Genomic DNA, 57,671 nt, shown 5'->3' on the forward strand with positions numbered 1-57,671 from the left:
TGAACTCAATAAGCCCAAAGAACCCAACAAACGCTAAAACAATCGGTGTCCTCTCCGACACCCATGGGCTGCTTCGACCGGAAATCGAAAAACAATTGTCCGGCTGTGACCATATTTTGCACGCCGGCGACATCGGCGATGGTGCCATACTCCAGCGGCTGGAACAAATCGCCCCGGTGGTGGCCGTGCGTGGTAACATGGACTATGGATCATGGTCCAATGCCCTGCCGGTTAAAGAAATGGTGGAGATCGAAGGGGTTTTCTTTTACCTGCTGCACGATCTATATCACCTTGACCTGGACCCGCTTGCTGCCGGCATCCATGTGGTTGTCAGTGGTCATACCCATCAGGCCAAGCTGTTTCGCAAAGACGGCGTCATCTATCTGAATCCGGGAAGTGCCGGTCATCGACGAAGTCATTATCCCATTTCCATGGCCATGGTCCACATTGATGAAAAAACCGTGACCCCGCAAATCATCGAAATCGATGACTGATTTAGGGTGTCATGGGGTCGCCGTATTTTCAATCAGGCAAAGTGGATGAAAAAGAAATGCACTTTACAATCCATGGTACCGATGATTATAATTGATGTGCGAAAAATTATTGGGATAAGCGTTAATCGACATAAAATGTACTGTGATTAATATTTGTTAGATGGCCATCAGGGTAAACATCGATAATCCAAAAAAACATGACGCAACCGCAAACAGGTGAACAGGTCCACTCGGAAACCCGAGACCAGACTCGACAACCCCCCATGTATCGTGTACTGCTTCACAATGACGATTACACGACAATGGAGTTTGTGGTCGAAATCCTGATGTATATATTTAATAAATCACCTGAAACGGCCGCCAAAATCATGATGAACGTTCATCAGAAGGGGGTCGGTGTATGTGGTATATACACCCATGAGATTGCCGAAACCAAAGTCAATGCGGTTCACAACCTTGCCCGTGAAAGCGGCTTTCCACTGCGTTGCAGTATGGAACAGGAATAGACAGCTATGATCAGTAAGGAACTCAGTGCTACATTGGGCTTCGCCGTTCGTGAAGCAAAGAAACGCCGCCACGAATATGTCAGTGTCGAGCATGTGCTGTTCGCCATATTACACGATACCACAGGCCTTAATATTGTGGAAAAATGCGGTGGCAATATCGATAATCTAAAAGCCAGTCTGGAAACCTTCTTCAACGAAAATCTGCAGATGATTCCTGAAGAAAATGAGTACGTCCTCCAACAGACGATCGGCTTTCAGCGCGTCATCCAGCGGGCGGTCAACCACGTACGCTCCGCTGAAAAAAAGGAAGTGGCAGTTGGGGACATCCTGGCTTCTATCTTCATGGAAAAGGATTCACACGCGGTCTATTTTCTAAACGAAGAAAACATTTCAAGGCTGGACGTGCTGCGGGTGATTTCCCATGATCTTCCCGTGGAACCGCCCAGCCAGGAGCCGGAAACGGAAACCAAAGAAGATCAAAAGGGCGCCAAGAAAAAAGCCAACCCGCTGGACAGCTATACGGTGAATTTGATTGACCGGGCCGCCAAGGGGAAATTGGACCCGTTGATCGGTCGCGAGTTGGAGATGGAGCGCACCATGCAGGTGCTTTGCCGGCGCCGTAAAAACAACCCCATTTTCGTTGGTGATCCAGGCGTGGGTAAAACCGCCATGGCCGAGGGGCTGGCGCAGAAAATCTGGGATGGTGAAATTCCCGACCTTCTGAAAGACGTGCGCATTTTTTCATTGGATCTGGGCGGTATGCTTGCCGGATCAAAATTCAGGGGCGATTTTGAACAGCGCCTGAAGGGCGTTGTGGCCGAGCTTAAAAAACGAAAAAATGCCATCCTTTTCATCGACGAAATTCATACCATTGTGGGAGCCGGTGCGACAAGCAGCGGTTCCATGGATGCCAGCAATATCCTGAAACCGTTTTTGTCCACAGGTGAGCTGCGTTGTATCGGTTCGACCACATATGAAGAGTACAAGAACCATTTTGAAAAAGACCGTGCGCTTTCCAGACGCTTTGAGAAAATTGATATTCTGGAACCGCCGGTGAAAGATGCCATCCGGATCTTAAAAGGGCTGCGCACCCGCTATGAGGAGCATCACGACATCGAATATACCGATGCGGCGCTGAAATCCGCCTGTGAGTTGGCTGCCAAATACATCAATGATCGCTACCTGCCCGACAAGGCCATTGATGTCATTGATGAGGCCGGTGCTGCCATTCGGTTGACCGGTGCCTCCAACCGTAAAAAAATTCATCCCTCGGACATTGAAAAAATCGTGGCCAAGATTGCCCGCATTCCGGCGGTAAATGTCTCCACACCCGACAAGGCCAAACTGGAAAATCTGGACGGTCAGTTGCGTGAAGTGGTGTATGGCCAGGACGATGCCATTACCGCTTTGGTAACGGCCATCAAACGCAGTCGCGCAGGGCTGGGACAGCCGGAAAAACCAGTGGGATCATTTCTTTTCACCGGCCCGACCGGGGTCGGTAAAACCGAGGTGGCCCGCCAGGTGGCCCGCCTGCTCGACGTGGAGTTTATGCGTTACGACATGAGCGAGTACATGGAAAAGCATGCCGTGGCCCGGCTCATCGGTGCCCCTCCAGGATACATCGGTTTTGACCAGGGGGGACTTTTAACCGACGGTGTCCGCAAACATCCTTACTGTGTTTTACTGCTCGACGAGATTGAAAAGGCTCACGAAGATTTGTTCAACATTCTTCTTCAGGTGCTTGATCATGCCACGTTGACGGACAACAACGGCAAGAAGGCCGATTTTCGCAACGTAATTATCATGATGACCTCCAATGCCGGCTCCAGGGAGATGAGTAGTGCAACCATTGGTTTTGGTGATCCCAAGGGGGATTCGGCGAACAAGGGCAAAAAGGCCATCGAAAAAATATTCAGCCCAGAGTTTAGAAATCGTCTAGACGGTATCATCAACTTCAACGCGCTCGACCGAACGATCATGGAGATGATTGTCGATAAATTCATGAGTGAATTGATCGTTCAGCTGGCAGCTAAAAAAGTGAACATCAGTTACTCTGACAACGCTCGAATATGGTTAGCCAAAAAGGGATATGATCCGCAATACGGTGCCCGTCCCCTGGCACGTGTCATTCAGATGGAAATAAAAGATGTCCTGGCCGATGAAATTCTCTTTGGCAAGCTTGAAAAGGGCGGGAATGTAAAACTGGATGTGGGAGATGAAGATCGGTTGGTGATTGAATATCTATAAGCGATATTTTTTTTAAGTTGACAAGCGCATGGGTCGATGCCAGTTTTTACCCTTTCTAAACGACTTTCCTTTCCACCCGCGCATCTAGCGATCAAAGAGGGGCTGTTGGCCGTGGGGGGAGACCTTACTGTCGATCGCCTGCTAACGGCATATCGAAGCGGAGTATTCCCCTGGTACGCTGACGGTGATCCAATCCTTTGGTGGTCACCTGACCCCCGCCTGGTCCTTTACCCACAAGAATTGAGAGTCTCGAAATCCCTCAAACGCGTCATTAATAAAGACCTGTTTCAAATTACGTTCAACAACGCTTTTGAGACCGTAATCCGTGGCTGCGCCGAAACAAAAAGGTCTTACGGCGACGGAACCTGGATCACCGATGAGATGAAAGACGCCTACTGCAGGCTGCATCGGCATGGATACGCCCATAGTGTGGAGGCATGGCAATCCGGCAATCTTGTGGGTGGACTCTATGGTGTAATCATCGGGCGTATCTTTTTTGGTGAATCAATGTTCAGCAAAGTCAGTAATAGTTCGAAGGTCGCCTTTGTCAGGCTGGTGCAACACCTCAAGCGGTTGCAATTCGTACTCATCGACTGCCAGGTAAAAACAGATCACTTGATGCGTTTCGGTGCCAGGGAAATACCTCGCAAGGTATTCCTGGAACAGCTTAAGAAGGCGGTGGATGCGAAACCCAACTATTTATAGACGAAAAAAAGGGTTCCCAATAAAAGGATGCCCCCCTTTTCCCTTAGGATGCAACAATTAATTCAGAGGTATTTATCTTTGCGATTTTTTATCTGCCATGGTGGACGTTGATCGCATTGCCGCTATTCCAAGAGTTCAAGGATAATTCGCTTCTTGGTTTTTCCTGACGCCGCATTGAGAATGGTTCGGATGGCCTGAACATTTTGTCCCTTCCTTCCGATGATTTTACCCAGATCCTGCTTGGCTACGGATAGTTCAATGACAATGCTTTGATGGCTTTCGATTTCATTGACGGATACCTGTTCAGGCATGTCCACAAGAGCCTTTGCAATTTCCTCGACTAGCGTCTTCATAGTGCCCCCCCAAAATATAGTTATGCGCCTTATTCTCTTCCACCCACAACCTAGTGCTGACGAATCAAACACTTTACCATCGATCACTTCATGAACTATTTTCGTTCTAAATCTTTATCTTGTCAAATATTCTTGCGAAAAATCATTATCAGGAATGAAGAAAAATCCTATAAACCCCTTTTGGGGGGGTGAAATAACAACCTCCGGGCAGAAAAACGGCCCGGAGGCATTAGGATGGTTACGTATTGGCTGCGTTGCTGAAACCTAAATCAAACGCCTTCAGGTTTACGTCCACAAATGACGCCTTGGTTTTCGTTTGAATGGCCAGCTCAAGATTTTGCCTTGAAATTGGCAAAATAGACGTTTGAATCAATGCGCCCAAAAGGACGATGTTGACTGCCATGACGCTGCCCGCTTTGATTGCCAGATCAACCGCATCCATGGTGATCAGCCGGCTGGTTTTGGCTTTGATCAATTCTTGGGCCTGGGCTAGGTCCGGATACGTGCCGCGCCCAATGGCCACGGTAAACGGCGGTAGTGGTGACAGGTTGGTGATGACAGTGGTTCGGGCATTGCATTTATTGAGGGCCCGCAGGGTTTCCGACGGTTCAAAGCCAAGCAAAACATCCGCTTCATTGTCAGAAATGATGGTGCTTTTTGCATCACCAAAAACGATGGCCGATTCCACCACACCACCGCGCTGAGCCATTCCATGAATCTCGCTCATGCGTACGGGTACGCCAGACAATAGCGCCGCTTCACCGAGTACTTTGGACGCCAGCAAATTTCCCTGGCCCCCCACCGCCACAATAATCAGTCTTGTTGTTTTCATGATTGGTTCCCATATCAGATAGGCTCCCGGCGGTCATTGAGATGCCGGTGGCCGTTGGTTGATGATTTTTAACCTGCTTTTTGCTGTTTGAGCGGAACAATGGCGTTTTCAGGGCAAATCTGGGCACAAACAGCGCACCCCACACAGGTATCAGCGTTGATTCGTACCTGATCGCCTTCCAGATAAAACGCTGGGCAACCGATTTCATTGATGCAATCGCGATGGTTTTTGCATTTGTCGGTAACGGTGAATGCGCGGCGCTTGAGCTTATTCAAACTGCTTGCATAAAGGGTACACATTTCCTGGGAAATGATCACCGATACCCCTTGGTAATCCATGGCTGCTTTTACCGCTTCAATACTCTTTTTCACCTTATACGGTTTGATGACGGTCACATGCTGGACGCCGATGGCGCGAACAACCGCTTCAATGGAAATACGGCCATAACCGGATAGATTGAGGCTTTGCATGTCAACACCGGGATGGGGTTGATGACCGGTCATGGCTGTTGTGCCGTTATCCAAAATAATCAACGTAAAGTTGTGATTGTTATGGACCGCATTGACCAGGCCGGTCAGGCCGGAGTGAAAGAAAGTCGAATCACCGATGAATGCCACCACCTTTTTATCGGTTGTTTTTGAAAAACCGCAGGCGGAACTGACCGATGAACCCATACAGATCACAAAATCCCCCATGGACAATGGGGGCAGAAACCCTAATGTATAGCAACCGATATCCGTGGGATAAATGGTCTGAGATCCTTCGGCCGCTTTTTTTACGGCGTAGTAGGTGGCCCGGTGGGAGCAGCCGGCACATAGATTGGGTGGGCGTTGGGGAAGTTCCGGCACATCCGACAGATCAAGCGGCTGATTCCTGGTATCGGCAACGCCGAAATAATGGGCGATCACCCGGCGAACCATGGACGGATCGAATTCATAGAGTCGGGAGAACAGGTTCTGGCCTTTACCTGAAATGGGCAGAACCAGGGCACCTTCCTGGGCAATGGCCTTGACGGCCTCTTCCATGAATGGTTCACCTTCTTCGACGATCAGTACCTTCTCACAGCCACTTAAAAATTGTTTGACCAGGCCGGGTGGCGTTGGATGGGAAAACCCCAGGCGTAGCACCCGTGTGTTTTTCTCGATTCCCAACTCCTGGACGGCATCGGACACATAGTTATAGCTGACGCCGTTGCAGATAATGCCCCAGTCGCCTTTCCCCTCGATGAAATTGTAGGACGAAGTTTCCGCCAGTGCCTGGGCCTTGTCCCAATTCTCCAAAAGCCGCACATGCAAGCGGCGGGAAACCGCTGGAACGGCAACCAGATTGAATGGATCCTTGGTGAAATCACCTTTGGTGATGGGCGGTTTGATTTGGCCGAGCTCAACAAAGGCACTGGAGTGATTGACTCGTGTAGTGGTGCGCAGAATGACCGGCACGCTCAGTTTCTCGGAGAGCGCAAAAGCATCGATGGTCATCTGACAGGCTTCTTCCACGGAAGCGGGCTCAAGGATCGGCAGCCCTGAAAGTTTACCATAGTAACGATTGTCCTGCTCATTTTGGCTGGAGAACATGGATGGATCGTCGGCGGTGAGAATGACCAAGCCACCTTTCACGCCCAAATAAGCCAGGGTCATCAAGGGGTCGGCAGCCACATTCAGGCCTACATGCTTCATCATGCAAAAGGTCCGCAAACCGCTGTTGGCTGCACCGGCCGCCACTTCCAGGGCAACTTTTTCATTGGTACTGTATTCAAAGTATAAATCACTTTCATGAGAGATCTGGAAAAGATTGAGCGAAATCTCAGATGATGGTGTGCCAGGGTAAGTGGTGGCAAAGGCAACACCGGCTTCGATGGCCCCGCGAGCTATCGCTTCATTGCCCAGGAGCAGCATTTTTTTACCCGGTTCGGCTGTGAGTAGTTTGTGCATAGCGGTTTCCTGTTGGAGTTAACGGATTATTGATTAATTACGATTGATAAACAAGGAAAGGGGAGACGCCGACAACGCTCGGAGACTCCCCCTTCATTATTTGAAATGTTTTGTTGTTTAGCCGTGTTCTGTTTCTGTTTCTGCCTCTGGCTCGGAAGCTTCTTCGACCGCTGCGTCTTCCTGTTCACTGTCACCTGTCTCGGTCTGATTTTCATCTGATTCCGATTCAGTATCCTCGGCAGCAGCCTCTTCGGCGGCAGCAGCCTCCGCAGCGGCTTTCTCTGCAGCAGCCTTTTCCGCGGCCGCTTTTTCAGCAGCGGCTTTCTCGGCAGCCGCCTTTTCAGCGGCGGCTTTTTCTTCCAACTGCTGGATCAAAACCTCATGATCGGCAATCTTCTGCGCAATTCTTTCTTTTTGCGCTTCGTCAGGCGTCAGGTTGCTGACTTCTTCGAGAAAGCCGATGGCAGCCTTGAGATCATCAATGGTGCCGCGACTGCCGGCAACATCGGCCTTGTAGGTAAGAATCAGTCGATCGATATTATCCAGACGCGCATAGGCGATTTCTTTTAGCTCTCTTGTCGATCCGTATTCCAAGGCGGTTTTCAGCGTTTGCTTGATGTTTTCGAAATCCGGGATGCCTGAGACATCAAGCAGCGCGTCCGCTTCATTGATGTAGAATTGAAAAGCAAGTGGGTAAACTTCATTGGAGCGATAGACATCTTTGATGGCTTCCGGGACTGGAATACCTGGCAGGTCCATCAGTTTCTCTTTGCCCAGGGGAGCGAACTTGCCTTGCCAGATTTCCAGGGTGCCCTGATTGTCGGTCAGATAATATTTAGAGGAATTGGAAGCACTGGCGCCGATGACGAGCAAAATTAAGAAGGCCAAACCAGCGGCGGCAAGCTTGATTGTGTTTTCCACGGGATCCGACGGTTTCTTTGCGGAAGCCTGAAGTGGAGCGGGTTCATAGGAGACCTTAACATCCGGTTTCTGTTCAGCGGCTTTTTTAATGGCTTCCGCTTTTTCCGCAGCAGCTTTTTCCGCAGCAGCTTTTTCCGCAGCAGCCTTTTCCGCAGCAGCCTTTTCCGCAGCAGCCTTTTCCGCGGCAGCCTTTTCCGCAGCAGCTTTTTCCGCAGCAGCCTTTTCCGCAGCAGCCTTTTCCGCAGCAGCTTTTTCCGCGGCAGCCTTTTCCGCGGCAGCCTTTTCAGCGGCAGCTTTTTCAGCAGCGGCCTTTTCCGCAGCGGCCTTCTCTGCGGCAGCCTTTTCAGCAGCGGCCTTTTCAGCGGCAGCCTTTTCTGCAGCAGCTTTTTCAGCAGCGGCCTTTTCAGCGGCAGCTTTTTCAGCAGCAGCCTTTTCCGCAGCGGCCTTTTCCGCGGCAGCTTTTTCAGCAGCGGCCTTTTCAGCGGCAGCTTTTTCAGCAGCAGCCTTTTCCGCAGCAGCCTTTTCTGCAGCAGCTTTTTCAGCAGCGGCCTTTTCTGCGGCAGCTTTTTCTGCAGCGGCCTTTTCAGCGGCAGCCTTTTCAGCAGCGGCCTTCTCCGCAGCAGCCTTCTCCGCAGCAGCCTTCAAATCCTTCTCACTGTATGTATTGGCCAAGAGCCCTTTAATCCGTTTGGTATCGTCTGCAGAGTAGCCCGCCAACAATTCCGGTGCTGAGAATACAGACTTCTCGACCTTGTCGGCAGGCACGGTATACAGCGTTTTGGGCACAACGATGTCAAATTGTTTGTTGATCAGTTCTTTCACAGACACGGGTTTGGGTTTCGGTGCTGCCTTTTTGGCCGGTGCATTCTTCGCAGCGTCAATGAGATCCTTCTCGCTGTACGTATTGGCCAAGAGCCCTTTAATCCGTTTGGTATCGTCTGCGGAGTAGCCTGCCAAGAATTCCGGTGCTGAGAATACAGACTTCTCGGCCTTGTCGGTAGGCACGGTATACAGCGTTTTGGGGACAGCGACGTCAAATTGCTTCTTTAAAAGATCTTTCACCGAAGTCGGTTTAGACATTTCTGCGGCTTTTTTAGGCACTGCTTTTTTCTCTGTCTTTGCCGCTGGTTTGGCCTTGGCTGCCGCTGTTTTAGCAGCTGGCTTCTTTTTTGGATTCTTTGAGGCCGCGGCTTTTTTCGGTGCACGCTTTTTTTTGGAAGTAGATTTGATCAGACTCTTTTTCCCCATGAAAAACCCCTTTGAATTTGTATTTGGATTGGCCTATAGTAGTACGGTATGACAACCCAGACTTATAAAGGAATACGTGTTGATTGTAAATGATTTTTTGGGATTTGGGCGGGGTGCCGACGACGGTAACGTACTGGAAAAAAACCTGTATGCAAGCTTCGATTGAGGCCAAAAAAAAGATACTGATCGGTATTTTAAAGTCATATCAAACGTTGGCTGTTGCCTTGTCCGGCGGGGTTGACAGCGCCCTGCTGTTGGCTGAAGCCCACGATATTCTGGGGGATCGGTTGATCGCCGTCACTGCACGCTCACCGATCCATCCTGAACAGGAAATTGCGGATGCGGCATCGTTTTGCAATGACCTGGGCGTTGCGCACCGGGTAATCGATACCGCTGAGCTGGACCAGGCCGACTTTTTAGCCAATACCCCACAACGTTGTTTTGTTTGCAAGATGACCATGTTTGGCCAGATAAAAAAGATCCTCAGGGAAAAGGGGGTTGAGTATTTGGTCCACGGCGCCAATGCCGATGATAATAATGATTATCGGCCCGGATTACATGCCGCTCGGGAACTGGGTGTCGGTGCGCCTTTGATGGATGCCGGCCTCACCAAGCATGAGATCCGGTTACTGGCTAAAGACCGGGGACTAAGGGTTTGGAACAAGCCTGCCATGGCTTGCCTTGCCACCCGTATCCCCTATGGCACCCCGATTACAAACCGTCTGATTGAACAGATCAGACAAGCGGAAATGGTTCTGGACAGCGCTGGATTCAAAGGCTGTCGCGTACGGCATCATGGTGCAATTGCCCGACTTGAAGTCCCATTGGATCAGTTGGTACGATTAATGAGCGATCCAACGCGCGGGAGGTTGGTCGCCAAGCTGCAAGCGCTTGGATTTAGCCACGTGTGCGTGGATCTGGAAGGATATGTGCGTGGAAGCATGAACCGGGCGATAGAAACCGTTTTATAAGGTCTGACCGAAACGGTTTCGATCAGATCGATAATTCCCAAGGCCAAATAGAAATGACGGATTTACTGGTAAAACTTTACGACCAGCAGGATTCGGCAATGGCTGCAAAAAAAATGGCCAATGCCGGCATCCTTGTCCGACGGGCAATGGCCAGTGAAAAGTATCCCGCACTCCAATGGGTCAACAGTCATTTTGGTGATGGATGGGCCGCTGAATGTGATGTCGCTTTCTCACGCCAGCCAATCGGCTGTATCATTGCCGTTGCAGGTAGCAGGGTGGTCGGTTTTGCCTGTTATGACACCACCTGCCTCAATTTTTTGGGTCCCATCGGTGTTGATCAGGTCCATCGCCAGCAGGGGGTTGGGCGAATGCTTTTGCACGTCACCTTGCAGGCCATGGCCAATATGGGATATGCCTATGCGATAATTGGTGGTGCCGGTCCTGTCGCATTTTTTGAGAGCTGTGTGGGCGCCATCCCCATTCCCGAATCCACACCAGGGATTTATCGTCCAGCCATTAAGTAAAGGAACGTAAACTTATGTCATTTACCTGGTTCATGAGTATGCGCTATCTCAGAGCCCGTGAAAAGCAGGCTTTCATTTCGCTGATTAACCTGCTGGCTACGGCCGGTATTGCTGTCGGGGTCATGGCGCTAATTATCGTTATCGCCGTGGTGACCGGTTTTGAATCGGAGATGCAAAAACGCATGCTGGGCATCGAATCTCATGTATGGGTCATGCGCTACGGTGAATCAATTACCGACATTGAGGCAACAATAAAAAAAATCGAATCTGTCCAAGGTGTTCAATCGGCCAGTCCTTTTATATCTACCCAGGTGATGCTGAGAAGCGCCCATGGTGTCACCGGTTCGATGCTCAAGGCCTATGATCCTTCCCACGCGTCCCCGCCCATTTTTGTGGACGATGGGTCTTCACTTTCCCAGTCGTTGGTTGCCGCCATTGCCAATGAATCTGAAGGTAAAGCGCCCGGGCTAATCATCGGCCGGGTCACGGCCGAGAAACTTGCCGTTGGCCAAGGCGATCCCATTTATCTAATCGCCCCGTTGGGAAAGGGCGGTAAGGGCAATCAGATGCCCATGGTCATGCGGTTCCGAGTAGCCGGTATCTTCGAAATTGGCATGAACGAATATGACGGTTTTTTTTCATTTGTCAGGTTGGACGTGGTTCAGCGGCTTCTCGAGATGCCCGGACAGGTCAATGGTTTTGAAGTGCGCGTCACGGATATCTACAAGGCGCCCCAGATTGCCGACGCCATCGTCAGGCATCTGGGATTTCCCTTTTTGGCCCGGGACTGGATTCAATTGCACCGCAACCTGTTTTCCATGTTAAAAATGCAAAAAATAGTGATGTTCATTATTCTGACGCTCATTGTGCTTGTGGCGGCATTTAACATTGCCAGTGCCCTGATTATGATGGTCATGGAAAAAACAAGGGATATCGCCATATTAAAAACCATGGGGGCCACCAACCGGCATATTCGGAAAATATTTGTTTTCAAGGGCCTGGTGATCGGTATGGTGGGGACGTTTATCGGGGGCATTTTAGGCTTTTTACTATGCGCCATTTTAAAACGCTTTCCGTTTATTAAATTGTCCGGGGATGTCTATTTTTTGACTACACTGCCGGTTCAACTCCAAGCGTCTGATGTTCTCGTGATTGGTATCTCCACCATTCTGATTTGTTTCATGGCCACGTTGTATCCGGCGACCAGTGCATCTTCCCTGGAACCTGTCGATGGAATCCGGTATGGCTGACACCAGTTGTCACAAAAGCGTATGCGTATTGGTGTTCAAAGTATGTTTGTCCTTAGTGGCGGGCATAAATGTTGCTTAGAATTTATCAATATGAATGTGATTGCGTACCCTTTTGTGTCCATTCATTTTAATTGGACTGATACAAAGGTGTGAGATGCCCATGGATGAAAAGGAATATTGGTTCCATTATCATATCAAGCTGGAAGACGGTCAACAAACGCACTTTCGCATTGCTTTGGACCCGGAGACGTTGACCATGATTCCCGTCTCGTCCGGGCCTTACCCCGCCTGGACAGCACTCTCCCATCATCAATGTCAGTGTTGTCCATTATCGGCCCACACCCATGATGTCTGCCCCATCGCTGTGAACATCACCGATTTGGTCGATCGATTCAAAGACATACTTTCCCATAAAAATTGTCTGGTCGTCTGCAAAACCATGGATCGTACCTATTCGAAGCATACATCGGCCATGGAAGCACTGACGTCGGTGTTTGGTATCATCATGGCGACCAGTAACTGTCCGGTCATGAATTTTCTTAAACCCATGGCCCGATTTCACTTACCGTTTTCGTCGGTAGAGGAAACCACGGCGCGCAGCACATCATTATTTCTGCTGGGACAATACTTTGAGTATAAAAAGGGACGGGTGAAAAGTTTTGATTTTGATCGTTTAGAAAAAAGTTATGCAAAAGTACAATTGGTCAATGAGGGGCTTCTATCGCGTATTCGGAGTTTAGGAAACAAGGATGCGGATAAAAACGCCATTATTACGTTGCACTCCTTATCGCAGTTTTTATCGTTAGAAATGGACTTCAGTTTGAACACCATTGCCCACTTTTTCGAAAGGGGGGGCAATGCATGAAGTGGCCGGCAGGCTCTTTTGATATTCAATAGCGCTTGCAATTTTTAAATGATCCTCGTATATTGGCGCGGGCCGCTTTGGAAAGGCCCGCTTTTTTTAGGAAAACCATACAACGCAGTCCACTTTGATTTGGGCTCAACCGATCGGCGCCAAACCCGGTTGAACGCTTTGAGCAGGTAAAATCAAATGAAAGGAATAGCAGGTGAGTTGAGTTTTGATAGGTAAACTGATCAACGCCATACGGGCCGTATTCATTAATAAGAAAGGTCCTGAACCTACCCAACCCGTCGATTCAAGCGGCACCTTTCCCCCCACGAAAGCACAGCGGGAACATCCAAAACGCGCCTTAGATTCAAAAACACACGGCTTACGGGATGATCGCCGGGAAGATACAGGCACGGGTGCCAACAAGCGTACTATCCATGCACCCAAATGGAACCGTAACGATTTTGTTGTTCCGGAAAAAGACGGCCATAAAAGATTCCATGACCTTGATCTGCCTGATCCGGTGCTGCATGCCATTGCCGATTCCGGATTCTCCTATTGCACACCGATCCAGGCCGAAATTCTGCCTTCAACCATAAAAGGGCAAGACGCCTTTGGACGGGCTCAGACCGGCACGGGCAAGACCGCCGCTTTTTTGATTACCGTGCTGGCACGGATGCTAGCGTTACCGCGAAAAGGTAAATCCCCTCATGGACAGCCGCGGGTGCTGATTATCGCGCCGACCCGCGAACTGGTCATGCAGATCGCCGATGAAGCCAGGCTGCTTGCCAAGTATTGTCCGTTTTCAATTGTCAGCGTTTTTGGTGGCATGGACTATGAGAAACAGCGACGCCAATTGCAAGGCAAGGTCGTTGATATCATCGTGGCCACACCAGGCCGCCTGCTGGATTTCAAGCGGCGTAAGGATCTGGATCTGAGCAAAGTGGAGATGCTGATTATCGATGAGGCGGATCGTATGCTCGACATGGGATTTATTCCCGATGTTCGCCAAATTGTCTACAGCACACCCCATAAGGACAAACGGCAAACCCTGTTTTTCAGCGCCACGCTGACCCCGGATGTGACGCGCCTTAGCGGCAGTTGGACACGTAATCCGGTCAGTGTTGAAATCGAGCCGGAACAAGTCGCTGTGGATACGGTTGAGCAGGTGGTTTACATTGTTACCACCGATGAAAAGTTTGCCTTGACCTACAACATTATCATTCAGAAAAAACTTGATCAGGTCCTCATTTTCTGCAACCGACGGGACGAGACCAGACGGCTGGCTTCCATGCTGGACCGCTATCGGATCGATTGCGCGGTTTTATCCGGCGAGATCCCGCAAAAAAAACGCATTCGTACCTTGGAACAGTTTAAAAACGGAAAAATCAGGGTACTGGTGGCCACGGATGTGGCCGGCCGGGGAATTCACATCGAGGGCATGGATCATGTGATCAACTTTACCTTGCCCCATGATCCCGAAGACTATGTCCATCGCATCGGACGTACCGGACGTGCCGGTGCCGCCGGAACGTCGATCAGTTTTGCATGTGAGGAAGATTCATTTTACATTCCGGCTATTGAGGATTTTATTGGCAAACCGCTTCACTGCATCCCCCCGGATGACAAATGGCTGGACGTGCCCCCCCCGCCGCCCAGACGTAAGAAACCCAAGCCCAAACCCAGCGGGGGCGCGAATAAACCCGCTGGCGGTCAGAAAGGTACGCGCCGACGCCGACGCCGCCCCAGTGGTGGTGGTGGTGGGAATCGACCCCCGCGCCGGCCAGGCAATCGTCCGCCCCGTTCCAGAGCTGACAAGCCGAAGCGGAAAAATCCACGATGATGCCCAGACAATGTATGATCAACGTGATGGCGGATATTATCGGTCTGGATGATACCTACACCGACATCTAATTTATTCCAGGTATTCCTTCCCATGGCCCAGCACCAGAAACAAAGCGACTATTTTGCCCAGATTGCCGATGGCCTGGAAACCATGGGGGCCAACGAACTCAGCGATTTGGGGGCAACCGGACTGCACCCTGTTCGTCGCGGCATCCATTTCAAGGCGGATCGTCAAACCCTTTACCGGGTCAACTACTGCACCCGATTGTGCACCCGGATCCTGGCTCCCATCCGCAGTTTTCACTGCCCGGATGCCAAGGCGATTTACCGGGCGGCGCAGAAGATCGACTGGTCGCGGTATTTCCGTGTTGACCAGACATTTGCCGTCTTTGCCAGCACCGCCGGCAGTCGTGTCCCCCATTCACAGTTCGCTGGACTGACCCTCAAGGACGCCGTGGTCGACCAATATCGGGACGCATTTGGCCGGCGGCCCAGCGTGGATACCCGAAACCCCGATCTATGGATCAATCTTTACCTGCAAAAGGATCGCGGCACCATCAGTATTGATACCTCCGGCGGCAGCTTGCATCGTCGCGGCTACCGGTTGAAAAGTGTGGACGCCCCCATGCAGGAGACCGTTGCCGCTGCCGTGGTGGCCCTGTCCGGATGGGATGGCCAAACGGTGATCACCGATCCCATGTGTGGCTCCGGTACCCTGATCGTCGAAGCGGTCATGTCCTATTGCCGGATTCCCGCGGGGTATCGACGGGAACGTTTTGGATTTCAGCAGCTGCCTGATTTTGATGACAGGCTTTGGAAACAGGTCAAGGCCGAATTGGACGCAAAGATTCGCAAACTGCCGCCCCAGTTGATTTACGCCAGTGATATCGACGCCCGGGCCGTTGCTGCCACGCGGTCCAATTGTAAACAGATTCCCCATGCCCGCCTGGTCAATGTCATGCGCATGGATCTTTTTCAAATCAACGCGCTGACCAATCGCATTATTTTGTGTAACCCGCCCTATGGCATCCGCATGCAAGGTGAGGGGGACATGCGTGAATTTTACCGTCGTTTGGGTGATTTTTTAAAACAGCGCTGCAAGGGATCGACAGCTTACCTTTATTTCGGCGACCGTGAAATGATCAAATCGATCGGGTTGAAACCCGCCTGGAAAAAGCCGCTGCGCAACGGTGGGTTGGACGGGCGGCTGGTAAAGTACGAACTGTATTGAATAACGTTGGGAGCATTCAGGAAAATTCATGGCTGCACTAATTACCCTGCGTGATATCAGTATGCATTTTGGCGATGCGCAAATACTGGATCACGTGAATCTAACCGTGGCCCCGGGAGAGCGCATCTGTCTGGTGGGGCGTAACGGCGTCGGGAAATCCACCCTGATGAATATTCTGGCCGGCCGACTGGCACCGGATGAGGGTGACGTCATGCTTGCTCAAAACCTTGTGGTCGGTTACTTGGATCAGGAGGTGCCCAAAGACTTTCACGGGACGGTCATGTCGGTCATTTGCCATCGATTGGGACCCCAAGGCCGGCATCTGGCCGACTATCGGCGGCTTTGTGACGAGGATGAGGGTGATCAAGCAGCAGCCAAAAAGCGTTTGGCCCTTCAGCAGACGATCGATGCTGAAAATGGCTGGACCATTGAGCAACAGGTGGCAAGGACTGCCTCGCAAATGAACTTGGATGTGGATGCAGAGGTCGGCAAATTCTCAGCCGGCATGAAAAGGCAGGTGCTTCTGGCTGCAGCCCTTTGCGCACAGCCGGATATTTTGCTGCTCGATGAACCCACCAACCATTTGGATATGCCGGCCATCGACCGGTTGGAGTCCTTTTTGCTCAAATTCGGCGGCACGCTGATCCTGATCAGCCATGACCGCATGCTCATCCGGCGCCTGGCCACGCGTATCCTGGAAATTGATCGGGGAGACCTTTTTTCCTGGGATGGCAATTATGACACGTACCTGAAACAAAGCCAGGCGCGTCTTGAGGCGGAGGCCAATCAAAACGCACGCTTTGATAAAAAGCTGAGCGCCGAAGAAGTCTGGATCAGGCAGGGCATCAAAGCGCGCCGCACACGTAACGAAGGTCGGGTCAGGGCACTGGCGCGCTTGCGTGAGATCCGCAGTAGCCGGCGCGATCGCATGGGCAGGGTTCGCATGAGCCTGGAGGAGGCGCCCCGTAGCGGTAAAATTGTCATTGAAGCAACGGACCTTTGCTTTGGGTTTGGCCAGCAGAACATCGTAAAAAATTTTAACTGTACGATCATGCGGGGGGATCGCATAGGGATCATCGGTCCCAATGGCGCCGGTAAATCAACCCTGATTCGTCTACTGTTGAAAAATTTATCGCCCCTTAAAGGCCGCATCAAACGTGGCACCAACCTCAATGTGCGTTATTTTGACCAACTGCGCGATCAGCTGGACGAGAACAAGACCGTGCAGCAAAATATCAGCGACAGCGATATGCTGGACGTAGGGGGGAAACGCCGCCATGTTATCGGGTACTTAAAGGATTTCCTGTTTTCTCCCCAGCGGTCCCGTACACCGGTCTGGGTCCTGTCCGGCGGTGAAAAGAATCGTCTGCTGCTGGCCAAGCTTTTTTCAAAACCGGCCAATGTGCTGGTGCTGGACGAGCCGACCAACGATCTGGATGTGGAAACCCTGGAACTGTTGGAGGAACTTTTGTTGGAATTTGCCGGGACCGTACTGCTGGTCAGCCACGACCGGGCCTTTATCAACAATGTGGTAACCAGTACACTGGTGTTTGAAGGTTCCGGGCGGATTCAGGGCTATGCCGGTGGATATGACGATTGGCTGACGCAGCGCCCGGCACCCGAGACCAATGAGACACCCAAGCGGGCTGAAAAAAAATCCATTGCGCCGGTCAGGCCGGCGCCTGATGCACCCAAAAAACTGGGGTATATGGAAAAACGCGAACTGGATGCCTTGCCCGGCCGTATCGAATCCCTGGAATTACGCCAGGAGGAATTGTTTCAGGTGATGTCGCAGCCGGATTTTTACCGTCAGGAAAGTGATCATATCGCCGCAGTAAAATCCCAATTGGCCCAGGTTGAACAGGAACTCGAACAGGCCTTTTTACGCTGGGAAGCGTTGGACGCCCGGGACGGAAGATAGTTTTATTCGACGTTCATTGTTCAAGGGGTGGGGTCATAATCAGAGGAGGCTGATATCCCCTAAGCCTTCTCGAATAATTTCCGGTACATCATCCTCCAGGCTGACCACACTGGACGGCATGCCTGCCACCGGCCCGCCGTCTATCACCGCATCCAGACGCGAGCCAAAGTGATCATGGATCAAGGACGCGTCATCAAACACCTCGCCGTCGGGGGTCGTGGCACTGGTTGAAATGATCGGATTGCCCAGGGCCTGTATCAAGGCCAGACAGATGTTGTTGGCCGGCACCCGGATGCCGGCGGTTTTGCGTTTGGTCAGCATGATTTTGGGCACCAGCTTGGAACCTGTCAGAATAAAGGTAAACGGGCCGGGCAGCAGCCGTTTCATGGTTTTATAGGCGTAGTTGGAAACCTTGGCATACTGGCTGATATTTTTTAAATCAGCACAGATAAAGCTGAATGGTTGGTTTTTGGGGCGCTGTTTGAGCAGATAAATTTTCTCGATGGCCCGCTTGTTCATGATGTCGCAGCCGATACCATAATAGGTGTCGGTGGGATAGGCGATCAGCCCGCCTGACTTCAAAATATCCGCAACCTGATCGATGAGACGCTGCTGGGGATTGTCCGGATTGATTGTATACAGCATGGCGATTCAACGGCTCCTATGGGCGATAGCCAAACAGCCAAAATAAATGGTTGGGCATATGACATTAAGGTTCTCTGCCTATGCCATAAAAACCAAAGAACCGAACTTATTACGGTCAGAAGAGGGTGTCAAGCTTCCAAATAAAGATTGATTAAGCACCACTGATTTGTTAGTTTGACCAATTAATCGGTTGCTCACCGGAGCATACCCAGATCCACTTGTCAGGATCCATCACCGGCAAGGCCAGAACCGATAGTAACCCCAAATCTCCAGTTTTTTCAGTCCATTGTATGAGGACCGGACAGACTGTTGAAAGACGACATCCTTTATCACCACTGCCGATTACCCGGTTAACTTCCATATATTCGCGGAGGATTTTATGAACAACCTATTCGCAGAGGAAGCGTATTCCTTTGATGATGTCCTGTTGATTCCCAGTTATTCCGATGTTCTACCCAAGGACGTCAATACCCATACCCAGCTGACCCGGGATCTGTCGCTCAATATCCCCATTGTCAGTGCAGCCATGGACACCGTTACCGAAGCGCAAACGGCCATCACCATGGCCCGGGAAGGCGGCATCGGTTTTATACATCGCAATATGAGTGTCAAAAACCAGGCCATGGAAGTAGACCAGGTGAAAAAATCGGAAAGCGGCATGATCGTTGACCCCTTGACCATTGATCCGGACCGGCCCATCGAGGAAGTGATGAAATTGATGGCCCGTTATCGGATTTCCGGTGTTCCGGTAACCCGGGGGGACCAACTGGTGGGAATTGTTACCAATCGCGATCTCCGGTTCGAAACCGACATGAGCAAGAAAGTCAGCGATGTCATGACCAGTAAAAAACTGGTTACGGTCAGCGAAGGCATCAGCCTGGAAGAATCAAAGAAATTGCTGCATGCCCACCGCATTGAAAAGCTGCTGGTTGTCGATAAAAATGGTCGCTTGACCGGCATGATTACCATCAAGGACATCGAAAAGATAAAAAAATATCCCAATGCCTGCAAGGATTCCATGGGACGGCTGAGGGTCGGGGCGGCGGTCGGCGTGGGGCCGGACATGATGGCCCGTGCCGACGCCCTGCTCAAGGCCGGTGCCGACGTGATCGTGATCGATACTTCCCATGGTCATTCAGGCAACGTAATCCGGTCCATCAAACAGCTAAAGGAAGCATTTCCGGATATGCAGCTGGTGGCCGGTAACGTGGGTACTGATGAGGGGGCCCAGGCCCTGGTCGATGCCGGTGTGGACGGCATCAAAATCGGCATCGGCCCCGGATCCATCTGCACCACGCGTATTGTGGCCGGCATCGGCGTGCCTCAGATTTCCGCCATTGTCAATTGCCGAAAGGTATCGGAAAAGACCGGCGTACCGCTGATCGCCGACGGCGGCATCAAGTTCTCCGGCGACATCACCAAGGCCATCGGCGCAGGTGCCCATACGATCATGATCGGCGGTCTGTTTGCCGGCACCGAAGAAAGCCCGGGAGAGACCATCCTTTTTCAGGGGCGCAGTTACAAGGTGTACCGCGGTATGGGCTCGTTGGAAGCCATGAAGAAAGGCAGCAAGGACCGCTACTACCAGACCGAGCAGGAAAGCGACGACAAACTGGTTCCCGAAGGCATTGTCGGCCGGGTACCCTATCGGGGAACGCTGTCCGGCAATATCCATCAGCTGATGGGCGGCCTCAAGGCCGGTATGGGATATGTGGGTTGCCGAACCATCCAAGAGCTGCGCGAAAAAGCCCGTTTTGTCAAAATCAGCGCTGCCGGCATGCGTGAAAGCCATGTCCATGACGTGATCATTACCAAGGAGGCGCCCAACTACCGGGTGGACAACTAATACCCAAGCAGAATTGACCCCTTGGATTGATATCTGCGTTATACGCAAAAACAATCTTTAACGAGGCAACCGATAGGATAAGATGACTGAAAACGCTTCCAATTTTGTCCATCTGCATGTCCATACCCAGTATAGCCTTCTGGACGGGGCCATCCGGCTGGGTGATCTGTTCAAGAGAGTCAAGGAATTTGGTATGCCGGCGGTGGCCCTGACCGACCATGGCACCATGTTCGGCGCCCTGGATTTCTATCAGCAGGCCGTGGCTGCAGAAGTCAAGCCGATCATCGGCTGCGAGTGTTATGTAGCCCCCCGCACCCTGGCTGACAAGACGCCTCAGGACAAAGCGGGAACCCGTCACCTGGTATTGCTGGCCGAAAATCAGCAGGGCTACCAGAATCTGTGCAAATTGGCGACCATTGGTCAGTTGCAGGGCTACTACTACAAGCCGCGTATCGACAAAGAAGTATTGGCCGCCCATGCCGAAGGGCTCATCGCCCTGTCCGCCTGTTTAAAAGGGGACATCCCTCAGCACATTCTGGACGGACATATGGACAAGGCCGAGGCAGCCGCGCAGTTTTACCTGAAGACCTTCGGCGAGAACAACTTTTTCCTGGAACTGCAGCACAACGGCATCCCGGCCCAGGAAAAGGTCAATCAAGGACTGGTCGAATTGTCCAACCGGCTTTCCATTCCCCTGGTGGCCACCAATGACTGTCACTATCTCAATCAGCAGGACGCCAAGGCCCATGAAATCCTGCTTTGCGTCCAGACCCAGAAAGTGATTACCGACAGCGATCGCTTCGTCTTCGACTCGGACCAGCTCTACTTCAAGTCACCGGACGAGATGCGGCGAACCCTGGGTGATTATCCGGGGGCCATTGAAAATACAATGGCCATCGCCGAGCGATGTCATATCGAATTTGATTTCGACACCTACCATTTTCCCCAGTTTGATGCCCAGTCAGGCAAAACCGCCGATGAGCTCTTTGACGACATGGTGCGTGAGGGGTACGCGCGTCGCATGGCCGTCATCCGTGAAAAGAACCCTGATTTGGATGAAACGGTTTACCGTGAGCGGCTCGAGTATGAAGTCAAGACCATCAAGGACATGGGCTTTCCCGGTTATTTTCTGATCGTTGCCGATTTTATCCGCTATGCCAAGGAAAACGGTGTCCCGGTGGGACCCGGTCGTGGGTCGGCTGCCGGCAGCCTGGTTTCCTTCGCCTTGTTTATCACCGACCTGGACCCCATCGAGCACGGATTGATTTTCGAACGCTTTCTTAACCCGTCACGTATCAGCATGCCGGATATCGACGTGGATTTTTGCATTCACGGCCGTGAACGGGTGTACAATTACGTTGTCGAACGCTACGGCGGCGGTGATTATGTGGCCCAGATCATCACCTTCGGCAAGATGAAAGCCAAACTGGTGATTCGGGACGTGGGCCGGGCCTTGGGATTGCCCCTGGCCGAGGTGGACACCATCGCCAAATTGATCCCCGACAGCCTCAAGATGACCATTGAAAAGGCCCTGAAGGAAGAACCCAAACTGGCCGAGATGGTCGAGGCCGATCCGCGCATCGCCGAATTGATCGACATCAGCCGGGCCCTGGAGGGGCTTTCCCGGCATGCCTCCACCCATGCGGCCGGGGTGGTCATCGGCGACAAACCCCTGGTCGAGTATCTTCCTTTATACAAAGGCAAAAAGGGGGAGGTTGTCACCCAGTTCGACATGAAGAAAGTTGAGGATATCGGACTGGTTAAATTCGATTTTCTGGGGCTGCGCAACCTGACCGTCATCGACAATGCCCTAAAGAGTATCGAGGCTCAGGGAAAAACCGTTCCCGATCTGGACCATCTGCCCTTTGACGATGAAAAGACCTTTGCCCTGCTCCAGGCCGGTGATACCACCGGCGTATTCCAGCTGGAGTCCAGCGGGATGAAGAATCTGCTGGTGCGGCTGCATCCGGAATCCTTTGCGGACATGACTGCCCTGGTGGCCCTCTACCGACCGGGCCCGCTGGACAGCGGTATGGTCGACGATTTTGTGGATCGCAAGCACGGGCGCAAGGAAGTGGTCTACCCGGTTGAGTCCCTGGCGCCGATTCTGGAGGAAACCTACGGCGTAATCGTTTATCAGGAGCAGGTCATGCAGGTGGCCGGTGAGTTGTCCGGTTATACCATGGCCGATGCGGACAGTTTACGCAAAGCCATCGGTAAGAAGATCGAGGCGCTGATGGCCAAGCACCGCGAGAAATTTATCAGCGGCGCGGTGAAAAACGGGGTGGATGAAAAGGTTGCCACGGATCTGTTTGATCTGATCGAGAAGTTTGGTGGATATGGATTCAACAAATCCCACAGCGCCGCCTATGCCCTGATTGCCTACCAGACCGCCTATCTCAAGGCCCATTTTCCCGTTGAGTTCATGGCCGCTCTGTTGACCAGCGAGATCGACACCATCGACGGCGTGGTCAAGTTTATCAATGAATGCCGCAGCCACGGCATCGAAGTGCTGCCGCCGGATGTCAACGAAAGCTCCACCTTTTTTACCGCCGTGGACGACCGCATCCGGTTTGGCATGGCAGCCGTTAAAAATGTGGGCGAAGCGGCCGTGGACCTGATCATCAAGGAGCGGGAGGAAAACGGCTCGTTTTCGTCTATTTTTGATTTTTGTCAGCGCGTGGATCTGAACAAGGTCAACAAGCGCGTGCTGGAAAGCCTCATCCGCTGCGGGGCCTTTGATTCCACCGGTGTGTATCGTTCCCGCCTCATGGCGGTGCTCGAAGAGGCCCTGGACTATGGCCAACGGATCCAGCGAGAAAAAAACAGCGCCCAGATGAGTCTGTTTGATATGGGCGGAAACGATTCGGTGACAATCAATCTACCGGCCATTCCCGCCATCGCCGAATGGGATGATCGCGAGAAATTGCAGCAGGAAAAGGAAACCCTCGGATTCTACGTTACCGGCCATCCCTTGGACTGCTTCAAGGACACAATGGAAAAGTTCACCAATGTGAATGCCTTGACCATCAAGGAAATCGAGGATAAATGCGCCGTTCGGATCGGCGGTGCGATCAGCAGCAGCAAGGTGATCCGGACGAAAAAAGAAGAACTCATGGGCTTTGCCACGGTCGAAGACTTGAACGGCAGTGTCGAAGTCGTTGTTTTTCCATCGGTTTATTCCAGCTGCGCCGATCTGCTTGTAGAAGATACGGCCGTATTGGTTCAAGGCACGGCCCAGGTCGAAGACAATGGGGTGAAAATACTGGCCGATGCGATCATTCCCATGGAAAAGGCCGAGGAAACCTGGGCCGTGGAAGTACGGTTGATGGTCGACTCCAAAAAAACCGATCGAGACACCTTGCAACGTGTTCAACAGACCCTTAAACGCTACCCCGGCGCCTGCAAAGGGTTTATCCATATCTGTCTGGACGGTCAGGCCGAGGCCGTTATTTCCATGACCGAGGACCTGCGCATCCGTTACTGTGATGCCATGACCCGTGAGATCAATGGCATTTTAGGATATGCCGGCGTGGAGTCCCGTTGCAGCGATGCGGCCAGCGCCATGCGCACCAGTGATCTGGACAGCCGGCGCAAAAATGGCCGGCAGTTTGCCAGAGGATAGGCTCCTGTGGATAGACAACTGACCCTCGGCTATTCTCCTTGTCCCAATGACACGTTCATGTTCAATGCCATTGCCCACCAGGCGGTGTCCATCCCTGGATACCGCTTGACACCGGTGCTCCACGATGTTCAAACCCTCAACCGGCTATCCATGGATGCTGTGCTCGACATCAGCAAGGTTTCCTTCTACGCGTATCTCAAGATAAAAAAGCGCTATCGACTGCTCAGCAGTGGCGCGGCCATGGGATTTGGCTGCGGGCCCATACTGGTTGCCCGGCAGGCGATGACACGCGACGATATTTCCCGTTGCCGGGTGGTACTGCCGGGCCGCTGGACCACGGCCAGTCTTTTGTTTCAGCTTTGGGCACCGGTCGGCGCAACGGTTAGTTTCACCACCTATGACCGTATTTTCGATAGGTTAGCATCGAATCAAGCGGATTGCGGGGTGATCATTCATGAAAGTCGCTTTACTTTTGAATCGGCAGGCTTTAAACCTGTGGTGGACTTGGGGGCCTGGTGGGAGGAAAAAACAGGCTTGCCGATTCCCTTGGGCGGTATTGTCGCTGACAGGCAGCTCGGAAACCCGTTGATCGAAAAAATCGATGAGACCATCCGTGCCAGCATCGAATACGCCAGGACGCACCCGGAAAAAACGTTGCCTTACGTGCGGCAGCATGCACAGGAAATGGACGCCGCCGTGCTAACGGCCCATATTCAGACGTTTGTAAATGATTTCAGCCTGGCCATCCCGCAGGCGGGGATGCAGGCGATTGAGACCCTGGACCGTATGGCCCGACAGGCAGGCCTGCTTTGATGGTCGGCATTGTATTTGCCACCCATCGGGAAGCCAAAGCGCTATTGGATCGATCCAAAGCTGTGGCCATGTCCCAGCGCCCTTTTCCACTTTACCGGATCCAACCTGGACAGTCGACGTCCTGCCTGGTGATCATCAGTGGGATGGGCAAGGTGTCGGCGGCCATGGCCGCCAGCTATTTGGTCATGGGCCGGCAGGCAACCATGCTGATCAGTGCTGGATTGTGTGGACGCCTGCGTGCAGAGCCATCCTGGCAGGTGGGCGATCTTTTTCGTATCACTCACGCCGTTGAAGGGGATTGTGATCGTATGGGCAAGCCTGAGACGCCCGTTGCCTGTGGTGGAAAATGGTTTGCGCGTTTCCCAAAGGCCCGTCTGGTGACCTGTGATCGGCCGGTATTCGATGCCGGCTGGCGATCACGGCTGGCGACGCTCGGCGATCTGGCCGATATGGAGGGCGCTGCCGTGGCTCGCGTGGCCAGCAGCCTGGACAGCGCTTGCGCCATGATCAAGGGCATCAGCGATACTGCCGATGACCATGGCCGTCGGGCCGTGGCCGAAAATATCGATTGGGTGGCAACCCGGATTGCCAGTGCCCTGATGGAAGAAATAAGGACAATGCGGTTTGGATAGAACATTATAAATGCAAGCAATAAAAACGATAGCAAAGAAAAATGAGCTGCGAATCAACATCAACAATAAAAAATGTTTTAAATTTTACAAAAATCGAGCACACCGCCTTCAGCCTGCCCTTGATTTTCACTGGTGCCTGGTTGGGGGCAGGGGGGCGATTCCCCTCCATTCGCGTGATGCTTTTGATTCTGGTGGCTGCCGTTGGTGCGCGGATTTTCGGCATGGCCATGAACCGGGTCTTTGACCGGCATATTGACCGCATGAATCCGCGTACGGCGGCGCGTGAACTGCCGTCCGGAAAAATGACCCTGAGCATGGCCATGACCATCGCCGGCAGTGGATTGACGGTTTATCTGCTGTCCTGCTGGTGGCTCGGTGGGTGGTGCCTGATGCTGGCACCGATTCCGCTGGTCCCGCTGCTTGGCTACTCGCTGCTCAAGCGGTTTACCCCGCTTTGCCATTTTGGAATCGGCCTTTGTCTGGCCTTGGCACCGCTTGGCGCCTATGTCGCGGCTGCCGGGAATCCCTGGTTTTCTCCGGCGGTGATCCTTTTTTCCGGCTTTGTTTTTTGCTGGCTCAGTGGAGCGGATATTATCTACGCCCTGATGGATATCGACAGTGATCGGACGAACCAGATCCACAGCCTGCCTGCCAGACTGGGGGCCGATGGTGCCTTGTGGGTGGCGGCGGCTGTGCATTTTCTCGCTTGGGGCATCCTGGTTATCGTGGTCAAAAGTGTGGGGGGCGGGATCCTGGCCTGGATCACCCTGGCGATCACGGCCATTTTGTTGACCATGATGTATATTCCATCTATCCCCGTACCCAAGCGTTTTTTCCCCATCTCCACCTTGGCTGGTATCGCCGGTGCGTTGGCAACAATGGCTGCCTGACCCTACCGGATTGACCCGTCCAATGCCATTTCCCGACAGGAACCGACTATCATGAATCGCTCTCTTTTTGATGAAGCGCTGGAAAAAGGCGCCCGATGTGAACACTTGTCCGATGAACAGGCCGCTTGCCTGGCCGAATCGATCACGCCTGACCGGCTGCATCGACTGGGCGCCGCTGCCCTGGCCAATCGCCAGCAGCGCTATGGCCGAAAGGCGACCTATGTGTTCAATATCCAGATCAATCCCACCAATATTTGTGGCAGTGGTTGTACATTTTGCAACTATGCCGCCTCAAAACGCGCGCCCCATGCCTATGTGCTGGAGGAAAACGAGATTTTTGAACAGGTGGCCCGCCTGTCCCCCACCGAGGCGCACATTGTGGGGGGATTGAATCAGATCTGGCCGTTCAAGCGCAATCTTGAGCTGGTGCGTGGGTTGCGCAACCGATACGCGAATCTGCACATCAAATCCTATACCGCCGTGGAGATCGACTATTTTGCCAAAACTGCCGGCTTGACCGAATCAGCGGTACTCGATCAACTCAAGGCGGCCGGTATGGATGCCATGCCTGGTGGCGGCGCCGAAATTTTCTCAGAGCGCCTTTACCGGCAACACTGGAAAAACAAGACCAGCCCGGAAAATTGGGTTCGCATTCACCAGTTGGCCCATGGCAAGGGCATTCCCACCAATGCCACCATGCTCTTTGGCTTCGGTGATACCTGGAGCGAGCGCATCCAGCACCTGTTGATATTGCGGCGCGCCCAGGAGCAATCCGGTGGATTCACTTGTTTTATCCCGCTGCCTTTTCAGCCCGGCAAAGGCCATTTCATCGAGCAGGGCCCGACCCCGTTGGAAACACTGGCTGTCCTGGCCATTTCACGCCTGGTGCTGGACAATATCCCGCATTTGAAATCATACTGGCCCATGACCGGTCTGGAAACCGGTGCGGCCGGATTGAGCTGGGGGGCCGATGATATGGACGGCACCATCAGTGAGGAGAAAATTGCGCATTTGGCCGGTGCGGCGACACCGGTGGGCCTGGCTCGCGAAAAAATGGAGGAAACCATCCGGGTTGCCGGATTCATGCCGGTGGAGCGCGATGGTGCGTTTGCCCCACGGAGTGCTGCCGCATGAGTATTCCGGTGGCCATGATTCCGTACACCAATATGGCGCCCTACCGCCAGCTGGGGCCGCCCCCAGGATGTCATTTTGTATCCCTGGTGCCCAGAAAAAGCATTGATGCCCTGCGATCGGGGAAGGTGGTTGCCGCGGCAGTGCCGGTGGGCGGACTGGCCATGCTGGGCGATACCGTGGAGACCGTGGGACGCTTTGGCATTGCCGCCAAGGGGCCATGCATGAGTGTGCTGCTTTTCTCACGCCATCCCTTTGAAGGCATGCATGCCCCGCGGACCCTGCGGGTGACCAGCGAGACGGCTTCTAGCGTGCGATTGCTTTATCTGTTGATGGGCCAGGTTTTTGGATTTGATCGTCTTCCCTATTTGGCGCAGGCGGGGCAGGCGGCCGATGGCGAACTGCTGATTGGTGACCGCGCCCTTGTACGGGGTCAGGTCTTGCAAGCAGATGATCCATATGCGTATGTCACGGATTTGTCCCAAGTGTGGATGCAGTTTAACGGGCGGCCGTTTGTGTTTGCCCGTTGGGTAGTGAAAAAAGATGCGCCGCCTGCGATAAAAGCCGCGATTAACAACTGGCTGGAAACATTTAAAGCAAAAGAATCCACGTTGGTCGAAAGGGCAGTTGCCCCTTGCGCACAGACGTTGGGGCTTTCAGAAGATGTGGCCAGGCGCTATTTTTCTGTGATTCGGCGTTGCCTTGACGCGGAAGATCTACAGGGCCAACAGCTATTTATTGAAAAGATGGAAGGAGTCGGTCAAGGGGAGCTTTTTCAACCTCAACAATGACGGATTCGTAAAAAGTCCGATATCGGCGTTACGCTTCATCCTTCGTCACTGCGGAGTACTAAAAGTACGCCTCATTCCTCAGGATTCGCAAGCCTTGATCTCGGGCTTTTTACGAATCCATCCGAACGGCGACTTTTTACGAGTTTATCAACATGGAATGATGAAATAATGGAGAACCGTTATAGCAAAGCGCAGGCTCTGGAACTTCTCGTTGATACGCCCATGGGCGAGTTGATGAACCTGGCGCATGAAGCGCGCATTCGCCGGTTTGGGAGCCGACCGGTAACCTTTGTGGTCGACACCAACCCCAATTATACGAATGTGTGTGTGACCGGATGCCGTTTCTGTGCGTTTTGTCGCCGGCCGGAGGATACGGATGCGTATCTTTTCAGCCCGCAGGAAATTGCCGGTAAAGTCAAGGCTGCCGCGGCCAAAGGGGCAACCACAGTGCTGCTGCAAGGCGGCCACCATCCCAAGGTCGGGTTGGATGATTGGAAGGCCTATATCCAAGCCATTGGGCAAACCTGTCCAGACGTGCATGTGCATCCATTTAGTCCGGCGGAGATCGCCTTTATGGCCGAAAAGGAGCGTTGCCGCGTTTTTGACGTGCTAAGCGCCCTATGGGATGCCGGTATCCGAACGATTCCCGGCGGCGGGGCGGAAATTCTTAACGAACGGGTAAGGCAAATCATCGCTCCCCATAAGGCCAGCAGCGAAAAATGGTTGCAGGTGTGCGAGACCGCCCATCAGATGGGATTCAAAACCACGGCCACCATGATGTTCGGCCATGTGGAAACCGATGATGATATCATCGAGCATTTGCTTCGGCTGCGAGACCTTCAGGATCGGTCCGGCGGCTTTACCAGCTTTATTCCCTGGTCTTTCAAACCCGGCCAGACCCGTCTTGCTCGGGATGTAAAACAAACCGCCCATCCAGCCCGCTATGTGCGGATTATTGCCGTGGCGCGGCTGGTGCTGGACAATTTCGAGCATATTCAATCGTCCTGGTTTTCGGAAAACATTTCGGCCGGTCAATTGGGACTTCTCGCCGGTGCCGATGATTTTGGCGGCGTACTGGTCGAAGAGCATGTCCACAAAGAGGCCGGGCACGACCGGCAGGCCACCGTGGATAATGTGATTACCATTATCCGGCGGGCTGGCTTTACGCCGGCCAGACGCGATTCATTGTATGAGATAAAGGAAACGTTCTCGGCACCGGACTTGCCGGGTACCGCTACCGAGTCAATCCCCAGCTTGCATAAAAAAGATGGAGAAAATATCGAAAACAGTTATGGGCTCTGAAAGTCCTCTGACTTTTGCAACGCTGGGGTCAATTCTTAAGAACCATTCTCCTGACCGGTAAACGCGGCCTGAGCCTCATTTTCCAGCAGCTGCGGACAATCCGTATAGCGGGGTGAGTAGTGAAACAGGTGATACTGCCTCGCTTTGCAGGCACGGGCCAGTTCTCCGGCCTGGCGGGCGGTGAGGTGATGCTTTTCAAGGGCGATCTCGTGATCTGAATGAGAAAAAGCGGCTTCTACGAACAACATGTCCGCACCACTTGCCAGGGCGATGATTTTTTGGATGTTGTCAGGCGTTGCGGCCGTATCGGCAATATAGGCGATGCGCTGTCCGGGGCGGATGCGCGCAATGGTGGATTGCAGTTTTCCCAGAGGCAGGCGGATCAACGGTTTTCCCACCGCTGCGGATGGAATGTCGATCACGGTGTCTGAATCGGCACCATCGTAAATCAGGGCCTTGAAGCGGGTCAGCCACGGGCCGGGGCAAAGCCCCATGGCATCCAGGCTTTCCTTGATAATGTTGACGTGAAAGCGTTCTTCCAGAGAAAAGGCCAAGACCGGTGTGCCGTGATCGAGATGAACGGCCCGTACCATCAGTTCCGGATCACTCACCACGGTCCCGTCAAACGGCTGCTGCCGGATTTCCCCGCGGGCTGAAAAACCCTTGTGGCAAGGGAAACAGCCGTATAAACGGTGATTGGGATGCAGTTCGGTCACATGCAGGGTAAAGCGGTTGCGATAGTTTTTCACCAGATTCCAGCAATAACCGGCTAGTTTCCCGGCCATATTCGACAAAAAGCCCTGTGGGCCGAAAACGTAAAGGTCCTTGTCCCGGCCAAGCAAAAGACGCAGCACGTGATCGAATCCAATGAAATGATCCATGTGCGTGTGGGTAATAAAAATGTGGGAAATCTTGAGAATATCTCGAGCCGACAAGGCGCTGATATCACCCGCATCAAAAAGCAGCGCCCGGTTTTGGTAACGGAAGGGGACAAAAAGAGCCGGATCATCGAAGGGACCGTTGACCAGTCGGGGTAAAAAACGTGATCCCATCAAGGCCCCTTGTTAGGGCAGGAGCTTGGCGACCTGCTTGTGAATACACATGTAAATATCCGTGTCTGAACCATAGATATCCACAACCGATTTGTGATCGATCAGTTTCTCAATCACGAAGGCCGTACAGTACAGACTGACCACGTTGGGCTGCTGGACCAGATTACGAAATGGCGCAATCATGTAATCCACGTCAAACTCATCCGCGTGGCACAGGGTCTCCAGGCAATTCTGGATCTGTTCCTCGAGTGCGTTCTTGCTGTTTGTTTCCACCAGTTTTTCTTCCACCAGTTTCATGGCAATGGGATTGGCGAACTTGGCCGGATCTTCCCTGACCGTGTTGATAGCGGTCCGCCGGGCGTGTTCCTTTGATGATTCTATTTTGGATAGAATGCTGGATTCACGGTTGCTGGGTCTGAAAACTTTTGCCATGATCGATCACCTGTCGTTATTGGATTGTTCATCTACATACACTGGCTCTTTATAGAAAGATGACCGGACCAATGCAAGCAAAAAAGAGTAATCCGATGATTTAAATCAGGGGGTTTGAAACCACTGCGGATGGGGGTGCAAAATGCCTCCTTCAAAACTCAGGCGGTTGACTGGGTATCCTCAATCACCAGTTGCAGGGTTTTACGGCCATTCCAATAGTTCCACTGGGGACGGAAGGCGATTTTCTCAAAATGACTGGGCGCTGCTGACAAATCATGGTTCACATTAAACTGGATGGCATTAACGGACCCATGGCGGCCTTGACCGCTTTGCAGGACCATCTGTCGGTGTCGTCCACCCACTGTTTTGCAATGCATGACGCGCACGTCCGTGTCCATGAAAAGCGGAGCGGGGTTGCCTTGACCAAAGGGGCCCAGACGCTCCAGACTTTCCATCAACGCCGGGCTCAGCTGGGAAAGCGGCAGGGGGGCATCAATGTGAAGCGTGGGGCTGGGTGGTGTGCCTGCGGTCAACTGCTTAACGGCGGTTTCCAGGCGAACCCGAAAATCATCGATGTTGGCTGTAGGAAGGACCAGCCCTGCAGCTAATGGGTGGCCGCCGAAGCGATCCAGCAAGTCCGCACAACGATCAAGCGCCAAGGTTAAATCAATGGGGGCGACACTGCGGGCGGACCCCTTGCCAATCCCGTTACGAGTGCTGATGACCACCGCAGGACAATGGAACTGCCGTATCAGCCGTGCGGCCACAATTCCCAAAATGCCCTCGTGCCAGCCATCGCCGTCCACCACCAGTGCCGATGGCCCGGTTGGTGGAACGGTCTGGTGGATGCGCTCGAGGATGGATTCCAAAAGCTCGGATTCCATGGACTGGCGCCGGTTGTTGAGTCTGCACAGCACGGATGCCAGGCGCTCGGCTCTTTTGTTATTGTCGGTAAGCAATAGTTCGCAGGCCATGCGTGCATGAACCAGACGGCCAGCAGCATTGATGCGCGGTGCCAGTCTGAAGGCAATCGCCTCAGCATCAACCGGTTGGGGCGATGCACTGCTCATTTTTATGAGCGCTTTGATGCCCGGGCGCTGGCCACGGTTGATCTGATCGATCCCCGCAGTTGTCAATGTGCGGTTTTCCTTGACCAGGGGAACGACATCGGCAACGGTTCCGATGGCGACCAGGTCGCACAACTGTTTCAGATTGGGCTGTGGGCGGTTTTTCCAGAACCCCTTTTCCCTTAAGTGGGTCCGCAGGGCAATAATCAGGTAATAGGCCACGCCCACACCGGCCAGATGGGATAGCTCTGCCGGACAGTCGGGCCGGGTTGGATTGACCACAGCAAGGGCGTCCGGAGGGAACGGGTCTGCACGATGGTGGTCCGTGATGATTGTGTCGATGCCGAGTTGGCGTGCCTGGCAGACCGCAGCGCTGCTGCTCGATCCACAGTCGGCGGTAATGATCAGGCGGGTGCCGGCCGGCTTTGCCTGGGTGTTGATAAAGTCCACCCCCATCCCGTACCCATCGGTCATGCGGTAGGGAATGGCGTAGCTGACCCGGGCACCACACTGCCTCAGGAAGGTCACCAGCACGGCGGTGGCGGTAACCCCGTCGGCATCATAATCCCCGAATACCAGAATCTTTTCGCCATGGTCAATGGCCTGGCTGATGCGCTGCACGGCGATTTTGATATCAGCCATGGCGGATGGCGCCGTCAGATGTCCAAATGAGGGATTGAGGAAGCGTTTGGCTTGGGATATAGAGGTGATGTTACGAATGGCCAAAAGCCTTGCCAATAGCGGGTCACATTGGAGTTGGCCGGAAAGGGACTTGACGATCCGTGGATCAGGATTGAGAATCTGCCATTGTTTTTCCATGCAAGGGGCATATCTTATCCATTAAAAAGGAACAAGACCGAATCGATGATTCGGGCCTTGTCAGGGCCTGCAATCAAGTGGTAGGTGGCATGAAATCAACACTGCAATACTACCGGGTAAACCGAAGACAGATCAGTTTCATCAAATTCATTCTTGAAGCCTACGACAACATGGCCGTGGTGACGACACTGGAACCTCATCAGGCCATTGTCCAGGTGACCATGGCCCCGGGATGTGAGACGGTGATACAACGCGTATTGGATGCATTTTGCCATGAATTTGAAGTGGTCGCCATTGATCGGCCGGCCATTTGACCATAACGAAGGATCAAAAAGTTAGCAATGAACACAAAAAAGCTCCACATCAGTACCATCGGATGCCAGATGAACGTCTATGATGCCAATCAGATTGCCGGTGTTTTGGCGCCGCTGGGGTACAGCCTTACCCAAGACATCGATACGGCGGATATGGTGGTGGTGAACACCTGCACAATCCGCGAAAAAGCTGAACAAAAGGCGTTCAGCGCCCTGGGGCGTCTGGCCAAGATAAAACTCGCCAACCCATCGCTGATTGTGGCGGTGGGGGGATGTGTGGCCCAGCAGGAAGGCCAGGCCATCGTCAAACGCATGCCCCATGTGGATCTGGTGTTCGGTACGCATGCGATTTTTCGCCTGCCCGAGATGGTCCGTCGGATCGAATCCACCCGCTGTCGGATCGTGGATGTGCGCCTTTCCGATACCATCGAGAATGATACCGTGGTGGTGGGACCATTGGACACCGGGCAGATATCCGCCTTTGTGACCATTATGCGTGGATGTGACAACTACTGCACCTACTGCGTGGTCCCCCACGTCCGGGGCCGGGAAGCCAGCCGCCATCCCGATCGGATTGTCCAGGAGATTCGTATGCTGGTCGGGCAGGGTATCCGGGAGGTGACCCTTTTGGGTCAGAATGTCAACAGTTACGGAAACAAGGAGGCATTGTGCAGTTTCGCTGAATTGTTGGCGCGGGTGAATGAAATTGAGGGATTGGGTCGTATCCGCTTTACCACTTCCCATCCCAAAGATCTGTCCGAAGCCTTGATTCAGGCCTTTGGCTCTCTGGAAAAGCTGTGCCATCATATTCATCTGCCCGTACAGTCCGGCGACGATTTGATTTTGAAGCGCATGAATCGCCGATACACCCGCCGCGATTACCTGAAAAAAGTTCAGCGTCTGAGAACGGTGTGTCCGGGCATTTCCATTACCTCGGATTTCATTGTCGGTTTTCCCGGTGAAACGGATCGCCAGTTCCAGGCCACGTTGGACCTGATCAAAACAGTTGGCTACGATGGTCTGTTCGCTTTTATGTATTCGGATCGGCCCTTAGCCCCGGCTACCGCTTTTTCCAATAAAATCAGCGATGCTGTCAAAAAAGAGCGGCTCCAGACACTGCTCGATGTTCAACGGCAGATTACCGAAAAGCGTCACCAGAAAATGGTTGGCAAGGTTCAAACCGTGCTGGTTGAAGGACCCAGTCGCAGCATTGATACCGGGCAGGCATTGGCCACCGCCCCCCAGACCCGGTGGTCGGGTCGCTCTTCCTCCAACCATATCATCCATTTCACGGCGCCAGATATACTACTGAAAAAGAAACAATGGTTGACAGGTGCTTTTGTGGATATCATGATAGAAGGAGCTTATGCCCACTCTCTGTGGGGGCGCATGCTGAATGAACCAAACGGTGAACCATCCAGTAAAGGAGACACAATCGTTGCTGCATAAGGTAAACATCGCGGGACTAGCCATGGACCCAGCCTCAAATACGCCCATTATTCTGCTCAAAACAGAAGAAGGGGATGAAACCTTGCCGATTTGGATCGGACTTTTGGAGGCCACCTCGATTGCATCGGCCTTGCAGAATATCCAATTTGACCGGCCAATGACCCACGACCTGTTTAAAAATCTGACGCAACTGCTCAATATTCAGATCGATCGTATTGATATTTGTGACCTTCGAGACAACACTTTTTTTGCGGAAATCCACTTTGCTGCCGATGACCGTTCGTTTACCATGGACGCACGCCCCAGTGACGCCATTGCGCTCGCATTGCGTTTCAAAGCCCCGATTTTTGTGGATGACCGGGTGATGGAAAAGTCGCGTCTGGGAAAAGACAGCGGCGAAGCGCTTGACGACAGCGAGGAAGGTAAAAAGTGGGCTGAATACCTTGAGAAGCTTGATCCCGAGGATTTTGGAAAGTATAAAGTCTGATCCGATCCCGCCATTTCATTTTTAAAACGATGACGGCCCGGTAACCTGTTGCCGGGCTATTTGCGTGTCTACGTATCAAACAAAACGCTTTCTGGATGGTAGCTAATTAATATATATAGTGGTTTTAGATTGGAATAAATACCATATCGTGTTAATACGTAAAACAACCGTTTTCATAAATCGTTGTCCGGCGGCCATGGGTAAGGTGGGCGACCACACGCTTTTTCTCCGTGTTGACCAGGTCCCAGTGCAGCGCTGAATCGTTGAACCCCAACTGAACCTTTTTGGCTCGGGTAAGCGATTGAATATCTCCGTCATAGGTATCGGCATAGCTGGCACCCAAGGCGATATGGCAATTTCCCCATCGCCCGCCGTAATTTTCATCAAACAGGGTGTTGGCCATATATTGATTGATCTTTGAAAAGCGTTTATCGGTCAGGGAAAACTCACCCAATCGCGCTGCACCGCGGTCCATTTTCATCTGTTTGGTCACGAAATCGACACCCATGTCAGCGGCAACGTCTACAGCGGTGCCTTTTCTGAATGTCAGGCGGATACCCTTGACCAGGTTCCCACTGCGATAGGACGGCTGGTCAGCAAAATAATGGCCATTGGTGCCACGCCAGTCGGGTGAGAGAAACAATTCAAAACTGGGGATATTGTGTCCCGAAATGCCGATCCATTTCCTCTGTTCACCTGGTGTGACGGTAAGATCGATATTTTCGGATTCAATATGAAAATAGTTGACCTGCAGGCTGTTGAGCCAGCGTTTAATGGCGGCTGCGTTTTTAAATACCGATTTCCATTGATCCACTGGATTTTTACGGTTGAGGTAGCATGCGTTGACAATCTGTTTAGTGTATTCGGTATCGGACAGCCCGGCATGGCGGGCCAGTTCGGCGGTTGGAAGCATACACAGGGTCCAACTGAAGAGGCCGGCTTGTTCCCGATCTTCAAGAATATCCCGCAAAAATTTTTTGGAAAGGGTAAATCGAGAGATTTTTTTCGGGTCGATCGTGCCAAGATGGGTGATGGAGGCTGGCGCATGGAGAAAAATGGACCCGTTTAAATGTCGGTACAGATCCTCCTCACCCGGTGGATCAAAGACAAGCTGCAGTCGGTTGGCCAGACGGAAAAAATTTTTTTCCATTTCAGGCGTTGGGCTCATCCGTCGAATGGGATTCATACCCATTTCAAGCAATCGGGCTTCAAGGATTTCAGCCAATCGAATCGCATCGATGTTGAACCGTACCAGGACGATGTCACCTTTTTTAAACGGTTTGCTTCTTGCTGTGCGAAGTCCCCAAATCAAGACATCGGCGTAGCGCTTAAGTTGTGTTTCTTTAAGCATCGTTGTCTCCGAACGGTTCGAAAAGCGGTTGGCAGCGGCTTGATCAATGCTCGTCCTTCATAAAATATCGGTGATATTCAGGTTCTGTGAGATGCTTTTTCAAAAGACTGGAAATCAGATCAAATATGGCTTCGCGATCCTGGCTTGTCAGTCGTTTGCGTAAATGCTGCATCAGTTGATCATCAGAAAATTTCTGTAGGTAGTATATGACAGTATCCATGTCGGACTCGGCATTGAGGCCAAAGCCGATGAATCCGTCGAATTCTTCGATGAAACGATGTGAATGGTTGGCCATCGGTGTTCCCTGTAAAATTGGATAATAATAATTAAGACATTGGCGCAGACACTGTTGTGCGCACAATAGTGGAAAAGGTCGATCAGGTCAATATGAGGTCAAACAATCTACATGGGGGGTTGAAGTCAATTGGCCTTTTGGTTTATAGAGATTTAAATTCATTGGGCATTTTCTAAAATTTCACGATAGCGTCAATAGGTGCTTGCGGAGGAATGGCAATGAAATGGAAGGATAGTGGTGAGAGTAACGGCGACCATCCTGAAGAGAGTCATGCGTATTACGAAGATGATGGCTACCCATCCTTGAAAGACAATCAAACGAAAAGAAATGGTTTATTATCGGGTGTACCGCTGCGCTATATTTTTTGGGGGCTTGGCATCGCCGTTGTCATTTTTTTGATTCTGGAACTCGGTTCGGTTCTCAACGGTCAAGCGGATCAGGCCCGTATCGCCGATCTTGAAAAGAAAATCGAACAGCTCGAACAAAAGCTCCAGAAAGTCGACGGCGTGGATGAAAAAGTGACGCGGATTTGGGAACAGGCCAAATCTTTTGAAACATTTAAAACACGTTTCGATCGCGCTGAAGCGTCCACGTCTTTGCGAATGGATCATCTTGCCATGAGCTTGGACGCCCTGCAAAAAAAATCCAATGAAACCATTGAGCAACTGGGCAAGTTGGAAAAAGAGGCCAAGCAACAGGAACTGGCAAGGCGCCGGACGCCTGCCAAAAAGCAGACGACGACCAAAACCCATACCGTGGCCAAAGGCGATACGCTTTACAGTCTTGGCCGGAAATATGATATATCGATAGAAGAACTCAGAACGCTGAACAGGCTTCCCAAAGGGGCGGTTCTCAATGTGGGGCAGGTTTTGATCGTCAGTGGATCCGGCGATTAACGGCTGCTTCCGGCTTATGGAAACCACACCAACTCAATAGAGAGACAATCCAGATTATGAATGATTATTTTTCTCGCTTTAAAAATGCGCCGGCAAGTTTTAAGAAAAGTTTTTTCATGTTGGTTGGTGCTTGGTGTTGCCATCCCCTTTTTACCTATTCCCTTTTTAGGGAGGGGGCGATGGTTGAGGGGACTTCCAACAACATCATGAAAATGGCGGTGGTCAGTCTGTGTTTGTGTGTGCTTCTTTTTTCGATAAAAAAATGGGCACGGGCGCTGGTTATCGTCGGCAATACGTTTATTGTTGTCTATGACCTGTTCTGGCTTCTGATTGTCCCCACCAATAAGCTGTCCACGGCGTTATGCGTGATGGTGGTTCTCTTTACGCTGGTTGGCACGCTTTGGCTACTGAGCAAAGATGCCCGTGAATATTACAACCAGCTCAACCCGAAAAGTGAACCGGCGGACCCCTCAGGTCCGAGTAACCGTTTGCAGCGGCCACCAAAATAATTTTAATGGCGACTGCCATTTAAGACCAAAGGGTTCAATTACACGATTTCAGTACCAGATATTATCCATGATGAAAGACTGAACGACAAAATGGTAATCTCCGCAGATGATAAATTGACTTGACATTCTAAGGCGGAAAGAATAACAGCTCTTTAACGAGCATATGCTATAATGGAGGGCTCATGGGCAGACCCAGAAAAGATCGACTCGTGGCATTTAATCCTAAAATAAGCTATTTCAAACCAAGGGGAATTCCCATGGTTGACCTTAGCGAAGTACATCTTACTGTAGATGAACGGGAAGCGCTCAGGTTGGCAGATTTGGATGGGTTATCGCACGAGGATTCCGGTCAATGTATGGGCGTTTCGCGGGCGACCTTTGGTCGGATACTCCACAAGGCAAGGCAGACGGTTGCCGATGCACTAATCAATGGGAAGGCCATCAAAGTTGATGGTGGCAATTATAAAATGATAGAGGAAACACGCCGGTTTTCATGCCGAAAATGCCAGCATCAGTGGGATGAACCACTGGGAACGGGTCGGCCTGGAGTCTGCCCTGCTTGCGGACAGGATGATTTTTACCGTTTTTTGGATGGATAAAAAATACCACACCGCCACAAGGATCCTTTGTGGGACAGTGCCATGAATGACGGAAGTTGAAGACTCGGCCTGATTTGGAGGAAAACGATGGTACAGATTCAAGGTAGTATGGATGATGCAAAAAAACAGGCCAACCCCCAGGCCGAAAGGGAGAACGCGCTCAAAGATGTACTCGGGCGTATCAAGCATAAATTCATCATCATGAGTGGCAAAGGCGGTGTGGGAAAAACCAGCACATCTGTCAATCTTTCTTTGGCCCTGGCCAGCCTGGGACACAAGGTGGGCATCATGGATGTTGACCTGCATGGCCCTGATGTTCCCAGAATGCTTGGTTTATCCGGAATGCTGGATCTTAACAACAATCGCAAACTTCGTCCCATGCCGTATTCAGATAATCTGAGTGCGGTTTCCATTGAATCACTGACGCCGACCAAGGACGATGCCATCATATGGCGCGGTCCGGTCAAGTACTCGGCGATCCAGCAATTTATCGCCGATGTGGAATGGGGGGATCTTGATTTTTTGCTGATTGACGCGCCTCCAGGAACCGGAGACGAGCCCTTGACCGTCGCTCAAACCATCAATGATGCCAAAGCGATTATTGTGACCACTCCCCAGGAGGTCTCTTTGGCTGATGTCAGAAAATCGATCAACTTTTGCAAAGTTGTCAAAATGGAAATATTCGGCTTGATCGAAAACATGAGCGGATTTGCCTGCCCCCACTGTCAGACGGTTATCGATCTTTTTGGTTCCGGCGGCGGAGAAAAAACAGCCATTGCTTCGGGAATCCCTTTTCTTGGGAAAATACCTTTTGATCAGCAGATGGTGGTTTGCGGCGATGCGGGTGTTTCCTACCAAAAAGAGCACAGCGACTCTCCGGTCAGCGAAGCGTTCAAAACCGTGGCCAGCAAAATGGCCGAGTTGCTGTAAAGGGATCATTAGTACCGTTCATTCGCTTTGAAATTGGTTTTTGTTGCCGTCTTCTTTGTCAGACGGCAACAAAAACACACTATCCTTTTAGTTCTTTAAATTTTTCGATAGGGCTTCACCAGCTGATATAATTCCCTCTTTTTTCTGGTTGGCTTCCTTAATAATAGAAAAGAAATTCCAAATGCAGCTGCCCTGGGGTGCGTTGATCCCAACGTTGACATTGCATGGGGATGATGGTTTAATCGCTTTGCCGTTGAACGGCGATCAAGGCCGTCTTATTCACCGTTCGGACGTGATTTAGAGTCCTCCCCGTAACACGTTGGTGGTTTCTACAAGGAAGACCCAATGGAACAAGGCATATCCCGTTTCCTGTCGACAATGCCCCATTTCTCATTTCTCACCAAAGACGAATTGGATTTAGTGGTCGCTGGTGCAACACTGGTGCACCTGCCGAAAGGGCATTCGGTTTCCGTCCAGGGAAAAACAAAGATAGAAAATGTCCTCGTGATTATGAAAGGTCAGCTGTCACTGTATCAGGAACACCATAAACGCCAGGAGCTGACCGGATACATCAAAAAAGAAGAAGTGTTCGGCGGAATATCGGTCATGCTCAACGCCGGCCTGTCGCTACGGACGACAAAGGTGGATACGGATGTGGACGCGATCTCCATTCCTAGTACGATCATTATGGATGTGTGTGCCAGGAACAAGTCCTTTTATGAATATTTTCTGGATAATTTCAGCCATAATATTTTCGACGAACACTTAGACGAGATTACCCGAACCGGCCAAGCCCGTCTGTTTTTATCCGGTATCGATCCATTCACCTTTTTGCCGGAAGACGAGATTGAACGAACAGCAAAACAACTGTCACGCGCATCGTTTCCCAAGGGAGCGGTTTTGTTTGTACAAGGCAGGACAAGGCTTGGATACTTGTATATCCTGCAAAAAGGTGCCGCAGAACGGTATTTTGAAGAAAATGGCGAAAAAACCATGCGGGGAATGTTATCCGAAGGGGATCTTTATGGCGGTATTTCCATACTGCTCAATGGCGGTATCTCCGTGCGCACCATGGAAGTGGTTGAAGACTCCACTTTTTGTCTGCTTCCCAGTGAGTGGTTTTTAAACCTTTGCAATAAGTACAGTGCATTTTCGGATTTTTTTTCCGATACGTTCGGAAAGCGGATGCTAAGCCGATCCTATGCGGCGATAATCGCCAAAACCCTTCACCCAAAAGATGACAGCCTGCAGTTTTTCAATCAGCCGCTATCCCAAATTTACTCACGGGATCCGGTATTTTGTGACGCCGAGATGTCCATTCGGGATACCGCCAGCGCCATGGCACGCCAAAAAAGCAGCTATGCCTTTATCCGTACATCAGGATCACGCCAAGTAGGGATCGTTACCGAAAAGGACTTTGCCCGCAAGGTCATTGCAAGGGGCTATCCCATTGATAAACCGGTTTCCACGATCATGTCTGCACCCCTGCGCAGCGTATCCGACAAAGCCCTGGTATTCGAAGCCATGATGACCATGATGGAAGCGGATTTCCAGCATGTGGGGGTTATTGATGCCAACGATAATGTCATTGGCATGTTGTCCAATAAAGACATATTGGCCTACCAGGGGCAATCGCCATTATTTTTGTTGCGCGAAATCCAGATGGCGCCGGATATGCATCAGATTGTTGAAAAGCATGAAAAATTACCCGGGCTGGTACGGAGTTTGATCCATAGCGGCGCCACGGCAAAAAATGTGACTCGTTTTATCACGACGGTGTCCGATACGATACTAAACAAGCTGATGTCCATGACTCTGGATGAGATGGGTCCGCCGCCGGTACCATTCGTATTCATGATTATGGGAAGTGAAGGACGCCAGGAACAGACGCTAAAGACCGATCAGGATAATGCCATTGTCTACGAGGACCCCCAAACGGATGTTGCCACGGCGGTCAACACTTATTTTTTAACATTTGGCGAAATGGCCTGCGATTTTTTAAATCAGGCGGGCTATGATTTTTGCACCGGTGGGGTAATGGCCAAAAATCCCAAATGGTGCCAACCGCTATCCAAATGGAAGGCTTATTTTAGCGATTGGATCCATGCTGCAGAAGCCGAGGATTTGCTGCAGGCGAGTATTTTTTTTGATTTTCGCCACGGATTTGGCGATGCATCCTTGATTGATCAACTACGTCGTCATTTGTTTGGTTCCCTTAAAGGATGGTCTGGTTTTTTTAGACATTTGACTGAAAATGCGCTTCATTTTAAACCCCCAATCGGTTTCTTCCGCAATTTTGTGGTTGAATCAAAAGGACGGCATCGCAACGCATTTGATGTGAAAAGTGCCATGACACCCATTGTTGATTTCGCGCGGGTGTATGCCTTGAAAAATTCCATTGCCGAGACCAACACACTGGAACGCTTGAACCAACTTCGCATTCGAAAGATCATCTCCCAGCAGGAATACGAAGAGCTGGAAAAAGCCTATAGTTTTCTCATGCAGCTGCGTTTCGTCAGGCAAATCACGGCAATCATGGACGACAATCATCGGCCCGATAACTATATCAATCCCAAAAAACTGACTCGAATTGAACAGACCATGCTAAAAGAAATCTTCAAACGGGTAGAGAAATTTCAGGCTAAAATGAATTTTGATTTTATCGGAATTGCATAAATTGTTATCATTTTTTCTTGGATTTTTGTTTAACTTAGGGTTCCCTAAGAGCCTGTTTGAGAATTATGGATCAGGCCCGATAACAAGGCGGAAAGTGACTCGAAAGCGGAGCATATATGTAATATGTGAGCATTTTGAGTCACTTTCCAATGCCGTTAGCGGGCCTTAGACGGATTTATCAAACAGGCTCTAATGCCCAAAAAAGACCCACGGTTAAGAACAATGCCTCACAACCTGCTGATCAGGGACGATATGGGTGCAGAAAAAAAAACATCGCGGGATGTCTTAATAGAGAATATGCTAAGACTTGAAGAAGAAAAAAAGAAATTGTTGGAATTGGTAGAAAAAAAACAGGCGGAATACGATACACTTTACAAACTGACCCGCCGTATCGCCGATAACGCACCGGATATGATCTGGGCCAAAGATATGAATAACCGCTACCTGTTTGCCAATCGGGCCCTATGTTCCAGATTGTTGATGTGCAAAAGCACCGGTGCTGTAGTGGGAAAGAACGATGTCTATTTTGCTGAACTTGAGCGATCAAATGGTCAACGCCACACTTTTGGTGAAGTATGTGAAAATTCAGATGATATTGTGAAAACCAAAAAAAAGGCCATGCGATTCGTCGAGGATGGATTGGTTCGCGGTCAGTATTTGGTATTGGATGTCCACAAGGCGCCGCTTTTGGATGAAAAGGGGAAAATTGTGGGTACGGTTGGCTGCGGGCGGGATATCACCCGCGAACGTGAGATTCAAAAAGATCTTGCTAAAAGCCGTGTCAGCCAGCAATTGCTGATGGATACCACCTTGAATTTTGCGGTCTTCAGACTGCAGTTGATCAACCAGCGTTCCAGAGACGTAAAAGTGATTTTTGTCAGCCCATCGGCTTATGATATCGCCGGCATCAATTTTCTCCAACCGTTGCAGCGTTGGTTTCAGGTCCATCCGGATGACCGCCAGGTACTGCGCCAGGCTTACGTCAATGGCCTTACCACCTTAACATTCAATCATCGTTTTCGGTTTTTTCATCCGAATCTTTCCCAGTGGCGCTGGTTACAAGTCATCGCTACCTGCATACAAGGGGAAAAGGACAGATATATCAATGGGGTCTTTTTTGATGCCACCGACCAGATGAAAAGCAATGAGGCCTTGGTGGCAAAAGAGCGTGAGCTGGAAACACGAACCGACAATCTGTCTGAAGTCAATACCGCACTCAAAGTGCTTTTAAAAAAACGCGATGAGGACCGCAAGGCCCTTGAAGAAAAGGTGCTAAACAATGTTAAATCATTGATTCGGCCCTATTTAATCAAAATGAAGCGGCTTGGTATGGACGCCAGACAAAAAGCTTACCTTGAAATATTAGAATCCAATCTTGAAGAGATCGTTTCTCCTTTAAGTCGTAAGCTTTCCTATGATTATTTAGGGTTCACGCCCACTGAAATCAAGGTCGCCACCATGGTCAAGCAAGGCAAAAAAGCCCAGGAAATTGCCCGGTTACTGGGAATCTCGACCCGTACTGTTGAAGGGTACCGGTATTCCATTCGTGAGCGTTTGGGCATAAAGGGCAAAAAGGTCAATTTACGCACCTATCTGCTTTCCATTCAATAAATAATTTAGCCATTTCTGGATGGGCACTACCTAAGCAGGTGGATGTACCAACGGATAATGGCTGTACCAAAAAATAGATAGAGGATTCCGCCCAATGCCAAAAAAGGGCCAAAGGGAATCGCCAGCCGCATGCCTTTGGACGACTTGATCATTGTCGCCAAACCGACCACCGTGCCAACAGCCGATGCCGCAAAAATGGTGAACAGGATCCCTTCCCAACCCATGACGGCGCCCATCATGGCCAGCAGCTTGATATCTCCACCGCCCATGCCGTCTCTTCCGGTAATTGCGTGATAAATCCAGGCCACGCTAAAAAGACAGCCGCCGCCAACCAGGATGCCAATGATGCTGTCAAGCCAGCTGATTGTAGGGATGGCAAAGGAAAAGAGAAAAAAAACGGGAATTCCAGGCAGGGTAATGACATCCGGAATAATTCTGTGGTCAAGGTCAATGAAGGTTACCACAATCAAGGTGGCGATGAAGAAAAAATTCAGCACCCCATGCAGGGTCGGGCCAAAAGCCACCATGCAGGCCACCGCGAGAATTCCGGTTAGGAACTCAACAAAGGGATAGCGAAGGGCAATCGGCGCCTTGCAATGGCGACATTTTCCCATCAGCACGAGGTAGCTGACAATGGGAATGTTGTCATAAAAAGAAATCATTGTCTTACAATGGGGACAGCTTGATCCTGGATGGACGATGGACACCGCAGCCGGTATGCGATAAATGCAAACATTTAAAAAACTGCCGATACAAGCACCGAAAATAAATGCCAATACATTTAGTGGAAGGGATGACGTCATAGTGGTTATCGTTTTTTTCTATTGGTCGGGTTGACCCAAATGGGTTGTGAATGCTAACGGCATTGATACAAAGTGTTGTCGGTTTATATGGGCATTGCCAAATTATGCATTGATTAATAGCTACTTAAAAGAACAGATGGGGCATTGTCAAAGAAAAATTCGGTCTTATTATAAGCGACGCTTTGGTGTGCGGTGGCTATTGGCGTCGCACATAACCGTGGGTATCGATATTTCCAGGAGTGATGATGGGTGAAACAGATAAGGACGATCTGATTAGTATAATCGAAGAGGAAGATCCTGAAACCAACATACCAACCACACTACCGATGATGCCGGTCAGGGATGTGGTGATTTTTACTGACATGCTTCTGCCGCTTTTTGTTGGTCGTGAAAAGTCTGTCAATGCAATTGAGGAGGCGATTGGCAAGGATCGATATTTGTTTGTGGCCACACAAGTCGACCCGAATATCGAAAATCCGAAGGCAGAAGAGATCTATCGGATCGGGACCGTCAGTCGAATTTTGAGGATGTTGAAATTGCCCGATGGCCGTGTCAAGGCGCTGGTTCAGGGCATTGCCAAGGCCAAGATTTCTAAATATTTACGAAAACGATCGCTTTTCCGGGTTAAAATTGAAATTATCGAGGAACCGGAGTCATCGGTTGTCGACCTGGAAGCCGAAGCGCTGATGCGCAATGTCCGCGAATATTCCGAAAAGATATTGACCTTGAGAGGGGAATATACCAACGAGGTCGGGTCTATCTTGTCCAGTATCGATGATCCGGGGCGATTGGCTGACTTGGTGGCTTCCAACCTCAGGCTGAAAATAGATGAAGCCCAGACGATCATCGAGATCATCGATCCGATCCAGCGCCTGAAAAAGGTCAACGACCTGCTTTTTCGGGAAGTTGAATTGTCGGCCATGCAAGCCAAGATTCAAAGTGAAGTGAAAGATGAAATCTCGAAAAGCCAGAAAGACTATTTTTTAAGGGAGCAGGTGCGGGCCATTCATCGGGAATTGGGGGAGCTTGATGAGCGAACCCAGGAAATCGAAGAGTATAAAGCCAAAATCAAACGTGCCCGGATGCCCCAGGAGGCCAAGGCGGAGGCCGAAAAGCAGTTGCGCCGGTTAGAGCAGATGCATCCCGATTCAGCGGAAGCATCGGTTGTGCGCACCTATCTGGATTGGATGGTGGAACTGCCCTGGAAAAAATCGACGACCGACGTCATTGACATGAAAAAGGCCAAAGCGGTTCTGGATGCCGACCATTACGGCCTGGAAAAAATCAAGGACCGCATTTTGGAATACCTGAGCGTTCGCAAACTCAACCCCGATACCAAGGGGCCCATCCTTTGTTTCGTGGGTCCGCCGGGCGTGGGCAAAACGTCGCTTGGAAGAGCCATCGCCAACGCCATGAAAAGAAAATTTGTTCGCATCTCACTGGGCGGCATCAGGGATGAGGCAGAAATTCGTGGACACCGGCGGACTTACATTGGCGCGCTTCCCGGCAGGATTATCCAGGGGTTGAAACAAGCCGGATCCAACAATCCGGTATTTATGATGGATGAAATTGATAAACTGGGGGCTGATTTTCGAGGCGATCCGTCGTCTGCGCTGCTGGAAGCATTGGATCCAGAGCAAAATGGAGAATTCAGCGACCATTATCTAAATTTAAGTTTTGATTTATCCAAGGTGATGTTTATCCTGACCGCCAATATTTCGGATACCATTCCGTCCGCATTGCTTGACCGGATGGAGGTGATTAACCTTTCCGGCTATACCGAGGAAGAGAAAAAAATAATCGCCCAAACCCACTTGGTCCCCAGGCAGGTAAAAGAAAACGGAATCAAGCCACGCCAGATCCGTTTCAGCGAGGGGGCTGTTTTGCAGGTGATTCGTGAATACACTTGCGAAGCCGGACTGCGTAACCTCGAGCGAGAGCTGGGATCGTTATGCCGTAAGATCGCACGGCGAATTGCTGAAGGCGAAAAAGGGCCGTTTCAGGTGACACGCCAGAGTTTGGAAAAATATTTGGGACCACCCAAATACTATCCTGAACTGGATAAGGAGGAAAGCCAGGTGGGACTTTCCACGGGTCTGGCCTGGACGCAAGTCGGCGGGGAAGTTCTGTACGTAGAAGCGTCAATCATCAATGGCAAAGGGGAAATGATACTTACCGGGCAACTTGGGGAAGTGATGCAGGAATCCGCCAGAGCCGCGATGAGCTATGCCAGATTCAATATCGGCGAGTTCGGTGTCAAGGACGAAATTTTCGAAAACCGGGACATTCACATTCATGTGCCGGCGGGGGCGATTCCCAAAGATGGCCCCTCGGCAGGTATCGCCATGGCAACGGCCTTGATTTCTGCGCTGACTGGAAGAGCCGTTAACAAGGATGTGGCCATGACCGGGGAAATCACGCTCAGAGGACGTGTGCTGCCTATCGGTGGCCTGAAAGAAAAAGCGTTGGGTGCGCTGCGGGCCGGCATCACGACGGTCATCATTCCTGAAAAAAACAAACCTGATCTGGTCGAGATCCCACGCAATGTAAAAAGAAAGATTACATTCATTCCTGTGAAAAACATGGATCAGGTGATCGACATTGCCCTGGAACCGGCTCCGCCTAAAAAGGCGCCCAAGGCCAAAAAAAAAGCCGCCATTAGAAAAAAATCATGAAGCTTTTGGCCATTGATACCTCTACCATGAGTTGCAGTGTGGCCTTGCTGGATGATGAACGATTGCTGGCGGAAATCATTTTTACCGCGGGGAAAACCCATTCTGTAAATCTTATGCCGATGATCGTGCAGATTCTTGATCGATGTGGGTGTCGCCCCTCGGATGTGGACGCCATTGGTGTTACCCGCGGTCCGGGGACATTTACCGGTCTGCGTATTGGTATCAGTACAGTCAAGGGGTTGGGCATGCCGACCCGGGCGGCGATCGTCGGTGTGAGTAGTTTGGCAGCGCTTGCTTTTCCTTTCACCCGGGATCATCGCCCTGTGGTCGCCATGATCGATGCACGCCGGCAAGAGGTTTACTGGGCCCAGTTTAAAAGCGGCAAGAATGGACTGGAAATGGCGTATCCGGTTTCATTGGCTACCCCCGAAAAAGTGGCGGACGTATTGCCCAAGGATGCTTTGTTGGTGGGCTCTGGTGCACTGCTTTACCGATCATTATTTGAAACCCGATGTCCTTCGATACGGTTTGCCGATAGTTCACAGCATATTATTCGTGGTGCATCCGTCGGAATCCTGGCCCTGAAACGGCTAGCGCGCAAGGAGGTGGATTCCATCGATAGCCTGGAGCCGGAATACATTCGAAAATCAGATGCCCAGATTCAGATATCGGGTACTTGTTGACATGAATGCCGGCATTGGTTATAGATAACCCTTTAAAAGGGTTGGAAAAGAAATAAACGGGGAGCTATCGCAGCCGGGGAGCACCGAATGACGCAGTTGAAGTGGTCTGATCCGCCTAGTCAAAGCGCATTTCCAATAGCAAGGGCCGGATATCCATTCATATTTGCATCGACCTTCACCACCGCCGTATTTGCATTGTTGGATATTGGGTCTTTGGCGGTATTGGGCCTTTTTGTTACCGCTTTTATCTGCTATTTCTTCAGGGACCCGGATCGCCTCATTCCAAGTGGTGACGATATTATTGTTTCACCGGCTGACGGTAAAGTCATCAAAGTCGAAAAAATCGATACGACACCGTATTTTGAAGGGGCCTGCACGCGTATCAGTGTATTTATGTCCATCTTCAATGTCCACGTTAACAGAGCGCCCCATGAGGGAACCATTCGTGAGGTGAACTATTTCCCAGGGAAATTTTTTTCTGCTAATCTGGATAAGGCTTCTGCAGAAAATGAACACAACGCCTTGCTCCTCGAAAGCCCATCCGGAAAACGTCTCGGATGTGTTCAAATTGCCGGATTGATTGCCCGTCGAATCATTTGTGCCGTTCAGGCCGGTGATTCAATCAATCGCGGTCAGCGATTCGGTATGATTTGTTTTGGCTCCAGATTAGACATTTACCTGCCCCAGGAAACAAAGATCCACGTTACGGTTGGTGATCGCGTCCAAGCTGGTAGCAGCATTTTAGGCAAATGGTAAAATAGTTTTTATCAAAGTAGCATAAATATGGTAGGGTCCGTCCGCTTTTGTAATTCTGGGCGTACCTGTTATTCGCATCTGGAACCGATGATTCCCCAATGGCCTTTTTGCCGTGGGGATCTGTTTTTCTGCTGGCGGATGAATTTTAATTGAAACCGAGAATCGTTTAGGAGTCGTCCATTGGAAAGAATCCCCATGACTAGAGAAGGGTACGAGAAATTAAAAAAAGAGTTGGAGTACCTGAAAAGCGTTGAACGCCCCCAAGTCATCCGGGCTATTGAAGAGGCGCGGTCCCATGGCGATCTCAGTGAAAATGCCGAATACGATGCCGCCAAAGAGCGTCAGGCTTTTATTGAAGGTCGGGTCAGTGAACTAGGCTACAAATTGGGCAATGCTGAAATTATTGAAGTCAATAATCTGCCCAAGGATCGGGCCGTTTTTGCCTGCACGGTGGTGCTGGAAAATATCGATACCGGTGAAGATGTTGAATATCAATTGGTTGGCCCGGAAGAATCCAATATCGAAAAAGGGCGCATTTCCGTCACATCTCCATTGGGAAAGGCGATCATTGGAAAAAAAGCGGGTGAAGAAATCGTGCTCAATGCACCCGGTGGAAAACGGGTTTATGAGCTGGTAGAAATAATATAATTGGAGGAATAACGTGGCAAGAATTACTGTGGAAGACTGCCTTCAGAAAGTACCGAACCGCTTTAAGTTGGTTCATATGGCGGCCGCCCGAGTGCGCCAGATTCGGGAAGGTTCTGAATACCTGGTCAGTTCGCCGAAAAATGAAGATATTGTGGTTGCACTGCGTGAGATTGCAGCCGGGAAAGTCGTGGTCAAGACCGACGCTGAAGATTAGCGGGCTTTATCGGAAACAAAGCGGTTGCCTCGGTACAGTTATTCATATAAAGCACTCAATAGCCTGGTTGGCAAAGCGATTCATCACTACAACCTGATCGGTGATGGCGACCGCATCCTGGTTGGGGTGTCCGGTGGTCTGGACAGTCTCACCTTGTTATGGGCGCTGTCAGAACGCCGTAAGCGGGTACTGGTCAATTATGAACTGTTTCCCGTTTATATTGATCCGGGATTTAGCGGCGGGTTCGGCACCCAGCTGAGCGACATTTGCCGGCAAATGGGGTATCCCCTGACGGTGGTTCGAACCGATCATGGAATCGTTGCTCATGGCCCGGAAAATCGGGAAAACCCATGTTTTTTATGTGCGCGTTTGCGCCGTAAACAGCTTTTCGAAACTGCTGAGCGACTGCACTGCACCAAACTTGCCTTGGGGCATAATAAAGACGATGTGATTGTAACATTGTTCTTAAATATCTGCTATGCAGGGGAAATCAGCACCATGGTGCCGCAGCAGCATTTTTTCAACGGCCGGTTCACGATTATTCGACCGCTGGCCATGGTTGAGGAACAGCATATTCGCCGATTTGCTGAAAACCAGGGGTTTCCAAAATTTGACAATCCATGTCCTTCGGCAGGATACACCAAACGATCGGAAATCAAATCGATGTTGGAAAATCTTTACCGAACCAATCGTAAAATCAAAGGCAACATTTTTCGGTCCATGAGTCATGTAAAAATGGATTATTTGCTCAAATAGACTGTGCTGGCTTCAATAGGGAACGGAATTGATTCGATAAAGCAAAAAAATCCACTAGAGCAGGCAGAGAAATCATGAAAGACGTGCAAAACGAAAGGGATCATCGGAATATCCCGATCGATAAAGTAGGAATAAAAAACCTGCGCTATCCCATTCGGGTAAAAGATCGACGTGATGGGTCGCAAAGCACGATCGCATCCATCAATATGTATGTCGACCTTCCTCAGGAATATAAAGGGACCCATATGAGCCGATTTGTTGAAATGCTTCATCTGCTCAAGCCTGAAATTTCACTGAAGAAATTTTCTGTCCTGTTAGAGACCATGAAACATAACTTGGATGCCGCATCTGCTCATATCGAGGTCAATTTTCCATATTTTATTGAAAAACAGGCACCTGTAAGTAATGCACCAGGATTGATGGACTATAATTGCCGGATTATCGGTTCCAGTAACTCACATAACGAAATTGATTTGGTGTCTGAAGTCAATGTCCCAATCACCTCGGTGTGTCCTTGTTCCAAAGAAATTTCAGACGAGGGGGCGCATAACCAACGGGGTGTTGTTCAGCTGCAGACCCGCTTTAAAAAGTTCATCTGGCTGGAAGATATGATTGAGTTGGTTGAATCCTGCGCTTCTTGCGATGTTTTTTCCGTGTTAAAACGAGTCGATGAAAAAGATGTCACCGAACGTGGATATGCGAATCCAAAATTCGTAGAAGATGTGGTTCGCGACATTGCCGAGCGTCTCATTGCCGACGACAATATTACCTGGTTTGCGGTAAGCGCTGAAAATTTTGAATCCATTCACAATCATAGCGCATACGCACAGATTACGCGAGGCGCAGTACCGGCAATCTGACGGTCTCAATCGTATTTGGTAACAAATCACAAGGGAACATGGAAGCATTGCATGTGTGAGTGGATCCCTTTGATTGGTTTGGACTGTCCGGCCCAACCAATCCTCCTTCGCCTCTACTTGAATCATTTCATATTGCTTCTCCTGCACCATACAACCTTTAACGCGTTGGCAAATTGCTCAAGGGTTTTCTCCATTGATGTCCAGATTGATTTTGCGCTTGTTTTCATGGGGATTTCAAAAGTGAAAAAAATATCCTATTATGTCTTTTACTTTTCCTTTTTTCTAAAAAGTAAACCAGGCATCAATTTCATCCATTGATGCGTCACACGTTGTCAAATTCTTTATTTTCAACAATAACGAGTAGATATAATCTTTTTTAAAAAAATGATTTTTTGTAGATAAGAAACAAATTTTCAGCACAATAATTGCATTTAATATATGGCTTGGGTTTTGATGGTAAAGATAACAGTCTAAAATAAAATAGAATACGAGGCAATTTAAAAAATATGGGTAATCAGGGAAAACTGAACAAAAAGTATCATGGAGGAAAATACATCAATCTTCTGGTTGACGCGGACCGAAGCGCGTTGTTGAAAAAAATATCCCTCGATCTTCCTAGTATCACCCTTGATGAAAGACAATTATGTGATTTTGAGTTACTCTCGACCGGCGCCTTTTCACCGCTGGACGGCTTCATGACCCGAAGCAATTATGAATCCGTTCTGGATCGAATGAAGCTTCAGGATGGGACCTTGTGGCCAATGCCTGTGTGCCTTGATATTTCTGAGCCTGCAGCAAGGCCCCTGGAGGCCGGTCAATCGGTGGTTATCCGTGATCCAGAGGGGTTTTTATTGGCAATCATGCATGTGCAGGACATATGGAAGCCAGACAAGCAAAAAGAGGCCAACTTGCTTTTTGGCACAAATGATCGTTCCCATCCGGGGGTAGACCATCTGTTGGGCAGTACCGGCGATTACTATATTGGCGGACCTTTGGAGGTATTAAGCCTGCCCCTGCATTTTGATTTTAAACAGCTTCGAATGACACCGCCGGAGGTTCGAGGGCTCTATAAAAAACTGGGGTGGAATCGTATTGTCGGGTTCCATACCACCAACACCATTCATCGACCGGAATATGAAATGGCCATCCGGGCGATGAAAAGCAGCCGGGCAAACCTTTTGCTGCTTCCCGGTGTCGCCATGACCGGCCCTGGTGATTTTGATTACTATACCCGGGTGCGCTGTTACCGCCATGTTGTTGGTTATTTCCCACCCGAATCAGCGGTGATGAGCCTGCTGCCCATATTCTCGCGTATGGCTGGGCCGCGGGATGCGTTGCTGCAGTGTATTATCGGAAAAAATTATGGCTGTACCCATTTTATCATTGGTCACCAGCATGCCGATCCCATCGCTCAAAATGGAAGTAATTCATTCTATAATAGTGAAGCAACTCAGGCTTTTGTTCAACAGTTTGCCGGCGAGATAGAAATTGAGGTTGTTCCGTCTGATGAATTGGTCTATCTGCCATTTGAAGATCAATTCTGCCCAAAGGTAGATGTGTCTGAAGGGACTGAAACCATATCGCTTTCGAGTCTGGATATCCGTCACCGGATTCGATCGGGTCGGCGGATTCCCCGCTGGGCGACATTCCTGGAAGTGGTGGCTGAACTGAAAAAAGCGTATCCACCACCATCCAAGCAGGGGTTTACCGTGTTTTTCACCGGTCTGTCCGGTGCCGGGAAATCCACGATTGCCCGTGTGCTGTATGCAAAAATGTTGGAGATCGGCAAGCGGCCGGTTACCTTGCTTGACGGTGATATCGTGCGCCAGAATCTTTCCAATGAATTGTCTTTTTCAAAGGAACATCGTGACATCAATGTCCGTCGGATTGGATTTGTAGCCGGTGAAATTACGAAAAATCGTGGTGTTGCCATTTGTGCGCCGATCGCGCCCTATGCGTCCACCCGCAGTGAAATTCGTACCAATATTGAAGCCGTTGGCGGCTTTATCGAAGTCCATGTGGCAACGCCGTTGACGGTCTGTGAAAAACGCGATCGCAAAGGCATGTATGCCAAAGCCAGAGCCGGGCTGATCAAAGGCTATACAGGTATTGACGATCCTTACGAGGAGCCCGACGCACCGGAAGTTCGGGTAGATACAACCGGAATATCACCGGATGAAGCAGCCCAGGAAATTTTAATCTATTTGGGCCAGATGCGGTTTATCTGAATAGGGAGGAAAAGGTCTTAGATGAGCAATCAACAAGCCAGAATTCTCGTGGTCGGTGGTGCCGGCTATATCGGTTCACATATCGTTCGGCAACTGATCAATGCCTGCCATGACGTCGTAATTCTTGATGATCTGTCGACGGGTTATCGACAATTGGTCCACCAAGATGGAGAATTTGTTCAAGGACACCTGGGAGACCTCAACCTGCTGGAGCAACTCTTCAATAGGCACCGCTTCGATGCGGTTATGCATTTTGCAGCCTTTTCACAAGTGGGAGAGTCCATGCATCACCCGCTGCGGTATTACCAAAACAATTTAGGCGATACCATCACACTGCTAAAAGCAATGCAGTCTCATGGGATCCGACGGTTTGTTTTCTCGTCCACAGCGGCTGTATATGGAGAACCCCTGGAAATTCCCATCACTGAATCGCACCCATGTCTGCCAACGAATCCCTATGGTAACACAAAACTGGCCGTGGAAAGATTATTGACTGACTGTGACATGGCATATGGATTGAGATCAATCGCGCTGCGTTATTTTAACGCCGCTGGTGCAGATGAATCTGGGGAAATCGGAGAATTGCATGATCCCGAAACCCATCTCATCCCTAATCTTTTTAAAGCCGCATTAGGACAGATTGACCATATACGATTATTCGGTACCGATTACCCGACACCCGATGGTACCTGTATTCGTGATTATGTCCATGTAAATGATTTAGCCCAAGCCCATTTGTTAGCGCTTGATGTTTTATTGGCAGATGGAGAAAGTGCTGTTTATAACCTTGGCAGCAATAGTGGTTTCTCCGTTAAGGAAGTTATCGAAAAAGCCGAAGCGGTTATTGAGAAGAAAATACCGGTTATTGAATCGCCAAGGCGTCCCGGAGACCCGGCAAAACTCGTTGCCAGCTCCGATAAAATAAGACGCGAACTGGGATGGAAACCCGGCTACGAAAGCCTGGAAACAATCATTGCCACGGCTTGGCGATGGCACCGAAAAAATGTATAATTATTCATTTGTTATGATACAATCAAATAAGTTTACTTTCAACCTCAATGGCTGAGACTTGATTATGTACCTAGATTTTTATCAACTATCGATTAAACCGTTTCAAATCAGCACGGATCACAGGTTTTTGTGGCTTGGTGAAAAACACCAGGAAGCCTTGGCTGTATTAAAGTATGGGATTATGGATAACAAGGGGTTTTTGCTTTTAACCGGAGATGTGGGAACCGGAAAAACCACCTTGTTAAACGCCCTTGTCAATAGTTTGGGAGACGATGTTCTTGTTGCCATGGTGGCGGACCCGGGGCTGGGGAAAATGGATTTTTTCAACTTTGTCGCCGACTCTTTTGGCATGAATAAGAATTTCAAAAGCAAGGGTGAGTTTTTAATATACCTTAAAAATTATTTGATCAGCTTAAATAAGCACAGAAAACAAGCACTCCTAATTATTGATGAATGCCAGCATCTTACCCAGAAGCTATTGGAGGAAATTCGTCTATTATCCAATATTGAAAAGGCGGACCTAAAGCTGATCAATATCTTTTTCGTTGGGCAAAGTGAATTTAACAATATCATTTTACGACCACAAAATCGGGCGATTCGGCAACGAATTACCATCAACTACAATATTACGGCCTTGTCCGAGGCGGAAACCAATGCATACATTCGCTATCGCCTCAGTATTGCCGGAAGCGAAGAAGCCATTTTCACGGCGGATGCAATAAGAGAGATATATAAATTTTCTAATGGGTATCCCCGTCTTATCAATATTGTCTGTGACCAGGCATTGCTCACCGGCTTTGTTCGGGAAAGGAAACTGATTGACAGACAAATTATCGCCGAATGTTCTAATGAACTGAGAATAGAGCAGGGGATTTCCATTGAACACAGTGATGCAACGCCTGAAGCGAGAGCTGAGATCAACCAGCAGAGTGTCCCCCAGAAAGAAGTGGTCCAAAAATATAAACCATTGGCGGCAATACAAAATCATCTTGAAATGAAAACACCGCTGGCAATGGCGTTGATTATTATTCTGATCATATGGATAGGGCTAATAACGATTTATCTTTTTAGTCAAAATCGTTCGGATATGTCCGCCCGTGGGATGAACAACCGTTCGGCAGTTGCTGAAGCTGAAATGAAAAATGGCCTTCAAGATATCGATTCCGGGGCTGACAATATCCTATTTGCCTCTCAATCTCCTGACGACAAGGACGAACCCCCTTTTGTCAATGCGTCTGCAATCGAAAATCAACAGTTAGAACCAGAAGGCGCAAAAGAACCCGGGGCCAAAAAAGACCGTGAGGCGGTGGGTGAAAAACAAGTTCCGTCTGATGCGGATCAAATTTCCTTGAGTGATATCAAAGATCGTTACGGTGTTTTTCCCGAGGTCCATTTTGGCGTGAATTCAAATAAATTAAGCGATGATGGCTATGAAATACTGGCTAAGATTGCTCAGTTTTGCATCCAAAATCCGGAAACGATTCTTATTTTAAGAGGATATACGGATCTTTCCGGAGTGCGTGCGTACAATATGAAGCTTTCTGAATTCCGGGCGGATGTTGTCAAAACCTATCTGGTCGGAAGGGGCGTTAAACCTGACGCCATTACCACGATTGCCGTTGGGCCTGACGATAAGGGGCCCGGTGGCACAACGGTTTCCTATGAAGGTGACCGGCGCAAAGTCATGATCGAGATCATCACACCAACAGGATAATCTGTGCGTTGACTTCGCTTTCTTTTTGAAATATAAAAATATCAATATATCTAATTCGTTTTCTTGGTTTTTTTCTTTTAACCAACGTATTCATGGGTCGTGAATCATGAAAAAGGACAACAGTGTTGAAAGTGAAAAGCAGTTAACGGAGCGATTGGTTAAAGCGGTTACGATGCTCAGTGCTGAACGAAAGAAAATGCTTGATGAACTGATCAAGGAATGGGAGCGTCTGGATTATCGGGAAGATTCCAGGATTACATGCTTTCTTGCTGTCGATTACTCCACCAAAGACCGTATGTATCAGGATTTCATCAACAATCTGAGCAACGGCGGCGTGTTTATTGAAACATCGGCCCCGTTTCATGTGGGACAGTCGCTTTCGATGACATTCAGCGTGCCATCCTTAAGCAAAACCTTTAAATTTGGCGGGAAGATTGTTCGTACCGAACAGGATGGTATTGGTGTCCAATTTTTGAAAAAACTCACGCCCTATCAGAAAGAACTGATTCACAATGCCATCAACCGAAAATAGCTCCCTTCTTGTGGAAGACAGATAAGCCCATTCCATTCAGCTTTTTTTTGCTTACCGATTGTTTACCTTGATTGCGCTTGATAGCACGTTTCAAACCAACGCGCCGCTGTTTCAATAAAATATTGTTGATGCTCGGGGTTGCTGACACGATGGTCACCATTTTCCAAAACGATCTTTTGCTTGGGTTGGGTTGACAGTCGATAGATCGTATCGGCATTTTCAGCGGGAACGGTCTCATCCACACTGCCATGTAAAATTAATATGTGATGAACATTATCAATCATTTCTTTGATATTAAAGGTCAATCGCCTGCCCACAATTTCACTTTTCAACGATTCCGGTGAATCCGTGGGAAGTTGAATCGATCTGCTTTGAACCGGTGCGGCCAGGGTGACCATGGCAAAAGGATTCATTTGCTTTGCCGCAGTCAGACAAATCGTTCCCCCCAAACTGCTTCCAAACAAACCGACGGGAATTGTCTTTCCCACCATATGCTGAGCGGCTTGTATGGCTGCAAGAAGGTCAGATCGTCTGTTTTCCATGGTCGTTTGTTCGTTAAAGTCCCCTTCACTATCACCACATCCTCGATGATCAAAACGCAAATAGGCCATTTTTATCGAAGTCAGGCGCTTGGCCAAGGCAATTTGTTTGGGGGAGTTTTTATCAGACATTAATCCGTGAACACCAACGATCAGAGCCCTCGGTGGTTGGTCAGGAAGATGCAGGATGCCTGAAAGTGTCAGACCGTCAACCTTGAAATATAGTGTGTGTTCGCTCATTGTCATCATCAGATATATTAA

Annotated in this window: 51 protein-coding genes (1 of these 51 running past the window's edge); 39 read left to right on the forward strand and 12 right to left on the reverse strand. The window is 50.4% G+C overall.

Annotated features, from left to right (window positions below; all coding sequences use genetic code 11):
• The 4 genes from Dvar_RS21595 to aat all read left to right on the forward strand — a co-directional run.
• Window positions 1-494: the 3' portion of a metallophosphoesterase family protein gene (locus tag Dvar_RS21595; protein WP_419664021.1), read on the forward strand. It extends 1 nt beyond the left edge of the window; 494 of the gene's 495 nt are visible here — the last part of the coding sequence; the start codon is cut by the window's left edge — 2 of its three bases fall inside, at window positions 1-2; the stop codon is at window positions 492-494.
• Window positions 495-691: 197 nt separating this feature from the next.
• On the forward strand, window positions 692-1,000 hold the full coding sequence (gene clpS / locus Dvar_RS21600; RefSeq protein ID WP_419664022.1) for an ATP-dependent Clp protease adapter ClpS: 309 nt from the start codon (window positions 692-694) through the stop codon (window positions 998-1,000).
• 6 nt (window positions 1,001-1,006) lie between these two features.
• Window positions 1,007-3,247 carry an ATP-dependent Clp protease ATP-binding subunit ClpA gene (clpA, locus tag Dvar_RS21605; RefSeq protein ID WP_419664023.1) on the forward strand — a complete coding sequence of 747 codons (2,241 nt, stop codon included), beginning with the start codon at window positions 1,007-1,009 and terminating at the stop codon, window positions 3,245-3,247.
• Between the two features lie 36 nt (window positions 3,248-3,283).
• The gene (gene aat, locus Dvar_RS21610; RefSeq protein ID WP_419664024.1) at window positions 3,284-3,952 is read left to right on the forward strand and encodes a leucyl/phenylalanyl-tRNA--protein transferase; all 669 of its coding nucleotides are present in this window, start codon (window positions 3,284-3,286) and stop codon (window positions 3,950-3,952) included.
• 122 nt (window positions 3,953-4,074) lie between these two features.
• Here aat and Dvar_RS21615 read toward each other — a convergent pair whose 3' ends face one another.
• From Dvar_RS21615 to Dvar_RS21630, 4 genes are all read right to left on the reverse strand, one after another.
• The gene (locus Dvar_RS21615) at window positions 4,075-4,305 is read right to left on the reverse strand and encodes a KH domain-containing protein (protein ID WP_419664025.1); all 231 of its coding nucleotides are present in this window, start codon (window positions 4,303-4,305) and stop codon (window positions 4,075-4,077) included.
• A gap of 238 nt (window positions 4,306-4,543) precedes the next feature.
• Window positions 4,544-5,137 (reverse strand): indolepyruvate oxidoreductase subunit beta, encoded by a 594-nt coding sequence (locus tag Dvar_RS21620; protein ID WP_419664026.1) that lies wholly within the window; start codon window positions 5,135-5,137, stop codon window positions 4,544-4,546.
• Between the two features lie 68 nt (window positions 5,138-5,205).
• Entirely contained in the window at window positions 5,206-7,068 is a 1,863-nt protein-coding gene (gene iorA / locus Dvar_RS21625; protein ID WP_419664027.1) for an indolepyruvate ferredoxin oxidoreductase subunit alpha, read from the reverse strand.
• Between the two features lie 117 nt (window positions 7,069-7,185).
• Window positions 7,186-9,237, reverse strand: coding sequence for a histone H1-like repetitive region-containing protein (locus tag Dvar_RS21630; protein WP_419664028.1), 2,052 nt, complete (start codon window positions 9,235-9,237; stop codon window positions 7,186-7,188).
• Window positions 9,238-9,386: 149 nt separating this feature from the next.
• Between Dvar_RS21630 and larE the strand changes: the two genes are divergently transcribed.
• The 7 genes from larE (at window position 9,387) to Dvar_RS21665 (ending at window position 17,829) form a co-directional block, all read left to right on the forward strand.
• Window positions 9,387-10,208, forward strand: coding sequence for an ATP-dependent sacrificial sulfur transferase LarE (larE, locus tag Dvar_RS21635; protein WP_419664029.1), 822 nt, complete (start codon window positions 9,387-9,389; stop codon window positions 10,206-10,208).
• A 53-nt stretch (window positions 10,209-10,261) separates the two neighbouring features.
• Window positions 10,262-10,732: a GNAT family N-acetyltransferase gene (locus Dvar_RS21640; protein WP_419664030.1), complete on the forward strand. Its 471-nt coding sequence runs from the start codon at window positions 10,262-10,264 to the stop codon at window positions 10,730-10,732.
• A gap of 14 nt (window positions 10,733-10,746) precedes the next feature.
• On the forward strand, window positions 10,747-11,982 hold the full coding sequence (locus Dvar_RS21645) for an FtsX-like permease family protein (RefSeq protein ID WP_419664031.1): 1,236 nt from the start codon (window positions 10,747-10,749) through the stop codon (window positions 11,980-11,982).
• A gap of 160 nt (window positions 11,983-12,142) precedes the next feature.
• Complete coding sequence (locus Dvar_RS21650) at window positions 12,143-12,847, forward strand: DUF6901 family protein (protein WP_419664032.1); 705 nt, start codon at window positions 12,143-12,145, stop codon at window positions 12,845-12,847.
• A 214-nt stretch (window positions 12,848-13,061) separates the two neighbouring features.
• Window positions 13,062-14,675 (forward strand): DEAD/DEAH box helicase, encoded by a 1,614-nt coding sequence (locus Dvar_RS21655; protein ID WP_419664033.1) that lies wholly within the window; start codon window positions 13,062-13,064, stop codon window positions 14,673-14,675.
• 93 nt (window positions 14,676-14,768) lie between these two features.
• Complete coding sequence (locus Dvar_RS21660) at window positions 14,769-15,908, forward strand: THUMP domain-containing class I SAM-dependent RNA methyltransferase (protein ID WP_419664034.1); 1,140 nt, start codon at window positions 14,769-14,771, stop codon at window positions 15,906-15,908.
• A gap of 28 nt (window positions 15,909-15,936) precedes the next feature.
• On the forward strand, window positions 15,937-17,829 hold the full coding sequence (locus Dvar_RS21665; RefSeq protein ID WP_419664035.1) for an ATP-binding cassette domain-containing protein: 1,893 nt from the start codon (window positions 15,937-15,939) through the stop codon (window positions 17,827-17,829).
• A 39-nt stretch (window positions 17,830-17,868) separates the two neighbouring features.
• On the opposite strand, the gene Dvar_RS21670 is transcribed toward Dvar_RS21665, so the two are convergent.
• Window positions 17,869-18,474 carry an L-threonylcarbamoyladenylate synthase gene (locus tag Dvar_RS21670; protein ID WP_419664036.1) on the reverse strand — a complete coding sequence of 202 codons (606 nt, stop codon included), beginning with the start codon at window positions 18,472-18,474 and terminating at the stop codon, window positions 17,869-17,871.
• Between the two features lie 379 nt (window positions 18,475-18,853).
• Here Dvar_RS21670 and guaB point away from each other — a divergent pair, with 379 nt between their 5' ends.
• From guaB to mqnC, 8 genes are all read left to right on the forward strand, one after another.
• Complete coding sequence (guaB, locus tag Dvar_RS21675) at window positions 18,854-20,320, forward strand: IMP dehydrogenase (RefSeq protein ID WP_419664037.1); 1,467 nt, start codon at window positions 18,854-18,856, stop codon at window positions 20,318-20,320.
• 82 nt (window positions 20,321-20,402) lie between these two features.
• Window positions 20,403-23,945, forward strand: coding sequence for a DNA polymerase III subunit alpha (gene dnaE, locus Dvar_RS21680; protein ID WP_419664038.1), 3,543 nt, complete (start codon window positions 20,403-20,405; stop codon window positions 23,943-23,945).
• Between the two features lie 6 nt (window positions 23,946-23,951).
• Entirely contained in the window at window positions 23,952-24,758 is an 807-nt protein-coding gene (locus Dvar_RS21685) for a 1,4-dihydroxy-6-naphthoate synthase (protein WP_419664039.1), read from the forward strand.
• The gene (locus tag Dvar_RS21690; protein WP_419664040.1) at window positions 24,758-25,390 is read left to right on the forward strand and encodes a hypothetical protein; all 633 of its coding nucleotides are present in this window, start codon (window positions 24,758-24,760) and stop codon (window positions 25,388-25,390) included. The genes Dvar_RS21685 and Dvar_RS21690 overlap by 1 nt, the downstream gene beginning before the upstream one ends.
• 41 nt (window positions 25,391-25,431) lie before the next feature.
• Window positions 25,432-26,280, forward strand: coding sequence for a UbiA-like polyprenyltransferase (locus tag Dvar_RS21695; RefSeq protein ID WP_419664041.1), 849 nt, complete (start codon window positions 25,432-25,434; stop codon window positions 26,278-26,280).
• A gap of 51 nt (window positions 26,281-26,331) precedes the next feature.
• A complete protein-coding gene (locus Dvar_RS21700; RefSeq protein ID WP_419664042.1) occupies window positions 26,332-27,414 on the forward strand; it encodes a radical SAM protein in 1,083 nt (360 codons plus the stop codon).
• Window positions 27,411-28,202, forward strand: coding sequence for a menaquinone biosynthesis protein (locus Dvar_RS21705; protein WP_419664043.1), 792 nt, complete (start codon window positions 27,411-27,413; stop codon window positions 28,200-28,202). Before Dvar_RS21700 ends, Dvar_RS21705 begins: the two co-directional genes overlap by 4 nt.
• Before the next feature lie 168 nt (window positions 28,203-28,370).
• A complete protein-coding gene (gene mqnC / locus Dvar_RS21710; protein ID WP_419664044.1) occupies window positions 28,371-29,504 on the forward strand; it encodes a cyclic dehypoxanthinyl futalosine synthase in 1,134 nt (377 codons plus the stop codon).
• A gap of 35 nt (window positions 29,505-29,539) precedes the next feature.
• Here mqnC and Dvar_RS21715 read toward each other — a convergent pair whose 3' ends face one another.
• The 3 genes from Dvar_RS21715 to recJ form a co-directional block, all read right to left on the reverse strand.
• On the reverse strand, window positions 29,540-30,556 hold the full coding sequence (locus Dvar_RS21715) for a ribonuclease Z (protein WP_419664045.1): 1,017 nt from the start codon (window positions 30,554-30,556) through the stop codon (window positions 29,540-29,542).
• A 12-nt stretch (window positions 30,557-30,568) separates the two neighbouring features.
• Complete coding sequence (locus Dvar_RS21720) at window positions 30,569-30,988, reverse strand: hypothetical protein (RefSeq protein WP_419664046.1); 420 nt, start codon at window positions 30,986-30,988, stop codon at window positions 30,569-30,571.
• A 158-nt stretch (window positions 30,989-31,146) separates the two neighbouring features.
• Window positions 31,147-32,874: a single-stranded-DNA-specific exonuclease RecJ gene (gene recJ / locus Dvar_RS21725; RefSeq protein WP_419664047.1), complete on the reverse strand. Its 1,728-nt coding sequence runs from the start codon at window positions 32,872-32,874 to the stop codon at window positions 31,147-31,149.
• A gap of 89 nt (window positions 32,875-32,963) precedes the next feature.
• Between recJ and Dvar_RS21730 the strand changes: the two genes are divergently transcribed.
• Genes Dvar_RS21730 through Dvar_RS21740 form a run of 3 tightly spaced genes read left to right on the forward strand, consistent with a single transcriptional unit; the run spans window position 32,964 to window position 35,124 of the window.
• Window positions 32,964-33,188 (forward strand): DUF4911 domain-containing protein, encoded by a 225-nt coding sequence (locus Dvar_RS21730; RefSeq protein WP_419664048.1) that lies wholly within the window; start codon window positions 32,964-32,966, stop codon window positions 33,186-33,188.
• Between the two features lie 27 nt (window positions 33,189-33,215).
• Window positions 33,216-34,637, forward strand: coding sequence for a tRNA (N6-isopentenyl adenosine(37)-C2)-methylthiotransferase MiaB (gene miaB / locus Dvar_RS21735; protein WP_419664049.1), 1,422 nt, complete (start codon window positions 33,216-33,218; stop codon window positions 34,635-34,637).
• 22 nt (window positions 34,638-34,659) lie between these two features.
• The gene (locus Dvar_RS21740; protein WP_419655219.1) at window positions 34,660-35,124 is read left to right on the forward strand and encodes a bifunctional nuclease family protein; all 465 of its coding nucleotides are present in this window, start codon (window positions 34,660-34,662) and stop codon (window positions 35,122-35,124) included.
• Window positions 35,125-35,275: 151 nt separating this feature from the next.
• Here Dvar_RS21740 and Dvar_RS21745 read toward each other — a convergent pair whose 3' ends face one another.
• Together Dvar_RS21745 and Dvar_RS21750 are read right to left on the reverse strand one after the other, a co-directional pair.
• Window positions 35,276-36,475: an aminopeptidase gene (locus Dvar_RS21745; RefSeq protein WP_419655220.1), complete on the reverse strand. Its 1,200-nt coding sequence runs from the start codon at window positions 36,473-36,475 to the stop codon at window positions 35,276-35,278.
• Between the two features lie 43 nt (window positions 36,476-36,518).
• Window positions 36,519-36,770, reverse strand: a complete 252-nt coding sequence (locus Dvar_RS21750) for a cytoplasmic protein (RefSeq protein WP_419655221.1) — start codon at window positions 36,768-36,770, stop codon at window positions 36,519-36,521.
• 218 nt (window positions 36,771-36,988) lie between these two features.
• On the opposite strand from Dvar_RS21750, the gene Dvar_RS21755 reads away from it, so the two are divergent.
• The 6 genes from Dvar_RS21755 to Dvar_RS21780 all read left to right on the forward strand — a co-directional run bounded on the left by Dvar_RS21755 (window position 36,989) and on the right by Dvar_RS21780 (window position 43,991).
• On the forward strand, window positions 36,989-37,666 hold the full coding sequence (locus tag Dvar_RS21755) for a LysM peptidoglycan-binding domain-containing protein (protein ID WP_419655222.1): 678 nt from the start codon (window positions 36,989-36,991) through the stop codon (window positions 37,664-37,666).
• A gap of 56 nt (window positions 37,667-37,722) precedes the next feature.
• On the forward strand, window positions 37,723-38,175 hold the full coding sequence (locus Dvar_RS21760) for a hypothetical protein (RefSeq protein WP_419655223.1): 453 nt from the start codon (window positions 37,723-37,725) through the stop codon (window positions 38,173-38,175).
• Window positions 38,176-38,357: 182 nt separating this feature from the next.
• Window positions 38,358-38,774: a DUF134 domain-containing protein gene (locus Dvar_RS21765; protein WP_419655224.1), complete on the forward strand. Its 417-nt coding sequence runs from the start codon at window positions 38,358-38,360 to the stop codon at window positions 38,772-38,774.
• Window positions 38,775-38,861: 87 nt separating this feature from the next.
• Window positions 38,862-39,704 (forward strand): P-loop NTPase, encoded by an 843-nt coding sequence (locus tag Dvar_RS21770; RefSeq protein ID WP_419655225.1) that lies wholly within the window; start codon window positions 38,862-38,864, stop codon window positions 39,702-39,704.
• Window positions 39,705-40,049: 345 nt separating this feature from the next.
• Window positions 40,050-42,380, forward strand: a complete 2,331-nt coding sequence (locus Dvar_RS21775; RefSeq protein WP_419655226.1) for a DUF294 nucleotidyltransferase-like domain-containing protein — start codon at window positions 40,050-40,052, stop codon at window positions 42,378-42,380.
• A 222-nt stretch (window positions 42,381-42,602) separates the two neighbouring features.
• Window positions 42,603-43,991, forward strand: a complete 1,389-nt coding sequence (locus Dvar_RS21780) for a LuxR C-terminal-related transcriptional regulator (protein ID WP_419655227.1) — start codon at window positions 42,603-42,605, stop codon at window positions 43,989-43,991.
• Between the two features lie 26 nt (window positions 43,992-44,017).
• Here the strand turns inward: Dvar_RS21780 and Dvar_RS21785 are convergent, their stop codons facing one another.
• Entirely contained in the window at window positions 44,018-44,794 is a 777-nt protein-coding gene (locus Dvar_RS21785) for a prepilin peptidase (RefSeq protein ID WP_419655228.1), read from the reverse strand.
• Between the two features lie 245 nt (window positions 44,795-45,039).
• Here Dvar_RS21785 and lon point away from each other — a divergent pair, with 245 nt between their 5' ends.
• The 11 genes from lon to Dvar_RS21840 all read left to right on the forward strand — a co-directional run bounded on the left by lon (window position 45,040) and on the right by Dvar_RS21840 (window position 56,871).
• Window positions 45,040-47,469 carry an endopeptidase La gene (lon, locus tag Dvar_RS21790; RefSeq protein WP_419664145.1) on the forward strand — a complete coding sequence of 810 codons (2,430 nt, stop codon included), beginning with the start codon at window positions 45,040-45,042 and terminating at the stop codon, window positions 47,467-47,469.
• Entirely contained in the window at window positions 47,466-48,152 is a 687-nt protein-coding gene (gene tsaB, locus Dvar_RS21795; RefSeq protein WP_419655229.1) for a tRNA (adenosine(37)-N6)-threonylcarbamoyltransferase complex dimerization subunit type 1 TsaB, read from the forward strand. Before lon ends, tsaB begins: the two co-directional genes overlap by 4 nt.
• 87 nt (window positions 48,153-48,239) lie before the next feature.
• Window positions 48,240-48,908: a phosphatidylserine decarboxylase family protein gene (locus tag Dvar_RS21800; RefSeq protein ID WP_419655230.1), complete on the forward strand. Its 669-nt coding sequence runs from the start codon at window positions 48,240-48,242 to the stop codon at window positions 48,906-48,908.
• Window positions 48,909-49,088: 180 nt separating this feature from the next.
• Window positions 49,089-49,556, forward strand: coding sequence for a transcription elongation factor GreA (gene greA / locus Dvar_RS21805; RefSeq protein WP_419655231.1), 468 nt, complete (start codon window positions 49,089-49,091; stop codon window positions 49,554-49,556).
• Between the two features lie 13 nt (window positions 49,557-49,569).
• A complete protein-coding gene (gene rpoZ, locus Dvar_RS21810) occupies window positions 49,570-49,770 on the forward strand; it encodes a DNA-directed RNA polymerase subunit omega (protein WP_419655232.1) in 201 nt (66 codons plus the stop codon).
• Between the two features lie 24 nt (window positions 49,771-49,794).
• Window positions 49,795-50,526, forward strand: a complete 732-nt coding sequence (locus tag Dvar_RS21815; RefSeq protein WP_419655233.1) for a tRNA lysidine(34) synthetase — start codon at window positions 49,795-49,797, stop codon at window positions 50,524-50,526.
• A gap of 74 nt (window positions 50,527-50,600) precedes the next feature.
• Window positions 50,601-51,386: a GTP cyclohydrolase FolE2 gene (gene folE2, locus Dvar_RS21820; RefSeq protein WP_419655234.1), complete on the forward strand. Its 786-nt coding sequence runs from the start codon at window positions 50,601-50,603 to the stop codon at window positions 51,384-51,386.
• Between the two features lie 506 nt (window positions 51,387-51,892).
• On the forward strand, window positions 51,893-53,614 hold the full coding sequence (locus tag Dvar_RS21825) for a bifunctional sulfate adenylyltransferase/adenylylsulfate kinase (RefSeq protein WP_419655235.1): 1,722 nt from the start codon (window positions 51,893-51,895) through the stop codon (window positions 53,612-53,614).
• A gap of 21 nt (window positions 53,615-53,635) precedes the next feature.
• Window positions 53,636-54,625, forward strand: coding sequence for a UDP-glucose 4-epimerase GalE (galE, locus tag Dvar_RS21830; RefSeq protein WP_419655236.1), 990 nt, complete (start codon window positions 53,636-53,638; stop codon window positions 54,623-54,625).
• Between the two features lie 64 nt (window positions 54,626-54,689).
• The gene (locus Dvar_RS21835) at window positions 54,690-56,339 is read left to right on the forward strand and encodes an AAA family ATPase (protein WP_419655237.1); all 1,650 of its coding nucleotides are present in this window, start codon (window positions 54,690-54,692) and stop codon (window positions 56,337-56,339) included.
• A 106-nt stretch (window positions 56,340-56,445) separates the two neighbouring features.
• On the forward strand, window positions 56,446-56,871 hold the full coding sequence (locus Dvar_RS21840) for a PilZ domain-containing protein (protein ID WP_419655238.1): 426 nt from the start codon (window positions 56,446-56,448) through the stop codon (window positions 56,869-56,871).
• A gap of 62 nt (window positions 56,872-56,933) precedes the next feature.
• On the opposite strand, the gene Dvar_RS21845 is transcribed toward Dvar_RS21840, so the two are convergent.
• Window positions 56,934-57,659 carry an alpha/beta hydrolase gene (locus Dvar_RS21845; protein ID WP_419655239.1) on the reverse strand — a complete coding sequence of 242 codons (726 nt, stop codon included), beginning with the start codon at window positions 57,657-57,659 and terminating at the stop codon, window positions 56,934-56,936.
• Between the last annotated feature and the right edge of the window lie 12 nt (window positions 57,660-57,671).

Source organism: Desulfosarcina variabilis str. Montpellier, assembly GCF_048565275.1.
Lineage (GTDB): Bacteria > Desulfobacterota > Desulfobacteria > Desulfobacterales > Desulfosarcinaceae > Desulfosarcina > Desulfosarcina variabilis.

Excerpts from the sequence above, each read along its gene's own strand:
- Dvar_RS21715 (WP_419664045.1), bottom strand. The coding sequence starts at position 30,556 with ATGGGATCACGTTTTTTACCCCGACTGGTCAACGGTCCCTTCGATGAT.
- Dvar_RS21670 (WP_419664036.1), bottom strand. The coding sequence starts at position 18,474 with ATGCTGTATACAATCAATCCGGACAATCCCCAGCAGCGTCTCATCGAT.
- iorA (WP_419664027.1), bottom strand. The coding sequence starts at position 7,068 with ATGCACAAACTACTCACAGCCGAACCGGGTAAAAAAATGCTGCTCCTG.
- Dvar_RS21700 (WP_419664042.1), top strand. The coding sequence starts at position 26,332 with ATGAATCGCTCTCTTTTTGATGAAGCGCTGGAAAAAGGCGCCCGATGT.
- Dvar_RS21740 (WP_419655219.1), top strand. The coding sequence starts at position 34,660 with ATGGACCCAGCCTCAAATACGCCCATTATTCTGCTCAAAACAGAAGAA.
- Dvar_RS21750 (WP_419655221.1), bottom strand. The coding sequence starts at position 36,770 with ATGGCCAACCATTCACATCGTTTCATCGAAGAATTCGACGGATTCATC.
- Dvar_RS21785 (WP_419655228.1), bottom strand. The coding sequence starts at position 44,794 with ATGACGTCATCCCTTCCACTAAATGTATTGGCATTTATTTTCGGTGCT.
- Dvar_RS21640 (WP_419664030.1), top strand. The coding sequence starts at position 10,262 with ATGACGGATTTACTGGTAAAACTTTACGACCAGCAGGATTCGGCAATG.
- miaB (WP_419664049.1), top strand. The coding sequence starts at position 33,216 with ATGAACACAAAAAAGCTCCACATCAGTACCATCGGATGCCAGATGAAC.
- Dvar_RS21720 (WP_419664046.1), bottom strand. The coding sequence starts at position 30,988 with ATGGCAAAAGTTTTCAGACCCAGCAACCGTGAATCCAGCATTCTATCC.
- folE2 (WP_419655234.1), top strand. The coding sequence starts at position 50,601 with ATGAAAGACGTGCAAAACGAAAGGGATCATCGGAATATCCCGATCGAT.
- Dvar_RS21765 (WP_419655224.1), top strand. The coding sequence starts at position 38,358 with ATGGGCAGACCCAGAAAAGATCGACTCGTGGCATTTAATCCTAAAATA.
- Dvar_RS21645 (WP_419664031.1), top strand. The coding sequence starts at position 10,747 with ATGTCATTTACCTGGTTCATGAGTATGCGCTATCTCAGAGCCCGTGAA.
- Dvar_RS21825 (WP_419655235.1), top strand. The coding sequence starts at position 51,893 with ATGGGTAATCAGGGAAAACTGAACAAAAAGTATCATGGAGGAAAATAC.
- Dvar_RS21615 (WP_419664025.1), bottom strand. The coding sequence starts at position 4,305 with ATGAAGACGCTAGTCGAGGAAATTGCAAAGGCTCTTGTGGACATGCCT.
- Dvar_RS21780 (WP_419655227.1), top strand. The coding sequence starts at position 42,603 with ATGCCTCACAACCTGCTGATCAGGGACGATATGGGTGCAGAAAAAAAA.
- Dvar_RS21660 (WP_419664034.1), top strand. The coding sequence starts at position 14,769 with ATGGCCCAGCACCAGAAACAAAGCGACTATTTTGCCCAGATTGCCGAT.
- Dvar_RS21760 (WP_419655223.1), top strand. The coding sequence starts at position 37,723 with ATGAATGATTATTTTTCTCGCTTTAAAAATGCGCCGGCAAGTTTTAAG.
- Dvar_RS21665 (WP_419664035.1), top strand. The coding sequence starts at position 15,937 with ATGGCTGCACTAATTACCCTGCGTGATATCAGTATGCATTTTGGCGAT.
- guaB (WP_419664037.1), top strand. The coding sequence starts at position 18,854 with ATGAACAACCTATTCGCAGAGGAAGCGTATTCCTTTGATGATGTCCTG.
- Dvar_RS21620 (WP_419664026.1), bottom strand. The coding sequence starts at position 5,137 with ATGAAAACAACAAGACTGATTATTGTGGCGGTGGGGGGCCAGGGAAAT.
- Dvar_RS21730 (WP_419664048.1), top strand. The coding sequence starts at position 32,964 with ATGAAATCAACACTGCAATACTACCGGGTAAACCGAAGACAGATCAGT.
- dnaE (WP_419664038.1), top strand. The coding sequence starts at position 20,403 with ATGACTGAAAACGCTTCCAATTTTGTCCATCTGCATGTCCATACCCAG.
- aat (WP_419664024.1), top strand. The coding sequence starts at position 3,284 with ATGCCAGTTTTTACCCTTTCTAAACGACTTTCCTTTCCACCCGCGCAT.
- Dvar_RS21770 (WP_419655225.1), top strand. The coding sequence starts at position 38,862 with ATGGTACAGATTCAAGGTAGTATGGATGATGCAAAAAAACAGGCCAAC.
- larE (WP_419664029.1), top strand. The coding sequence starts at position 9,387 with ATGCAAGCTTCGATTGAGGCCAAAAAAAAGATACTGATCGGTATTTTA.
- lon (WP_419664145.1), top strand. The coding sequence starts at position 45,040 with ATGGGTGAAACAGATAAGGACGATCTGATTAGTATAATCGAAGAGGAA.
- mqnC (WP_419664044.1), top strand. The coding sequence starts at position 28,371 with ATGGAGAACCGTTATAGCAAAGCGCAGGCTCTGGAACTTCTCGTTGAT.
- Dvar_RS21755 (WP_419655222.1), top strand. The coding sequence starts at position 36,989 with ATGAAATGGAAGGATAGTGGTGAGAGTAACGGCGACCATCCTGAAGAG.
- Dvar_RS21845 (WP_419655239.1), bottom strand. The coding sequence starts at position 57,659 with ATGATGACAATGAGCGAACACACACTATATTTCAAGGTTGACGGTCTG.
- clpS (WP_419664022.1), top strand. The coding sequence starts at position 692 with ATGACGCAACCGCAAACAGGTGAACAGGTCCACTCGGAAACCCGAGAC.
- Dvar_RS21840 (WP_419655238.1), top strand. The coding sequence starts at position 56,446 with ATGAAAAAGGACAACAGTGTTGAAAGTGAAAAGCAGTTAACGGAGCGA.
- Dvar_RS21745 (WP_419655220.1), bottom strand. The coding sequence starts at position 36,475 with ATGCTTAAAGAAACACAACTTAAGCGCTACGCCGATGTCTTGATTTGG.
- galE (WP_419655236.1), top strand. The coding sequence starts at position 53,636 with ATGAGCAATCAACAAGCCAGAATTCTCGTGGTCGGTGGTGCCGGCTAT.
- Dvar_RS21775 (WP_419655226.1), top strand. The coding sequence starts at position 40,050 with ATGGAACAAGGCATATCCCGTTTCCTGTCGACAATGCCCCATTTCTCA.
- Dvar_RS21800 (WP_419655230.1), top strand. The coding sequence starts at position 48,240 with ATGACGCAGTTGAAGTGGTCTGATCCGCCTAGTCAAAGCGCATTTCCA.
- Dvar_RS21705 (WP_419664043.1), top strand. The coding sequence starts at position 27,411 with ATGAGTATTCCGGTGGCCATGATTCCGTACACCAATATGGCGCCCTAC.
- tsaB (WP_419655229.1), top strand. The coding sequence starts at position 47,466 with ATGAAGCTTTTGGCCATTGATACCTCTACCATGAGTTGCAGTGTGGCC.
- Dvar_RS21630 (WP_419664028.1), bottom strand. The coding sequence starts at position 9,237 with ATGGGGAAAAAGAGTCTGATCAAATCTACTTCCAAAAAAAAGCGTGCA.
- Dvar_RS21835 (WP_419655237.1), top strand. The coding sequence starts at position 54,690 with ATGTACCTAGATTTTTATCAACTATCGATTAAACCGTTTCAAATCAGC.
- clpA (WP_419664023.1), top strand. The coding sequence starts at position 1,007 with ATGATCAGTAAGGAACTCAGTGCTACATTGGGCTTCGCCGTTCGTGAA.
- Dvar_RS21695 (WP_419664041.1), top strand. The coding sequence starts at position 25,432 with ATGAGCTGCGAATCAACATCAACAATAAAAAATGTTTTAAATTTTACA.
- Dvar_RS21650 (WP_419664032.1), top strand. The coding sequence starts at position 12,143 with ATGGATGAAAAGGAATATTGGTTCCATTATCATATCAAGCTGGAAGAC.
- recJ (WP_419664047.1), bottom strand. The coding sequence starts at position 32,874 with ATGGAAAAACAATGGCAGATTCTCAATCCTGATCCACGGATCGTCAAG.
- Dvar_RS21690 (WP_419664040.1), top strand. The coding sequence starts at position 24,758 with ATGGTCGGCATTGTATTTGCCACCCATCGGGAAGCCAAAGCGCTATTG.